General features: G+C 37.2%; 48 protein-coding genes (2 of these 48 running past the window's edge). 23 read left to right on the top strand and 25 right to left on the bottom strand.

The features are described 5' to 3' along the window. The 4 genes in view from H4J52_RS03910 to H4J52_RS03895 are tightly spaced (at most 27 nt apart) and all read left to right on the top strand, a layout consistent with a single transcriptional unit that may run on beyond the window. Positions 1-1,737 carry the 3' portion of a penicillin-binding protein activator gene (locus tag H4J52_RS03910; protein ID WP_182179228.1) on the top strand. Its footprint begins 141 nt before the window's first position, so 1,737 of the gene's 1,878 nt are visible here — the last part of the coding sequence; the start codon falls outside the window, past its left edge; its stop codon occupies positions 1,735-1,737. Further along, complete coding sequence (locus H4J52_RS03905; RefSeq protein ID WP_182179227.1) at positions 1,706-2,098, top strand: YraN family protein; 393 nt, start codon at positions 1,706-1,708, stop codon at positions 2,096-2,098. The genes H4J52_RS03910 and H4J52_RS03905 overlap by 32 nt, the downstream gene beginning before the upstream one ends. A gap of 27 nt (positions 2,099-2,125) precedes the next feature. Continuing rightward, positions 2,126-2,716 (top strand): phosphoheptose isomerase, encoded by a 591-nt coding sequence (locus H4J52_RS03900; RefSeq protein WP_182179226.1) that lies wholly within the window; start codon positions 2,126-2,128, stop codon positions 2,714-2,716. Between the two features lies 1 nt (position 2,717). Further along, a complete protein-coding gene (locus H4J52_RS03895; RefSeq protein ID WP_182179225.1) occupies positions 2,718-3,287 on the top strand; it encodes a BON domain-containing protein in 570 nt (189 codons plus the stop codon). 89 nt (positions 3,288-3,376) lie between these two features. On the opposite strand, the gene H4J52_RS03890 is transcribed toward H4J52_RS03895, so the two are convergent. The 8 genes from H4J52_RS03890 to zapE all read right to left on the bottom strand — a co-directional run bounded on the left by H4J52_RS03890 (position 3,377) and on the right by zapE (position 9,738). Then, positions 3,377-3,850 carry a ClpXP protease specificity-enhancing factor gene (locus H4J52_RS03890; protein ID WP_259367811.1) on the bottom strand — a complete coding sequence of 158 codons (474 nt, stop codon included), beginning with the start codon at positions 3,848-3,850 and terminating at the stop codon, positions 3,377-3,379. A gap of 2 nt (positions 3,851-3,852) precedes the next feature. Beyond that, entirely contained in the window at positions 3,853-4,491 is a 639-nt protein-coding gene (gene sspA / locus H4J52_RS03885) for a stringent starvation protein SspA (protein WP_182179224.1), read from the bottom strand. Positions 4,492-4,576: 85 nt separating this feature from the next. Then, a complete protein-coding gene (locus H4J52_RS03880) occupies positions 4,577-5,290 on the bottom strand; it encodes a cytochrome c1 (RefSeq protein ID WP_182179222.1) in 714 nt (237 codons plus the stop codon). Next, a complete protein-coding gene (locus H4J52_RS03875; RefSeq protein ID WP_182179220.1) occupies positions 5,290-6,555 on the bottom strand; it encodes a cytochrome bc complex cytochrome b subunit in 1,266 nt (421 codons plus the stop codon). The genes H4J52_RS03880 and H4J52_RS03875 overlap by 1 nt, the downstream gene beginning before the upstream one ends. Next, positions 6,555-7,145: a ubiquinol-cytochrome c reductase iron-sulfur subunit gene (petA, locus tag H4J52_RS03870; RefSeq protein WP_182179218.1), complete on the bottom strand. Its 591-nt coding sequence runs from the start codon at positions 7,143-7,145 to the stop codon at positions 6,555-6,557. Before petA ends, H4J52_RS03875 begins: the two co-directional genes overlap by 1 nt. Before the next feature lie 379 nt (positions 7,146-7,524). Beyond that, a complete protein-coding gene (gene rpsI / locus H4J52_RS03865) occupies positions 7,525-7,917 on the bottom strand; it encodes a 30S ribosomal protein S9 (RefSeq protein ID WP_182179216.1) in 393 nt (130 codons plus the stop codon). A 3-nt stretch (positions 7,918-7,920) separates the two neighbouring features. Continuing rightward, positions 7,921-8,349 carry a 50S ribosomal protein L13 gene (gene rplM, locus H4J52_RS03860; protein WP_182179214.1) on the bottom strand — a complete coding sequence of 143 codons (429 nt, stop codon included), beginning with the start codon at positions 8,347-8,349 and terminating at the stop codon, positions 7,921-7,923. A gap of 273 nt (positions 8,350-8,622) precedes the next feature. After that, the gene (gene zapE / locus H4J52_RS03855; RefSeq protein WP_182179212.1) at positions 8,623-9,738 is read right to left on the bottom strand and encodes a cell division protein ZapE; all 1,116 of its coding nucleotides are present in this window, start codon (positions 9,736-9,738) and stop codon (positions 8,623-8,625) included. Between the two features lie 177 nt (positions 9,739-9,915). Between zapE and H4J52_RS03850 the strand changes: the two genes are divergently transcribed. The 3 genes from H4J52_RS03850 to H4J52_RS03840 all read left to right on the top strand — a co-directional run bounded on the left by H4J52_RS03850 (position 9,916) and on the right by H4J52_RS03840 (position 13,022). Then, the gene (locus tag H4J52_RS03850) at positions 9,916-10,371 is read left to right on the top strand and encodes a YhcB family protein (protein ID WP_182179210.1); all 456 of its coding nucleotides are present in this window, start codon (positions 9,916-9,918) and stop codon (positions 10,369-10,371) included. A 92-nt stretch (positions 10,372-10,463) separates the two neighbouring features. Beyond that, positions 10,464-11,831 (top strand): Do family serine endopeptidase, encoded by a 1,368-nt coding sequence (locus H4J52_RS03845; RefSeq protein WP_182224242.1) that lies wholly within the window; start codon positions 10,464-10,466, stop codon positions 11,829-11,831. 138 nt (positions 11,832-11,969) lie between these two features. Next, positions 11,970-13,022 (top strand): trypsin-like peptidase domain-containing protein, encoded by a 1,053-nt coding sequence (locus tag H4J52_RS03840; RefSeq protein ID WP_220460027.1) that lies wholly within the window; start codon positions 11,970-11,972, stop codon positions 13,020-13,022. Positions 13,023-14,507: 1,485 nt separating this feature from the next. Here the strand turns inward: H4J52_RS03840 and H4J52_RS03835 are convergent. Both H4J52_RS03835 and H4J52_RS03830 read right to left on the bottom strand, forming a co-directional pair. Then, on the bottom strand, positions 14,508-15,419 hold the full coding sequence (locus H4J52_RS03835; protein WP_182179204.1) for a diguanylate cyclase domain-containing protein: 912 nt from the start codon (positions 15,417-15,419) through the stop codon (positions 14,508-14,510). A 2-nt stretch (positions 15,420-15,421) separates the two neighbouring features. After that, positions 15,422-21,547 (bottom strand): response regulator, encoded by a 6,126-nt coding sequence (locus tag H4J52_RS03830; protein ID WP_182224241.1) that lies wholly within the window; start codon positions 21,545-21,547, stop codon positions 15,422-15,424. A 280-nt stretch (positions 21,548-21,827) separates the two neighbouring features. Here H4J52_RS03830 and H4J52_RS03825 point away from each other — a divergent pair, with 280 nt between their 5' ends. From H4J52_RS03825 to H4J52_RS03815, 3 genes are all read left to right on the top strand, one after another. Further along, positions 21,828-21,998: a hypothetical protein gene (locus H4J52_RS03825; RefSeq protein ID WP_182179195.1), complete on the top strand. Its 171-nt coding sequence runs from the start codon at positions 21,828-21,830 to the stop codon at positions 21,996-21,998. 79 nt (positions 21,999-22,077) lie between these two features. Next, positions 22,078-22,773 (top strand): iron-containing redox enzyme family protein, encoded by a 696-nt coding sequence (locus tag H4J52_RS03820; RefSeq protein ID WP_182223824.1) that lies wholly within the window; start codon positions 22,078-22,080, stop codon positions 22,771-22,773. A 33-nt stretch (positions 22,774-22,806) separates the two neighbouring features. Further along, entirely contained in the window at positions 22,807-23,784 is a 978-nt protein-coding gene (locus tag H4J52_RS03815) for a C1 family peptidase (protein ID WP_220460026.1), read from the top strand. Between the two features lie 73 nt (positions 23,785-23,857). On the opposite strand, the gene H4J52_RS03810 is transcribed toward H4J52_RS03815, so the two are convergent. Beyond that, positions 23,858-24,655: an EAL domain-containing protein gene (locus H4J52_RS03810; RefSeq protein WP_182224240.1), complete on the bottom strand. Its 798-nt coding sequence runs from the start codon at positions 24,653-24,655 to the stop codon at positions 23,858-23,860. Between the two features lie 265 nt (positions 24,656-24,920). Here H4J52_RS03810 and H4J52_RS03805 point away from each other — a divergent pair, with 265 nt between their 5' ends. After that, positions 24,921-26,024: an aldose epimerase family protein gene (locus tag H4J52_RS03805; RefSeq protein WP_182179189.1), complete on the top strand. Its 1,104-nt coding sequence runs from the start codon at positions 24,921-24,923 to the stop codon at positions 26,022-26,024. Positions 26,025-26,075: 51 nt separating this feature from the next. On the opposite strand, the gene H4J52_RS03800 is transcribed toward H4J52_RS03805, so the two are convergent. The 4 genes from H4J52_RS03800 to H4J52_RS03785 form a co-directional block, all read right to left on the bottom strand. Continuing rightward, entirely contained in the window at positions 26,076-26,390 is a 315-nt protein-coding gene (locus H4J52_RS03800) for a helix-turn-helix domain-containing protein (RefSeq protein ID WP_182223825.1), read from the bottom strand. A gap of 1 nt (position 26,391) precedes the next feature. Beyond that, positions 26,392-26,853, bottom strand: coding sequence for a hypothetical protein (locus H4J52_RS03795; RefSeq protein WP_182179185.1), 462 nt, complete (start codon positions 26,851-26,853; stop codon positions 26,392-26,394). Between the two features lie 229 nt (positions 26,854-27,082). After that, on the bottom strand, positions 27,083-27,553 hold the full coding sequence (argR, locus tag H4J52_RS03790) for a transcriptional regulator ArgR (RefSeq protein WP_220460025.1): 471 nt from the start codon (positions 27,551-27,553) through the stop codon (positions 27,083-27,085). A gap of 103 nt (positions 27,554-27,656) precedes the next feature. Beyond that, a complete protein-coding gene (locus tag H4J52_RS03785) occupies positions 27,657-28,850 on the bottom strand; it encodes an acyl-CoA dehydrogenase (protein ID WP_182179183.1) in 1,194 nt (397 codons plus the stop codon). Between the two features lie 315 nt (positions 28,851-29,165). On the opposite strand from H4J52_RS03785, the gene H4J52_RS03780 reads away from it, so the two are divergent. From H4J52_RS03780 to H4J52_RS03755, 6 genes are all read left to right on the top strand, one after another. Continuing rightward, complete coding sequence (locus H4J52_RS03780; protein ID WP_182223826.1) at positions 29,166-30,029, top strand: MipA/OmpV family protein; 864 nt, start codon at positions 29,166-29,168, stop codon at positions 30,027-30,029. After that, positions 30,019-30,498, top strand: a complete 480-nt coding sequence (locus H4J52_RS03775; protein WP_182223827.1) for a DUF3019 domain-containing protein — start codon at positions 30,019-30,021, stop codon at positions 30,496-30,498. The genes H4J52_RS03780 and H4J52_RS03775 overlap by 11 nt, the downstream gene beginning before the upstream one ends. 31 nt (positions 30,499-30,529) lie before the next feature. Then, positions 30,530-31,225, top strand: a complete 696-nt coding sequence (locus H4J52_RS03770; protein ID WP_182223828.1) for a response regulator transcription factor — start codon at positions 30,530-30,532, stop codon at positions 31,223-31,225. 5 nt (positions 31,226-31,230) lie between these two features. Next, positions 31,231-32,547 (top strand): cell wall metabolism sensor histidine kinase WalK, encoded by a 1,317-nt coding sequence (locus H4J52_RS03765; RefSeq protein WP_182223829.1) that lies wholly within the window; start codon positions 31,231-31,233, stop codon positions 32,545-32,547. Positions 32,548-32,617: 70 nt separating this feature from the next. Continuing rightward, positions 32,618-34,162: a DUF2235 domain-containing protein gene (locus H4J52_RS03760; RefSeq protein ID WP_182224239.1), complete on the top strand. Its 1,545-nt coding sequence runs from the start codon at positions 32,618-32,620 to the stop codon at positions 34,160-34,162. A gap of 188 nt (positions 34,163-34,350) precedes the next feature. Next, positions 34,351-35,451, top strand: a complete 1,101-nt coding sequence (locus H4J52_RS03755; protein WP_182224238.1) for a phosphotransferase enzyme family protein — start codon at positions 34,351-34,353, stop codon at positions 35,449-35,451. Positions 35,452-35,627: 176 nt separating this feature from the next. Here the strand turns inward: H4J52_RS03755 and H4J52_RS03750 are convergent, their stop codons facing one another. Continuing rightward, positions 35,628-36,188, bottom strand: a complete 561-nt coding sequence (locus tag H4J52_RS03750; protein ID WP_182179168.1) for a CBS domain-containing protein — start codon at positions 36,186-36,188, stop codon at positions 35,628-35,630. A 306-nt stretch (positions 36,189-36,494) separates the two neighbouring features. Next, on the bottom strand, positions 36,495-36,797 hold the full coding sequence (locus H4J52_RS03745) for a hypothetical protein (protein WP_182179161.1): 303 nt from the start codon (positions 36,795-36,797) through the stop codon (positions 36,495-36,497). 284 nt (positions 36,798-37,081) lie between these two features. On the opposite strand from H4J52_RS03745, the gene H4J52_RS03740 reads away from it, so the two are divergent. The 3 genes from H4J52_RS03740 to H4J52_RS03730 all read left to right on the top strand — a co-directional run bounded on the left by H4J52_RS03740 (position 37,082) and on the right by H4J52_RS03730 (position 41,740). Beyond that, positions 37,082-37,642 (top strand): RNA polymerase sigma factor, encoded by a 561-nt coding sequence (locus H4J52_RS03740; protein WP_182179159.1) that lies wholly within the window; start codon positions 37,082-37,084, stop codon positions 37,640-37,642. A gap of 24 nt (positions 37,643-37,666) precedes the next feature. After that, on the top strand, positions 37,667-38,728 hold the full coding sequence (locus H4J52_RS03735) for a FecR family protein (protein WP_182179157.1): 1,062 nt from the start codon (positions 37,667-37,669) through the stop codon (positions 38,726-38,728). Between the two features lie 468 nt (positions 38,729-39,196). Then, on the top strand, positions 39,197-41,740 hold the full coding sequence (locus H4J52_RS03730; RefSeq protein ID WP_259366543.1) for a TonB-dependent siderophore receptor: 2,544 nt from the start codon (positions 39,197-39,199) through the stop codon (positions 41,738-41,740). 118 nt (positions 41,741-41,858) lie between these two features. On the opposite strand, the gene H4J52_RS03725 is transcribed toward H4J52_RS03730, so the two are convergent. The 5 genes from H4J52_RS03725 to H4J52_RS03705 form a co-directional block, all read right to left on the bottom strand. Next, entirely contained in the window at positions 41,859-42,017 is a 159-nt protein-coding gene (locus H4J52_RS03725; RefSeq protein ID WP_182179156.1) for a hypothetical protein, read from the bottom strand. Between the two features lie 39 nt (positions 42,018-42,056). After that, positions 42,057-42,407, bottom strand: a complete 351-nt coding sequence (gene rraB, locus H4J52_RS03720) for a ribonuclease E inhibitor RraB (RefSeq protein ID WP_182179154.1) — start codon at positions 42,405-42,407, stop codon at positions 42,057-42,059. 7 nt (positions 42,408-42,414) lie between these two features. Continuing rightward, positions 42,415-43,161, bottom strand: coding sequence for a 1-acylglycerol-3-phosphate O-acyltransferase (locus tag H4J52_RS03715; RefSeq protein WP_182179152.1), 747 nt, complete (start codon positions 43,159-43,161; stop codon positions 42,415-42,417). Positions 43,162-43,478: 317 nt separating this feature from the next. Then, entirely contained in the window at positions 43,479-44,234 is a 756-nt protein-coding gene (locus tag H4J52_RS03710) for a VacJ family lipoprotein (protein WP_182179150.1), read from the bottom strand. Then, positions 44,231-45,508, bottom strand: coding sequence for an alpha/beta hydrolase (locus H4J52_RS03705; protein ID WP_182179148.1), 1,278 nt, complete (start codon positions 45,506-45,508; stop codon positions 44,231-44,233). The genes H4J52_RS03710 and H4J52_RS03705 overlap by 4 nt, the downstream gene beginning before the upstream one ends. A 352-nt stretch (positions 45,509-45,860) precedes the next feature. On the opposite strand from H4J52_RS03705, the gene H4J52_RS03700 reads away from it, so the two are divergent. After that, positions 45,861-46,523: a hypothetical protein gene (locus tag H4J52_RS03700; protein WP_182179146.1), complete on the top strand. Its 663-nt coding sequence runs from the start codon at positions 45,861-45,863 to the stop codon at positions 46,521-46,523. Positions 46,524-46,615: 92 nt separating this feature from the next. Here H4J52_RS03700 and H4J52_RS03695 read toward each other — a convergent pair whose 3' ends face one another. Next, a complete protein-coding gene (locus H4J52_RS03695) occupies positions 46,616-48,397 on the bottom strand; it encodes an acyl-CoA dehydrogenase C-terminal domain-containing protein (RefSeq protein ID WP_182179144.1) in 1,782 nt (593 codons plus the stop codon). A 264-nt stretch (positions 48,398-48,661) separates the two neighbouring features. On the opposite strand from H4J52_RS03695, the gene H4J52_RS03690 reads away from it, so the two are divergent. Beyond that, positions 48,662-49,636: a hypothetical protein gene (locus H4J52_RS03690; RefSeq protein WP_182179142.1), complete on the top strand. Its 975-nt coding sequence runs from the start codon at positions 48,662-48,664 to the stop codon at positions 49,634-49,636. Here H4J52_RS03690 and H4J52_RS03685 read toward each other — a convergent pair whose 3' ends face one another. Continuing rightward, on the bottom strand, positions 49,637-52,930 hold the full coding sequence (locus H4J52_RS03685; RefSeq protein ID WP_182224237.1) for an ATP-binding protein: 3,294 nt from the start codon (positions 52,928-52,930) through the stop codon (positions 49,637-49,639). A gap of 169 nt (positions 52,931-53,099) precedes the next feature. Continuing rightward, entirely contained in the window at positions 53,100-54,479 is a 1,380-nt protein-coding gene (locus H4J52_RS03680) for a PhoH family protein (protein WP_182179138.1), read from the bottom strand. 342 nt (positions 54,480-54,821) lie between these two features. Between H4J52_RS03680 and rapA the strand changes: the two genes are divergently transcribed. Beyond that, positions 54,822-57,671 carry the 5' portion of an RNA polymerase-associated protein RapA gene (rapA, locus tag H4J52_RS03675; protein ID WP_182223834.1) on the top strand. Its footprint extends 78 nt past the window's final position, so 2,850 of the gene's 2,928 nt are visible here — the first part of the coding sequence; its start codon is at positions 54,822-54,824; its stop codon lies beyond the right edge, outside the window.

The following is a 57,671-nucleotide window of genomic DNA, read 5'->3' as shown; positions in this document are numbered from 1 at the left end:
GCTCCATTTAAAAAATCTCTGGAAACTTCTGATGATAAAATAACGGCACAACAACTCCTGTTGTCTGCACAAACACAAGCATCAGATCAAGCGATCGCTACGTTAACCCAAGCAAGTGAAAAGCTTATAAATGAAGGTAGTTTTGAACAAGCGTTATGGTTATCACAGCAACTTGTTCAATTAACACAAAGCGAAGCACTTAAATATCGCTTAGCGTTAGTCAGTGCAAATGGTTTCCTTAAAATAAGCGAAGTGGCATTAGCTTTTAAGCAGCTAGAAATTGCTGAACAATTTTCAGCAAAAAATGGCATTATGCATCACGAAGACTACTACAACTTGTTTGCTGAGGTTCAAAAACGTCGAGCCCTAGAAATTAGCTCGATCAATGCGAAGCTGCATTGGTTTGCTATTAGCCCTAGCACCAATAACAATGATATTCATTCACTATGGCAAGCATTGAGTGTGCTGTCTACTTGGCAACTCGACCAATTATCGGACTTAAACCCACCTCATATTGAAGGTTGGCAGCAGCTGTTAACTTATGCACATAAATTTGGTGGTGACATTGACCGTTTTGATCGTTACTTAACCCAGTGGCAACGAGATTTTTCAGCCCACCCTGCGCAAGCCATCATCAAAAGCTTAAGGGCTGGCAAATTAGCCACTAAGCAAGTTATTCAAAATATCGCTATTATTTTACCTTTGTCAGGTAAACAAGCAGTTGCAGGAAAAGCAGCCCAACAAGGTATTCTAGCGGCTTATAATAATATACCTTATAAAAACTTAAGCTTTATTGATACTGATACGCTCGATTGGTCGCTCTTAAATGAACGGCTCATCACCTTAGATAGCCATTTTGTTATCGGTCCATTGCTTAAAGAAAATGTTGACAAGTATCTCGCTCTGCATGAAATATTAATCCCCAGTTTATTACTGAACACCCCTGAAAATGTATCACTTAATACTGAACAATTTATACTGTCAATGCGCCCAGAAGACGAAGCTTTCCAAGCAGCAACCACACTAAGCCGTAAAAATTATCGTGCGCCGGTGCTACTAAGTCATCGAGATACGGCCAGTCAGAGAATTGCTCAAGCATTTACCCAACAGTGGCAACTTCTCAATGGTTATTTACCTGAAGTCGTTTATTTCGAAAAAGGTAAAAAAATGCAAGAGCAATTAAAGGCAAGTTTAGAAGTTGATCTAAGCCAAGCTCGCATTAAAGATTTGAAAATTAGATTAAAACAAAGCATAGATACAGAATCAAGAAACCGCAGAGATATAGATATGTTTTACTTAGTGGGGTCTCCTGCACAAACTAAATTACTGAAACCCTATATTGATGTAAATACTAGCCCTTTTGCTAAAATCATCCCTGTGTATGCAAGCTCTCGAAGCCATAGTAGTAAACAGGACTCAAGTCAGCATAACGACCTTCGCAACCTTATATTTACTGAAATGCCTTGGCTTTTAAGTAGCCAGCAACAAAATGCTCAGCTAGCTCAGTTGAGTAAAACCCTTTGGCCAAGTCGTAGTGACTCGTTACAACGAATATTTGCCATGGGTTACGACAGCTTATATTTAGTTGATAAACTACCATTAATGAAACAAAAACCTTATATTCGTCATTACGGTCAAACAGGTATCTTAAAATTAAATAGTAATAATACACTAACTCGAAGTTTATTATGGGGTATTTATCAAAATGGTAACGTCTCTGAAATATCCATGGACTAAAAAGGTTACCACCCGAGAAACGGGTAATATAACTGAAAAGGTTGCCGCTAATTATCTTGTGGAACAAGGATTGATTATCCAAGAAAAAAACCTCTATAGCCGCGCGGGTGAAATTGATATAATCATGAAAGATGGCAACACTATCGTCTTTATAGAGGTGAAATATCGTGCTTCGGCACTATTTGGTGGAGCGATTTCAGCGATTTCGGAAAAAAAACAGCAAAAAATTAGAAAAACAGCCGCATTTTACCTGCAACAATGTGGCTTAAACGAATATAATACCTCTTGTCGATTTGATGTTATTGCTTTACAAGGTAATATAAACAATCTCGATATTACCTGGCTAAAAAATGCCTTTTAGAGACAATAAACGGAGCGAGTTTCATTTATGTTAGAACGGATCAAAAGTAACTTTACCGAAAGTATCCAAACCAAAATTGCCGCCAGCGAGTTATTAGCTGGCCCTATTGAGCATGCGGGTATGATAATGGTGCAAAGCCTATTAGCAGGTAATAAAATACTAGCTTGTGGTAACGGTGGCTCAGCGGGTGATGCACAACACTTTTCAGCCGAGTTATTAAACCGTTATGAAACTGAGCGTCCACCATTGCCAGCAATAGCTTTAACAACAGATACCTCGACCATTACTTCAATTGGGAATGATTATTCCTTTGATGAGATATTTTCTAAGCAAGTAAGAGCACTTGGGAATAATGGCGACGTTCTTCTCGCAATTTCAACCAGTGGTAATTCTCGTAATGTGGTAAAAGCCATTGAAGCTGCAGTATCACGCGACATCCCAATTATTGCACTTACCGGTGGCGATGGTGGAGATATCGCGGGTTTACTGGGTGATAACGATGTAGAAATACGCGTTCCATCATCTCGTACAGCACGAATTCAAGAAGTTCATTTAGTAGTGATACACTGTTTGTGCGATATTATTGATACCACGTTATTTCCGCAAGATGTGAGTTAATATGCACGCTAAAAAATTATTTATAACACTTAGCGCTGCTTTACTTTTACAAGGATGTGTTGCCGCAGCTGTTGTTACTATTATTGGTGGAGCATCTGCCGCTACGGATGAACGCAGTATAGGTACACAGCTCGACGATCAAAAAATCGAATTTGATGCTTATGCTAAGCTTTCAAAGCACCAAGCACTCGATGATAATACTAACTTACAAGTGATCAGTGTTAATCGAAGTGTGCTTGTTATAGGACAAGCGCCGAATACTTATTTACGTGATTTAGCAATAAAGTCGATTAACGAAGTTAAGCAAATTATACAGCTACATAATCAAATTCGTATCAGTAACACCACCTCGGTTACCACAAGAACCAACGATATTTGGTTAACGTCAAAAGTTAAAACAGCCCTATTTGGCAGCGATAATATTGATGCAACTAATATTAAGGTCGTTACTGAGAATGGCGAGGTGTTTTTGATGGGTTTAATCAGCGCAGCACACGCAGATGAAGCGGTAAATATTGCGCGTAATATCAGTGGTGTAAACCGCGTTTTCAAAATATTTGAGTATATTTAACCTTCAAATATTTTAAATATAAGCATAAAAAAAGCTTCACAAGTACATACTTGTGAAGCTTTTTTATAAGCAATAATTTATAAATAGAGTTACTTAATCACTTTTAAGCTAGGCTTACCTTTCACTTTTGGTGATTTCACTTCTGAATTAGTATTGTCAGTACTGGTATTATCTGAGGATACACTTGATAGCCCTACAGGTTTTACAGGCGTTATATCTTCGCTCAGTTCAGGTTCAGAATGCTCAATAGCTAGCGATGTACCTGCTCCATTCTCTTTTGCGTAAATAGCCGCGATTGCGCCATAGGGCACAACAATGTGCTCAAGCTTGCCACCAAAGCGTGCACTAACTTCTATAGCATGATCCCCAAGGGAAATAGAACCCACGGCTGACATTGAAACGTTCAGCACAATTTGTCCATCACTGACATAGGCCATTGGCACTAACACACCGTAAATACTCACATCTACAGCAATGTAGGGCGTAAGTTGATTATCAGAGATCCACTGATAAAAAGCCCTAATAATATAAGGCTTATTAGAAGTCATTTCTGGAGATGCCAAGGCTAAAACATACCTAAACGAATTTCACGTTCATCTTCAGTTAATGATGCTTGAAATGATTCACGTTCGAATAACTTCAACATATAACCTTTAAATTCTTTAGAGCCCTCACCATCCAGCTCAATACCTAAAGCAGGCAAACGCCATAATAATGGAGCTAAATAACAATCAACTAAACTGAATTCTTCACTCATAAAATACGGTGCTTCATTAAGAATTGGTGCAACACTTAGTAAGCTTTCTTTAAGTTCTTGACGCGCTTTACTCGCAGCTTCTGCTGGGCCACTCATAATTATTTTTGCTAGACTATACCAATCTTGTTCTACACGATGCATCATCAAACGGCTACGACCCCGTGATACTGGGTAAACTGGCATTAATGGCGGATGAGGGAAACGCTCGTCTAAATATTCAATAATAATTGATGCTTCGTATAATGCTAATTCACGATCAATTAACGTTGGTACTGTACCATAGGGATTTAAATCGAGTAAATCTTCTGGTAAGTTAGCTAAATCAACTAAATGAATATCAACGCCAACGCCTTTTTCAGCGAGTACGATGCGTGTTTGATGACTATACATATCATCAGCGTGGGAATATAAATTCATCACTGAACGCTTGTTTGCTGCTACGGCCATAATGCCTCCAAAAATCTGTAATAAAAAACTAACAAAGGGGGCCAAAGCCCCCCATAAATAAAACGCTGTACATTAACAATAATTGTTAGTGTACATCCTTCCAATATTCAACTTTAAGTAAGTAAGCAAAAATAAGGAAAATAAATAAGAAGCCTATTACCCAATATCCCATCGCTTCACGCTTAAGTTTGCTTGGCTCACCGGTATATTCTAAGAAGTTGGCTAAATCACGAGCAAAGGCATCGTACTCTTCAACGGTCATAGAACCACCTGTTGCTTCACTGAGTTTACCATTTTCGTCCATTGTGCGAACACCTTGTAGCCCCTGCAAAACATGTGGCATACCCGCGTTTTTTAATATGGTGTTATTAACGCCAAAGGGACGTTCTGGATCAACGTAGAAAGAACGCAAGTAGGTATAAATATAATCAGGCCCTGGCTTTAAACGCGCCATTAACGTTAAATCTGGTGGTGTATTACCAAACCATTTAGCCGCATCTTTTGCTGGCATAGTATTAGTAATATGATCACCGACTTTTTCACCCGTATACATATAATTAGCAATACCATCGGCTTCACTAATACCTAAGTCCTCAAAAGTACGATTGTATCTTTGGTACTGTAACTGGTGACAACCTAAACAATAATTAATGTAAGATTGAAAACCACGTTTAAGTGATTCTTTGTCACTTAAATCATTACCGGCTTTGTCTAAATGAACACCAGTGCTAGCAGCAAGTGTTAACATTGGCACAAGCGCAAAAATCCCAAAAATAAAAGCTCTAATAAATTTATTCATTATCCTGAAACCCTCTCTGGAACTGGCTTAGTTTTTTCGTTCTTACTGTACACCCATAAGGCAAGAAAGAAACCAAAATAACCAAACGTGGCGATAGTACCAATTAAGTTGTAGACCGGTGTTGATGGCAACGTACCTAAAATACCCAAAGCAATGAAACAAATAACAAATTGCGCTAAGTTAACCGTATGAGCCGTACAACGGAACTTAATAGATTTCACTGTACCACGGTCAAACCAAGGTAATAAGAATAAGACAATGATCGCAGAAAACATACCAACTGCCCCTAATAACTTATCAGGGATAACACGTAAAATGGTATAAAAAGGACCAAAATACCAAACTGGTGCAATATGCTCTGGTGTTTTCAAACCATTTGCAGGTTCAAAATTTGGCGCTTCCATAAAATAGCCACCGCCTTCAGGGTTAAAAAACATTACCCAAGAGAAAATGATTAAGAAGATAACAATCGCCACTAAATCTTTAACTGTGTAATAGGGGTGGAATGGGATCGCATCGACGATATCGTATTTTTTAGTATATTGCTCATGGAAAGTAAATTTACTATGCTCTTCTAATGGCACACTACCTTTAGGTTTTTTAATATTTGTGCCTTCAGGGTTGTTCGAACCCACTTCATGAAGTGCAAGAATATGTAAGAAAACTAATACAACTAAAACCAGTGGCATTGCAATAACATGTAAGGCAAAGAAACGGTTTAAGGTAGCACCTGATATAACGTAATCACCACGTATCCAAAGTGTTAAGTCATCACCTATAATTGGAATAGCACCAAACAGAGAAATAATAACCTGCGCGCCCCAATAAGACATATTGCCCCAGGGTAATAAGTAACCCATAAACGCTTCAGCCATAAGCACTAAAAAGATCAACATGCCGAAGATCCACAGTAACTCACGAGGCTTTTGGTATGAACCGTACATCATGCCACGGAACATATGCATATAAACAACAACAAAGAACGCTGACGCGCCTGTAGAATGCATATAGCGAAGTAACCAGCCGTAATCAACATCACGCATGATATATTCTACAGAAGCGAACGCACCTTCACCTGATGGCTCATAGCTCATTGTTAACCAAACACCCGTTAACAATTGATTGACGAGTACGACACTCGCTAAAACACCAAATACATACCAAAAATTAAAGTTTTTAGGTGCAGGGTACTGTCCAGCGTGTTTGTTTACAGCGTCAGTTAACGGTAAACGTTGATTAATCCAGGACATAAAATTTGCAAACATTATACTTCTCCTGTACTAACACCGATTAATAAGGTGTCTGCTGTTGGGAATGAATGTTCAGGAACCACCAAATTTGTTGGTGCAGGAACGCTTTGAAAAACACGTCCAGCCATATCGAATTTAGAACCGTGACAAGGACAAAAGAAACCATCTTTTACACCCTCAACAAACTCTTCAAAATCGCCTTGGTGGTGAGTAGGAGCACAACCTAGGTGAGTACAAACGCCCAAAGCAACCATAAACTCAGGCTTAATTGAACGATATGCATTGGTTGCATAAGTCGGTTGTTGAGGCTCTTCTGAACCGGGGTCTTTCAATTGATCGTCATGCGCCGATAAAGTTGATAATATTTCTTCTGTTCTTCGGACCACATAAACAGGTTTTCCTCGCCATTCAGCGCGGATTAATTGACCAGGTTCTATTTTACTCACATTGACTTCAACCGGAGCACCAGCAGCTTTCGCTCTAGCACTAGGGTTCCAAGAACCAATGAAAGGCACAGCCAAACCGACAACACCAACACCACCGACTACCGAAGTAGCAGCAGTTAAAAAGCGTCGACGGCCGTTATTCACGGGCGCATTGCTCATTCAAAATCTCCAAATAACATTGTTTCAAACAAATTCGAATTATTATTCTCACAGCTACAGCGAGTTGCAAGAGGAAATACTTTCCAATTGTTTGCCAAAACTTGCGACAAAAATTTTTCTGATAATAAAGAAATATGCACTTTTTTACAAGTAAAAATAAGCGAAACATCAGTTATATATCATTATATCACTGACTTTACCACATTGGACGCTCCGCTAAATACGAAAGATTATTATTTAAAAATTGAGGATAAAAAATAGTTTCTCCTTTACTATTTTATCAAAAAGACTAATCGTAATATTTTGGAAGGTATTTCTGAATTGCAGATATAAAAAAACCGACATAAAGTCGGTTTTTTGAAAACGTATAAGGTATATATTAACGTTTTGAAAATTGTGGCTTTTTACGAGCCTTGTGTAAACCAACTTTCTTACGTTCAACTTTACGAGCATCACGAGTTACGAAACCAGCTACACGTAAAGAACTACGTAAAGTTTCATCAAACTCCATTAATGCACGAGTAATACCGTGACGAATTGCGCCAGCTTGACCAGAAATACCACCACCTACAACAGTGATGTTAAAGTCAAACTTTTCTACCATTTCAACTAATTCTAATGGTTGACGAACAACCATACGAGCCGTTTCACGACCAAAGTATACAGAAATGTCACGCTTGTTAATTGTAATTGCACCGTTACCAGCTTTCATGAACACACGAGCAGTTGAGCTCTTGCGACGACCAGTACCGTAATATTGATTATCAGCCATTGCTTAAAGCTCCAAAAGTTGTGGTTGTTGTGCAGTATGCTTATGTTCAGTGCCCGCGTAAACTTTAAGCTTACGGAACATTTCACGACCTAAAGGTCCTTTAGGTAACATACCTTTAACAGCAAATTCCAAAACACGCTCTGGAGCTTTTACAATTAACTTTTCAAAGCTAATTTGCTTAAGACCGCCTGGGAATTCTGTATGCGAGTAGTAAATTTTACCCTTCGCTTTATTACCAGTTACTTTCACTTTCTCGGCATTGATAACAACGATGTAATCGCCAGTATCTACGTGAGGAGTATATTCTGCTTTATGCTTTCCGCGTAAACGGCTTGCAATTTCAGTAGCGATACGACCTAAAGTTTTATTTTCGGCGTCCACTAAGAACCATTCGCGTTGTACGCTTTCTGGTTTTGCTACAAAAGTTTTCATTAAAAAACCCAATATTTATTATGTTACTTTAAATGATGAATGTTAAGAATTAACACCACCGGTTAAAAAGACCACGCTATACCCCTTCGAGTATCGAGTCCATCGCCACTACTTTTCACAAAAGTCAAAAACAGTAGGCATTTGTAACGCAGGGAGCGCGGATTATACAGAAGTTATCCTATAAGATCACGTATAAATCACAATCAATTGCACTTTATTTACACTTTTATCTGTTAAACAATAAATCTTAGGATAAATTTTTTCCAATTGAACTTAGGGTAAATGTTTACTTGCTAAATAATCATGGGACTGCATTTCTTGTAAACGACTTAAACAACGTTTGAATTCAAATACTAGACCACCATGACTGTATAAATTTTCCATATCGACTTCTGCAGAAATAATTAATTTCACATTACGCTCATAAAATTCATCAACCAGCGCAATAAAACGACGTGCCGCGTCTTCGCGCTCGACACTCATCTGTTTTACGTTGGCTAATAGTACCGTGTGATATAAACGACTTAATTCCATATAATCAGTTTGGCTACGTGCTGACTCACACAATACTGAAAAATCAAAATGCACAATACCGTCAGATTCTTCAATCGCAAGAAGTGGGCGGCCGTTTATTGCGATATCAACGTTTTTATTTCCTAGATTCACAGAAAGTTGTGTAAAGTATTCAGCTAAATTATCACTGGCTTGTGCATCAAGTGGTGAATGAAAAATTTCAGCTTGCTCTAAAGTACGTAAACGATAATCAATTCCGCTATCAACATTAACCACATCACAGTGCTGATTAATAAGATTAATCGCAGGTAAAAATCGCTCACGTTGTAAACCATTATGGTAAAGATCATTAGGGATAATATTCGACGTTGCTACGAGTGTAACGTTATGGGCAAACAGCTCTTCAAATAAAGATCCGAGGATCATTGCATCGGTGATATCAGAAACAAAAAATTCATCAAAACAAATAATGCAGGTTTCGTCAGCAAAACGTTTCGCTATTATTTTTAAGGGATCAGCTTGTCCTGTTAAGGTTTTTAATTCTTGATGAACCCGATGCATAAAGCGATGAAAGTGAACACGCATTTTATTTTCAAAAGGCAGACAATCATAGAATGTATCAACTAAGTAAGTTTTTCCGCGGCCAACGCCCCCCCAAAAATAAAGTCCCTGAATGGTTTTAATTTCCGATTTTGAAACAATCCGCTTCCAGCGATTGAGTACTTTTTTAAATCCTTCAACAGGCAAGGGTTTATTTTGAAGATCTTCGTACAAGCGCTGTAAATTTTTTACTGCGTTTTCTTGCGCCTCGTCATATAAAAAATCATCACGGGTTAAATCTTGATTATACTTATCTAAAGGTGAAAGCTTGATCATTTATTGGCCACTTATATTTTGTTACACAGAGTCTTTGAAGGACTAATGGAATATTTTCTTGAAATTAACAAATTCGCAATCATATTCATTAGGTAAGCGCGAACAGAAGCGCTATTATACAAAATAAGTTAATATATTTTTACTAATTTTTATCGAATATAACGAGGGTTCCACACTATGGATATAGTTTTAGCAATTTTTCTTTTAATCGTCGGTACGGCAATGGGTTTTGTTGCTAGTCGTTTTTTATCTGCCTCAGTCAAAGACAATCAAAAACTCAGTGAACGTGTCAGTAATAGTGAAACCGCTTTAACACAGTATAAACTAGACGTTGCCGAACATTTAGATGATTCGACAAAACTATTAGATAAAATGAATAGCACCTGTCAAACGGCAATGAAACAAATGGAAAAAAGTACGCAATTGCTAAAAAAAGCAACACCTTTAGAAGTTGACGGCATGCCATTTTTCTCAAAAGAAACTCAAGATCAACTTGCTCAAACCGTATCATTACGCCACAGCAAAGCCGAACGTAAAAATGAAGAATTGGGTACTGAGCCACCACGTGACTATTCAGATCAAGCCAGTGGCCTTTTTGCTGACAAGAAACAAAGTGTTACAAATGTAGGGTAAGGCTATCTTGAACTAACATAAACAGCGCAGGTCTTTAGTTAGGTATATAAATTACATTAAATCATTATATTTATAGAAAGGTTGTCTCATTTATGAAAAAACTGTCTTTTTTAGCAACAAGTATTTTATTATCAGGCTCTATTGCCTTTGCCAGTTTGCCCGTCCACGCAAATTTACCTTTTTCCGTTAATAGCCAACAAATGCCAAGTTTAGCGCCCATGCTAGAAAAGGTAACGCCAGGTGTTGTATTAATTTCTATTACGGGTACTCATGTAGAAAAGTCAAAAGTACCAGAAGCCTTTAAATTTTTCTTTGGTAACCCCAATCAAAATCAAAATCAAAACCAATCAAGAAAGCGAGAATTTCGAGGTTTGGGTTCCGGTGTCATTATCGATGCTGAACAAGGTTACATAGTTACTAACAGCCATGTAATTAATGAAGCTGACGAAATTCAAATAACCTTAAAAGACGGTCGTCAAATTACAGCGAAAAAAATTGGCTCTGATGCCAGTAGTGATATCGCTTTACTGCAAATAGAGGCCAAAGACTTAATAGAAGTAAAGCTCGCCGACTCAGATAACATACGTGTTGGAGACTTTGCTGTCGCTATTGGTAGCCCTTTTGGTTTAGGTCAAACCGTAACCTCGGGTATTATAAGTGCCTTAGGGCGTAGTGGATTAAACGCGCAAAATTATGAAGACTTCATTCAAACTGATGCCGCGATTAATAGTGGTAATTCAGGAGGGGCATTAATTAACTTACAAGGAAAACTTGTCGGTATTAATACGGCTATCTTAGGTCCAAATGGTGGAAATGTTGGTATTGGCTTTGCTATACCAAGCAATATGGTCGACAACATCGTTAAACAGCTCATTGAATTTGGTGAAGTACGCCGCGGAGTACTAGGTGTATTAGGACGTAGTGTCAATGGTGAAATCGCTGAAGCTTTAGAGCTTGAATCAAGCCAAGGTGGTTTTATTGAGCAAGTAGAAGTTGGCTCAGCAGCTGACGAAGCCGGTATTGAGTCTGGTGATGTTATTACTAAAGTTAATGGAAAAATGGTGAAGACCTTTGCTGCAATACGAGGAAAAATAGGCACAATTGGCGCAGGTAAGAGTGTCGAATTAACCGTAATAAAAAAAGACGGCTCTGAAAAAACCTATAACGTTACCCTTAAAAAGCAAGAAACAGCCAAAGTCGAAGCCGCCAGCATCCACAAAATGTTAGACGGCGCTGAGCTTGAAAATAGCGAAAATGGTCGAGGTATTGATATAAAATCAGTAGCAGAGGGAAGTCCAGCAGCTTTCATTGGCCTTCAAAAAGGTGATATTATCAGTGGAATAAACCGCACACGTATAAAGTCGATAGGTGAATTGCGTAGTTACTTAAATGATAATAAAGGTGTTTTCGCGATAAATATTATCAGAGGTAATAGCACATTATTTTTAATGATCCGCTAACGCTCAAAAGTAAACCTCAAAATTAATTTAAAGGCTCTTTATGAGCCTTTTTTATGAGTAATACTATTTTGAAACTATAAAATTTAACTAAGCTTATGCTATGATTAATGATATTACATACTTATAATAAAAATTATTTTGAACATAATCAACCTAATAAAATATATTGTTCGCCCAGCCAGTTATGGTGTAATGATAGCTGTTGCTTTACTCCTATTAGTACCCGAGCTACGCACGAATACTTTGCAAGTACTTCAAAAAAATCAACAGCAACCCCAACAACCACTGTCTTATGCAAAAGCTGTCAGCACCGCTAGTCCAGCTGTGGTGAATATTTATTCTGAAGAAATAAATTCAAACCCCGTATATCGAGCAAAAGCAAGAAGACCTACTAACTTAGGGTCAGGTGTTATCATGCATGCCGATGGTTACATTTTAACGAATTATCATGTAGTGCAAAATGCTGACTTAATCACGGTGTTACTCCAGAATGGTCAACAATTTCCTGCAGAATTAATTGGCTTCGATGCTTACACTGACTTAGCCGTACTTAAAGTTGAAACAAGCAATTTACCTGTGATCCCCCAAAGAGCTAACTTACAGTCACTTGTTGGTGATGTCGTCCTTGCGATAGGTAATCCGTTCAATTTAGGACAAACAGTCACCCAAGGTGTTATTAGTGCAACAGGTCGGAGTGGTTTAAGTGTTATTAATTACTTAGAGTTATTACAAATGGATGCCGCAATCAACGAAGGTAACTCTGGCGGTGCATTGATAAATACTAACGGCGAATTAGTGGGCATTAATTCAAGGAAGTTCACCAATCAAGAAAGAAGTATTCAAGGCATATTTTTCGCCGTCCCCTATTCACTTGCCCATAAAGTGATGATGAAGATTATTGCCAATGGCAGAGTTATTCGTGGTTATTTAGGGGTAACTGTTTCACAATCACTCAATACAATGAAAGGTTTTGCTATTGATGCTGTTGAAGAGAACAGCCCCGCATTTAAAGCTGGCTTGAAACCAGGCGACATTATTTATGAAATAGATAATGTCGCGATCAATTCATTTCCACAAGCCCTCGACATTGTTGCAGAAACAAAACCTGGCACAACGCTGACTTTTAAGTTAGTTAGAAACAAAAAATTATTAGAAGTATCAGTTACCATTGCTGAAAAGCCAAAAAGTTAAGCCATAAGAAATTTAATCAGATAAGCTCAGTATTTACCTACTTGGCTTTTAACCGTTAATCGCACTAACAACTGAGTGTGTTCCTAAAAAAATGCACCCTTCTCCTCTTTTTTTCGTGTAGAAGATTTCAAAAAGTAACTTAAACGCTTTATCATCAATACCTGTATCATCATCTCGATATCTAATAATAATACTCCCTTTCTTCATATATACTTAGATAAGCACACTACCTTTAGCACCTTTGGTAAAAGCATGATTTACGGAATTTAAAATTAAATTACTGAATATTTGTGAAATAGCTCCTGCATTAACATTATCAGTTATTAGGGGGCTTTTTAATGTTGGTCTTAATGATAAAATAATTTCATCAATATATTGAAGTACATTAATATTTTGTATCTCATTAGATAATTGATCTACAGCAACTTACTTAAAACTATTCAGTAGCAATGCACTACGCTAAATGTTCATGGCAAGAATCGTCAGCACCTCTTCAATATCTTCAAAAAATTCATCAATTGTAGTTCTGTAATTGATTTATTATCGACCGAACGCTTCACTATTTTATACTCTTCTTATAAATGGCTAACACCCGTGACGCAAATCCCTAACGGAGTATTAATTTCATGTGCAATCCCCGCCACAAGACCACCTAATGAGAGCATCTTTTCTTTTTGTATCAGTACTTCTTGAGTTGTCTTCAATTATTTAATAGCTCGCTTAAAATCTCTATTTTTTGCTCAAGCAGACGATGTTGCTTAGCCATTTTTAACTGAGATTCTTTTCGCTACTGGCTATTTACCAATGTATCAATAGTATTCGCGACATGTTGCGCCACAAAGTTAAGCAGCATAAGATCGTCTTTGTTATAAATAATATCTTTATCGTAACTTTGAATCACAATTACCCCGTGTAAAAAGTTAGCTAAAATCATCGGTGCCCCACCCATGAGATAAAGTCTTTTGAACCAATAACTTATTCTATCTCCCCATGCGTAATAAGCTTATTTATTTACGTAATATCTAATAATTGCGCTTTGCGGTTTCTGATGACAGAGGAACTAACTACCTTGCCATTAGCCACTTTCTATCAACAACATCTTGCTCGTCTTTCTCGTTAATAAAGTAGGGGATCGTTAAAATTAGGTCTTATTCACTATATAAAGCAATAAAGAAATTCTTTGAATAAATGAGTTCAGCAATGGTGTTATGAACGGTTTGATAAAATGAATCGAGATTATTATTGTTATAATCTACCGACGTTACTTTAAATAGCGCGTGATGAAGTTTTTCAGAACGTTTCCTTCCAGCAATTTCTTGCTCAAGCTGCAGGATATATTGTTGGCTATCTAATGCCTTATATTTTGAAGTGGCCTATTTTAGGAGTAGACAATGGTAAAGCTCACTTAATGTCGTTGTTTTAAGTTTAGTAAAATATTGGATTAAAGAAAGTGAATAATATCAGGTTTTTTATATAAAAAAACAGTTAATACAATTCAGCAATACACCACTGATTTCGACCGTTATTTTTCGCCTGGTATAATAAGGTATCAACTTTTTTCATAATACCAGCGACAAAAGCTGACTCTGATGAATTCACAACAACGGCACCCACACTAACCGTTAACTGCTTAGACACACTAGAGTATTCATGTTTAATCATTTTGTCTTTTATAGCTTGATCAATATTGCTGAGCATAATGTCAGCGCTTGCTTTATCACAATCAGGTAAAATAATAACAAATTCTTCACCGCCATAACGCGCAACAAAATCTCGTGGTCGTAAACAAATTTCACGCAGTGCCTGTCCAACTTGTCTTAATGCTACATCGCCAGCACCATGGCCGTAGTTATCGTTATATTGCTTGAAGTAGTCTATATCGATAAGGCCCACTAATAACGTCGTGTTTTCTTGCTTGATAGCAGCCACTTCCTCTTTTAGAACAACATCCATTTTACGGCGATTATTAACCCCGGTTAAAGCATCGATATGGGCTATTTCGTCTAGCATTTTTCGTTGACGAATCAACTCTAAATGCATCATCACTCGTGCTATAACAATGTTCGATTTAAAGGGTTTATAAATATAGTCACAGCCCCCTAAATTAAAGCCACGCTCTTCATCGTCGTCATTGGCTAAGCCGGTGATAAAAATCACGGAAATATTCATCGTTTCAGGATCATTTTTTAAAATATCAATGACCTCAAAACCAGATAAATCAGGCATAACCACATCTAATAGAATAAGGTCAGGCACATGTTTTATAGCCAGTTTTTTGGCTTGTTGACCGTTTTTTGCAAAAATAATTTTTGCTTGTTCTTGTAACAACTCTTTCAGCATTTTGCGATTTGCTTTATCGTCATCAACAATTAATATGCTTTGCTCTAAAGTTTTCATGCTTACGATACTAGTTTATTTTTTAATGCTTCGATACATTTTAATGCGCTAGCATATTCAACATCTTCAATTAATTCGACAATATTATCAACGAGACTGCCGAGATCACTACCTTGAGTATACTCTGCCAATGTCGGTAATAAATCTTCTACTTCAGCATCTTCTTGCTCAAGTAAGTACACCATAGAATTAAGTAACACCGTCAGCAACTCTTTATTAAGCGATACTTTAGGTTGTTCACCTAAAGAAGCGCTAATGTCTTGATCCGTTAAAGTCGTTAAAGCCGACAATATTATTTGATGTTCGTTAATGAGCAGCTTTATGAACGACGCACTTTTTTCTGGTTGATCTTTTATCTGACCTTCTAATTCAGCCGACAAATCCGCTAAATGATAAGCACCAATATAAGCAGCATTTGATTTTAAAGAATGAGCAAGTCGATATAATGTATTAAAGTCTTTATCTTGATAAGCCTGCTCTAATTCCACATGCAATACTTTTGTACTTTTATAAAAATCAATGACCAACTTCTGATAAATATGCTGCCTGCCGCCCATAGCCAACAAGGCTTTTTTACTGTCTAAACAGGTCAGTTTTGTAATACGTTCCATTAACGTCTCGCCAGGTGGTTCAATAACCAACTCAGCAATATCAGACGATTTTTCTGTGCAATGATCATTCTTATTTTGCACCCCATTAATTTTATCACTTAAGTATTTTGCCATTAGGCTAAATAGAGCATTGGGATCTATGGGTTTAGTAAAGTATTCATTCATCCCTACGTCTAAACATTTGTTCAGTTCGTTAGGCATCGCGTGGGCGGTCATAGCAATAATAGGCAGCGCGTTAAATCGAGCTTGTTTTCTAATTTCTTGTGTTGCGGTTACACCATCCATTTCAGGCATTTGTATATCCATCAAGACAAGGTCATAGTTTTTATTGGCTAACTTTTCTAAGGCAATTAAACCATTACTCGCGACATCGACCTTAGCTTTGGTATCTTCTAAAAAGCCTAACACCACTTGTTGGTTTAATTCATTGTCTTCAACTAACAATATATCTGTTGATGAGAAATCCATTAAACTCGCATTTTTCATATTATAAAAATCTTCATCAAGATCAATTTTTAATGCGTACATCATCGCCTCTAAAAGCACCGTAGCATTAACGGGTTTTTCTAAAAAGCCATCAATACCAGCGGAACTCGCTAACGGCATAGCATCATTTTTATCGAAAGCAGTTACCATTAATACGGCTCGAACGTCGTAAAGGTTTTTATCATCTTGTATGGCTTTTGCAAAGGCAATGCCATCCATATTAGGCATACGCCAATCGGTAATAACTAAGTCGTAAGATTCATCATTACTTTTTGCTGTGGCTAACAGCTCTAATGCTTTTTCTGCACTTTCAACGGCAGTAATTTCACAATGAAACTCTTGTAATAATTCAGTGATCACATTTAAACAAAGCTCGTTGTCATCAACTACTAAAATATTGAGTCCTTTAATAGCATCAATATTTTCCAATTTACTCACGGGCAAATCGCTTTTTTCACAGACGATATTAAAACTAAATTTACTGCCTTCACCTAACGTACTCTCAACCCAAACTTCACCGCCCATTAAGCCGCTCAGCTCTTTACAAATTGAGAGACCTAAACCCGTACCACCAAATTTACGAGTAATAGAACTGTCCGCTTGCGTAAACGATTGAAAGAGGTTATTCATTGTCGCTGTTTCTAAACCGATACCGGTATCAGAAACACTGAACTCAAGTATTAATTGGCTATCGTCATCTTTAGTTAATGGCTGTTTAGCCAAACCGACTTCAATAAGAATATGACCTTGGTCAGTAAACTTTATTGCATTACTCACTAAGTTCACCAGAATTTGCTGCAAGCGTATCGGATCAGACTTAATATGTGTTGGCACATCACTGTGTACTTTTACAATAAGTTCTAAGTTTTTAGCATGCGCACGCAAGGCACAAATATTATTGGTTTTCTTAATCAATCCGCTCATATTCACGGTGACAGATTCTACCGACATTTTACCTGCTTCTATTTTTGAGAAGTCGAGAATATCGTTAATTAGCCCTAAAAGTGCTTGCGAGGCATCTTGCGTTTTTCCAATTAGGTCTTTCTGATGGGGATCTAAATCTGTTTTAAGTGTTAAATAACCTAAACCAATAATAGCATTCATCGGTGTGCGAATTTCATGACTCATTTTTGCCAAGAACTCGCCTTTCGCTTGCATCGCATGTTCAAGTTCAACGGTTCGTTCAGCCACTTTTTGCTCTAAACTCCGATTGATATCAAGTAAGGTTAAATGCGTTTCTACACGAGATAACAGTTCGTGCTTCGAAATAGGTTTGGTTAAATAGTCATTACCACCAGCAGCAAAGCTTTCAACTAAATCGACGACCTGATTTTTAGCGGTTAAGAAAATCACTGGTAATTCGTTCACTAAATAAGTTTCACGAAGCTTTCTACACACTTCATAACCTGAAACCTTTGGCATCATAATATCAAGTAAAATCAAATCAAACGGACGTTCTCCTTCAGGAAGACCTTCACTCGCTTTTTCAATAAACGCTAATGCTTGTTCACCGCCATTGGCCTGAAACAATTGATAGTTAAGCGGCAATAAATAATTATGTAGCACTTGCCGATTAATCGCATCGTCATCAACAATCAATACCCTAAAATCACGATTATCTTTACTTGTAATAGAGCCACTTACAGCTTTATTGAATTCATTGTCGAGGGGGAAGTATTCTATGGTGTCATCTAACGCCTGTAAACGTGACAATTGCTGTTTAGTTTGCTCGTTTTTTCCATCAAACAGGGTCGACGATTCACCAATCTCACGGCCATCAAGCGTATAAACAGGTAAAGTAAAACTAAAGGTACTCCCTTTATTAAGTGTAGAGCTTACGGTGATTTTGCCACCATGTAATTCAACTAACTGTTTAGATACAGCTAAACCTAAACCTGTACCACTGGCACCGCGTGTTTCATCTCCTGATATTTGTTCAAAAGATTCGAAAATGGTTGATAAATTTTCTGCGGCGATACCGATACCGGTATCGGTAATATCAATACAAACAAACTGTTGCTCGTCACTTTCACTATTACCAACGAGTTGGGCTGAAACAGTAATAGTGCCTGACTCGGTAAATTTAATCGCGTTACCGACAATATTAAAAAGAATTTGCTGGAGTCGGTCTTCATCTGCTTCTACCGCAGGAAAATCGCTGGCAATATTATTGACTAGCACTAAATCTTTGATTTTTAATGTTGCACGAGATAACGTGAATACCACATCAATCATGCTGTTAATATCAATTGCTGAAGTGTGGATCTGCAAACCATGGTTTTTTAACTTAGCGAAATCTAAAATATCGTTCACTAAGTTAGACAAACGCCGACCACTTGCCACTACCATAGATAAATCGTGATTGGCTTTATCAGGTAATTGCCCTGCCACACCGTCGATTAACGATTCAGCTAAACCAATAATACCGTTTAAGGGCGTACGTAACTCATGGGAAGTATTGGCTAAAAATTCATCTTTCAATTTATCAACGCGGGTTAAACGTAAATTAATGGCTTGCTCTTTTAAACGTTGGTAATTCAAACGATAAATATAAGAGATTAGCGCGCCAATACCGACAATAAAATAAAAAGTAAACGCCCACCAAGAAAGCCATGGCGCGGGTAACACCTTAACGTTTAATGACTTTCCTTGTTCGTTCCAGTAGCCGTCACCATTACTGGCTTTTACCCGAAAGACATAATCGCCTGCTGGTAAATTGGTGTAAGTGGCTCGGCGGTTTTTTGCATCGGTATAAACCCATTTTTCATCAAAACCTTCAAGTGTGTAAGCATATTTATTACTCATTGGCTCAGAAAAGTGGAGAGCTGAAAATTCAAAAGTAACTAATTTTTCATTATGTGAAAGGGTGAGACTATCGAGTTGATTTATCGCCTGTTCAAGGCTAAAAATATTTTCATTCACAACACCGATGTTATCGTCAACGCTTGACGAAATAACCGGTACAGATATATTATTTAATAAAAAATCGGTCAAACCAACATTAGCGATTGTATTATCATTCTCAATACTTTCAGGAAAAAAGTGGCTAATGCCATTGACCCCACCAAAGAACAACTCGCCGGTTTTACTTTTATAATAAGCGCCCCCATTAAACTCATTCCCTTGTAAGCCGTCATAAACATCGTAATTTTTAAAAGTTTCTGTTTTAGGATCAAAATGCGAAATTCCCTTATTGGTACTTAGCCATAAGGTGCCTTGGGGATCTTCTAAAATGCCGTATACACTGTCGTTAGCCAGCCCATCTTGTTCACGATAGTGGGTAAATACCCCTGTAGATTCATCATATTTGTTAAGCCCCCCCCATGTACCAAACCAGAAAATATTTTGCTTGTCTTGATAAATGGTCATTATTTTATTATTAGACAAGCTATTGCGATTATCAGGGTCATGCTTAAATACGATGAAATTTTCTCTATTTTCTTGATATAAATTTAAACCATTATCTGTGCCAACCCATAAACGGTTTTTCTGATCTTGATATATGTCCCAAACTGTATTATTGCTAAGGCTATTTTCATTTCCATCAGCAACGAAGCGGTTAAATTTTCCACTTGTTGTGTCGAATTTATTTAATCCCCCCCCCCAAGTACCAACCCATAATTTATTTGCATAGTCTTCTTGTATAGATAAAATTGAATTATGACTAATACTAGAAGCATCGTTCGCTTGGTGTTGATAATGCTTGAATTCGCTTGAATTATTACTGAGTTTATTTAAGCCGCCATCGTAAGTACCGACCCATTTATTATTTTTACTGTCGACATAAACAGACAAAACATTATTACTGCTGATAGTACTAGCTTGATTAGCATCATGGGTAAATGTAGTGAAAGTTAGCGTTTTAGGATTATACCTATTTAAACCACCAAAAGTGCCATACCAAAAATAATCGTAATTATCCTCAGCTATAGCAAACGCTAGGTTATTACTCAGACTATTAATATTAGTGGTTGAATGTTGAATATGAGCAAAGTTAAATTGATTAAGCGCTAATTTATTAAGCCCTCCACCATAAGTACCTACCCATAAATTATAATTTTTATCTTCATAAATATCGGTAATTTGATTAAAACTTAAACTACTTGAATCACTATTATTTTCTTCAAAATGAGTAAATGACTGGATCGCTGCAGTATATTTATAAAGCCCTGAAAAAGTGCCAATCCAGAAGTCATTGTTACTGTCTTGGTAAATATCATGAATATTACTATTTGCCACACCATCTTTTACTGGAAGGGTAATAAAATCAATAAATTTTTTATCGGTGGTATCAAATATACTAATGCCTAGGTTAGTTCCAAGCCAAACATCTCCATTTTTAGCTAAAAGTAAGGCATTAACTCGATCAGCGTTAATATTGTTCACTTGATTATTCTTATCGCTATAATAGGTGAACGTTTCTATTACGGGGTTAAACTGAGTGAGCCCCCCACGATTGCTCGTTAACCACAACATCCCTTTTTTATCTTCTATAATGGAATGAAAGTCGTTATATTTAGTGTTCTTTTTTTGATAAATAAAACGTTTAAATGTTTTTGTTTTTACATTGAATTTATTTAAGCCGTTCTTGGTTGCAATCCAAATAGTGTTATTACTATCTTGAAAAACACTATTTATATAATTATCACTGATACTATTTTCTTCTTCTGACACACTAAAATAATGTTTAAATTTTTCAGTTTTAACATTAAAATAATTTAAGCCGCCTGCACTGGTACCTACCCATAAACCACCTTGCTTATCTTCAATCAGAGCCGTTATAAAATTGTCTGAGACTGTATCAATATTATCAGGATCATGGCGAAAAGCCTTAAATTGATAACCATCATAACGATTTAAACCATTTACTGTTGCTACCCAAATGAAGGCATCCTTAGTTTGAAGTACATCATTAATAGTATTGGTAGACAAACCATCGACATCGGATAAATGGCTAAAATGAATAGTTGATTCACTTGCATATAAATTAATAGAAATTAACAAATAAAACAGACAGAATAGTAAACGCATAGCAATTATCTTATTTTTATTATGGTGCGGGAATTATTAGACTTTGAATTAAAACCAAAAAGAATCAAACAAGCAAGGATAATGTAATAATAAGGGAAGCATAAAACTATCTTTAACATTTTAAATTATCTTGAATAATCCCTCTTGTTTAGTTTTTATTTTAAGGCTAAGCTAATTCCTCCCTCAATATAAGTAAAGTAAAGCTAGGATATTCAAGCGATTAATTTAACTTGTTGAGGAATAGACAAACATATAATTTACTACTACTTGAGGAAAAAGTATGAGCACTAATACTGATAAACTGCATGAAGCAAACGTTATTGATAAAGAAAAACTAAATGACGATCATAAAAAATCGATTGAAAGTTTATCCAATGAAGAAGTTGAACAAGTCATTAGCATTTCAAAAAAATTAGGTGATATCCCACATACTACTGGCGCACCTTTTTAGATCCCCTGATTAAAGAGCAATTTATAATAGTTACCTTATTCATTGCTCTGTATTTGTAAACTGTAACGTGGAATGACCAATGACAGAAAAACTTACCCATTATCAACGTATTCAAGACAGTATAAAATTTATCAGTTTAAAGGCATTTCATGCCAACAATGACTTTAGAAATCATCCGCAGTTTTCAGACATTTGTATTAACTTTATTCATATGAACCACAGTGTTGCTAGAGCAACTATTCCAATGATGGAAGAAGTTATTCGCTGCGCAGAAGCTTTACCTAACGACCCCTTATCTGCGCCTCTTATTGCTTATATGAAACAACATATCGTGGAAGAAAAAGATCATGACGAATGGTATGTAAGAGACCTTGGGATTTTAGGTATGAGCCGTGAAGAAGTATTTTCTCGTATACCGTCACCAAATATTGCTGCGATGATCGGTTCACAGTATTACTGGATTAAACATCATCATCCTATCGCGTTCCTTGGTTATATGGGATCACTTGAAACTTATCCACTCAAAGAAGAACACGTAAATGGCATGATTAAAGATTCCGGAATGCCAGCGGCAGGGTTTGATACCGTAATGTTGCATGCAAAAATTGATATTCATCACAGTAAAGACATTATCAATTTAATTAATACTTTACCGTTAACCGAAGAGCACATGAGAATAATAGAAATGAGCGCATTTCAAACCTTCCGTTATATTGCGTTGATGATGGAAGATATTTGTAAATCGGCACCTAAACCTTTAGCAACAGCATTTTAACGTTCGAGTACTCAGCTGGTGACAGGAAAAGACATGGAAGCCTTGCATAAAAGAACCGTACAACCTGATATTCATGATCATCGTGATCACCAATTTTGTCTGCATCACGGTGACAAATCGCCCCAGTACAACCATATAACGTGCCCAATTAAATTAAAAGCGCAAATGGCTGAAGATATTCTCCCTATGGTAGATTTACGCAAAAGCCTTACCTCAGAGATAATCAACCAAGGGTTACTTAATTCATGTTCAGCCTGTGCTATTGCGGTAGCGGCTGAACTTTATTTAATCAAAGATAATCAGCCTTTTATTAATGAGAACATCAGTAATATCGATGCTTCACAAATGTTCATTTACTACAATGAGCGCGTAATAGAAGGTAAAGTTGATTTAAATGCCCCCGTTTTTATTCGTAACGGAATTAAATCTTTGTTTAAAAACGGCATTTGTTCAGAAGTCTCTTGGCCTTATCCTGAAACAACATTTCCCAAAAGCATTAAAGATATTATTAGAACAGGCAGCGTTGCAGAAATTACAGCAGCGATAGCAAAAGCACTAAAAGACAATGAAACCGAGTTACATGCTGCTATTTCACAAATCCCCTCTGTGCAGGCACTCACACAAGCGAAAAAACATATTATCACTCGTTATTGTAAGCTAACGCTTGATAATGGCTTGATTGACTTTAAATTGTCTTTGTCGAAAGGCTTTCCCGTTATTTTTGGCATGATGGTGCCGAGAAGTTTTTATTTAACGCCGGCAAATGGTGTTTTTACCCTGCCACCTCCTGATGAAATTAGGCTTGGGGGACATGCGTTACTCGCGGTTGGTTATGATGATAATAAGCAGCACTTTATTGTTAGAAACTCATGGGGCGAAGAATTTGGCGATAAAGGCTATTGTTATATTCCTTATGATTTTTTTACCGGTAAATATCAAACCAGCCAAACAGGTCAGGTTAAAGACTTGCAAGATAATACCTTTAGTTTCTGGTGCCTCACTCATGAGTAATTCGTGAGTCATTGATGAGTAAGGTCATAATATCTCGTTAATCACAGTCAGCCCTTATATAAAGCGCCTGTGTTCAACCAAGAGAAGTGCGCTTTGTTTGTGGTACTTGCCTGTAATATTGATAATCTGCATCAAGATATTTAGGGTAATGCCTAATAGGCATGATGGCTGGCTTAGCTAAATAAAAGCCTTGCGCGTAAACCATGCCAAGCCTTTGCAATAACTCGAATTCTTCAATGGTTTCTATTCCTTCAACAATAACCTTCGCCTTAGCAGATTGTGCTAAGTCAAAAATAGCTTTAAGAAATTTGCGTTTAAAACTGTCTTGATGGCAGTTTTCGACGAAATAGCGATCAATTTTGACAATATCAGGGCGAAGCTGACTCCATAACTTTAACCCTGAATACCCTGCCCCTAAATCATCAATAGCCACATCAAAGCCAAATTGACGATATTTCGCCAGTGCCTCACTGAGCATAGTGTCATTAGGCACCGGATATTTTTCGCTGAGCTCGATAACAATTTGATCGCAACGCAAACCCGCTTGTTGAACAAATTTGATTGTCTCGCCTTGCGGATGATGCTTACTTAGCAGTACCAAAGGGCTAATATTTAGGAACAATTTCCCCTGTAATTTCAATTCAACAAAGCGAGTTATTGCCTTATCTCGGCAAAGTATTTCTAATTCAGAAATTAAGTCGTACTGTGATGCAAAATAAAAAAGTTTATCCGGTGAATACAGTTCAGTGTTTTCTGGCCCACGCGTGAGTGCTTCATAGCCGAGGATAATTTTTTTTTGTACATTGAAGATGGGTTGAAAAACGGTGGTTACTGCTTTGTTTGCTAATATTTCTAAAAGTTTATTTTTCACAGAGTACTCCTTAATTGCTGGAGTGTAGGTGAATACTATTACATTTTTATGACAGGCCTTTTGATCCTATTGATTTCCTCATATTATCAAAAGGCAAGCCCCCTGAAATCTTATAAATAAGCAGTCGAGCGATAACCTAGGTACGATTTCAATTTGATAGTTTATAAATGAGTTAAAAACGTTACAATTTTTTATTTGCTTAACCACTGAGCTTCAATAAGATGTATGGGTGAATAAATAGCGTTGTAGAAAGAGGAGTTCAGTGGTGAAAGAGCAATTAGACGTTAAGAACAGTATAGATAGAATAGTGACCTCTACTTTTGGAAAATTATCCAGTGGTGAAACTACACAACAGTTTACGCTGAAAAATGAAAAGGGAACGACGGTCAGTATCACTGATTTTGGCGGTATTATTACGTCGATAAATACCCAAGACAATAAGGGGATTTTTGCTGATATTGTTTTAGGTTACGACAACATTCAAAGCTATGAACACGACCCTTATTATTTAGGGGCTATTATTGGCCGTTATGCAGGAAGAATAGATCAAGGCACTGTTAGTATTGACGACGAAGCATTTCAGCTTGCGTTAAATGCGCCTGACAGCCAACTTCATGGCGGAGAAAAGGCGCTTAACAAACAATTATGGCAAGCTAATACTTTTCAAACAGAGACGTCTGCAAGTGTTGAACTTAACTATACTAGCCCCGATGGTGATGCTGGTTTTCCTGGCACCGTTACTTTTAAAGTAATTTATACTTTAGATGACGATAACCAATTCACACTTGAATATTTTGCCCACACCGATAAAGCCACCATAGTCAATTTAACGCAGCACAGTTATTTCAACTTGGCTGGCCATGACAGCGGCAATATTTTAGATCATCAGGTTTATATTAATGCCAACCATTTTTTACCGATGTGTGAACGGGTCTATCCCACGGGTGAACAAAAGCTCGTTACCGATACGGCTCATGATTTTACCAACGCTACAGATTTACGCACTTTGGGCGATGAAATAAACGGTGAAGATAAACAAATAAAAATGGGTTTGGGTTATGACAATTATTGGCTTTTAAATAAAGAGTCTTTAGGCGGTGAAATACTTGCAGCACAAGCTGTTGAAAAAGCCTCTGGACGTTGCATCAGTATTTATTCAGACCAACCTAGCTTAATTTTATATACCGCCAATTATATTGACGGTAGCCAAATAGGTAAAGACCACTGCCGTTACCAGCCACGCGCTGCACTTTGTTTAGAAACCCAACGCGCCAATAGTTTGCAGAAAGGCTGTTCTATCGACAATGTATTGTTAACGCCTGAAGAGGATTTCTACAGTAAGACTCGCTGGGTATTTTCTTGTCTTTAAAATGAAAGTCACAGATAAAGAGGATCGTTAATCCTTTTTATCTGCTGGTCATTACTTAACGAGAAACATGATCAGTGCGCCAACCATTGCGCCAAATAACCCCGCAAATAATATTTGCATATTTGGGTTAAAACTATTGTCTTCGTCGTCTAAAAGCGATTCATCAAGTGCTTCAGGTATAACTATCTCAGCTTGTGTTATTTCAAAAACTGACGAGAGTCCAAGCACGGTATCTTGAGAAGCATTACCGTAACGTTCTACGCGTTGCACCGTTCTTAAGCTAATAGCACAGGCATCCGCTAAATGTTGCTGGGTCCAGCCATTGGCCGTACGAAGTTCTTTTATTTTTTTAGCATTAACATCCATCTTATTCACCAAACAACATAAAGAAAACGTTAACCGCTAAGAAACCACAAAGTGCACCCACTACAAAGCAACTTGGGATGAACCACCAAAGTATATCTTTATTGAGTTGGCGACTTTTCTTTAATGCTTTTTTAAGTGTTTTTACATGTACGCCATTTTTGATCAACGTACAGTGAGTTTCACCCGTAAGCATATTAACAACATGTAATTCGACTTCATAAAGGTCATCATCCATAGAAAACTGATGAATAGATTTACGTCTGAACGACCATTTTTTAGAGACTAAGGCATCATCAACATAAAGTCGCTCTTTGCCATTAACCGCCGAGCAATTCAAATAAACACTATGTTCACCCTCCGTAAAGCTATAGTTAAAACCTTTTCTGAAACTAACCGTTCCTTGAAGCTCTTTCTCTTTATTTGCTATGTTCTGGTCTTTATTATTTTCTGTATTCTTTAGCATGATGATCCCTTTGTTTGTCACTAATTAAGTGAGGCTAGTAAAACTTTTCTAAGCCGTTAAGTCTGCGTCAATGAAGCGACAGTCTCTCAAATGTCATATGACAACACCTGTGTCATATCAACTAAAGCATTGAAAATATTAAATAACATAGAACAATACAAAATAAAAGAGGGCAACATAATTGTTGCCCTCTTTAACTGAATATAAAGCTTTATCTAACACTTATTAACTATACGTCTAATAAGTCTCTAATTTGCTGAGTAATTTCATCAATTCTATTAATATCAACCGGTGCAATAAATATGGTGTCGTCACCAGCAAGTGTCCCTAAAATCCCTGCGGGCTCACCTAGACTGTCTAACATTCTTGAAATCAAGGGTGCGCCACCAATACCCGTTTTCAAAATTATTTGCATATTATTGTGCTTAACACTCACAACAACTGACTGAATTGATTGTTTAGATTTAGGTACGGCAAGCTCGTCGGGTAAAATATAAACAACCTCGGTGTTGGCGTTACGCATTTTAACCGCACCAAGTTTTGACAACAAACGAGATATTTTCGCTTGCGACATATTTTTAAAACCTTGCTTATCTAAAGCATCTGCTAACTGACTTTGCGAACCGTAGCACTGATCTTTTAATAAGGATTTGAATGCTAAAACTAATTCTGCTTCATTTTTTTTACGGCTAGAGATCATATCTGGGTCGGTACGGTAGTTACAATGAATTTTATTTTAAGCGATTAACGCTATATTCACCTAGACAAATTTATAAAAAGTCACGTTAACTTATTAGCGCCCCCTAAAAAAAAGCTTGAATACCCGTTTGCGCGCGCCCCAAAATTAGGGCGTGTACATCGTGCGTGCCTTCATAAGTGTTCACCGCTTCTAAGTTCATCATATGTCGAATAATATGAAACTCGTCACTAATACCATTACCACCATGCATGTCGCGGGCATTGCGGGCAATTTCAAGTGCCTTACCGCATGAGTTACGCTTTATTAAAGAAATAGCTTCTGGCGATAACGACCCAGCATCCATTAAACGTCCTACCTGTAAACAAGCGAATAAGCCGGTGGTAATATCGGTTTGCATATCCGCTAGTTTTTTCTGAATAAGTTGTGTTGCAGCTAGTGGCTTACCGAACTGTTCGCGGTCTAAAGTATATTGGCGAGCGCCATGCCAACAGAACTCAGCAGCACCCAGTGCTCCCCAAGCAATGCCGTAACGTGCTTTGTTTAAACAACCAAAGGGCCCTGATAAACCTTTAACATTCGGGAGGATATTTTCTTTAGGCACTCGCACATTGTCCATCACAATTTCACCGGTAATCGATGCGCGTAAAGAAAATTTACCTTCAATTTTAGGCGCCGACAGACCTGCCATGCCCTTTTCAAGAATAAAACCACGAATAACGCCCTCGAGTTTTGCCCAAATAATAAAAACATCAGCAATGGGGGCGTTGGTGATCCACATTTTATTACCCGTTAAGCAATAACCACCATCGACCTCTTTAGCCCTTGTAGCTAAACTTGCAGGGTCTGACCCCGAATTAGGCTCAGTTAGCCCGAAACAGCCAATATATTCTCCTGTTGCAAGCTTAGGTAAATATTTTATCCGTTGCGCTTCACTACCATAAGCATGAATAGGATGCATAACCAATGAAGACTGAACGCTCATCGCACTTCGATAGCCACTATCCACTCGCTCAACTTCTCGGGCAATTAAGCCATACGTTACATAATTAACCGCTGAACAACCGTATTTTTCTGGCAAGGTGCACCCTAATAAACCCAGGTCACCTAATTCTGTCATAATGCTGGCGTCAAATACTTCATTTCGATTTGCTTCGAGGACGCGAGGCATCAATTTTTCTTGACAATATTGATGGGCAGTATCACGGATCATCCGTTCTTCTTCACTCAATAAAGACTCAAGTAGTAAGGGATCTTGCCAATTAAAAGAGGAACGTTGCTTTGATGATGTGTTTGACATGAAGTTAACCTAAGGCTGATTACAATTTATCACTAGAGCATAATCAACTTTTAACCAAAGTTAAAATATTCTTTCTCTTGGCTAGCCATAGTCAAAAGCTATACATGAAAAATTTTCTCGTTATAGCTTTGTAACTGTGATGTTAACGTTTAAGATAACACCTCGTGTGTACTTGCTTACAATTTTTAACCCCTATATATCCGACAAAACTCAGTTACATTTGATAACATTTAGTCAGACAAAAAATAATAAGAATTTATGAATAAATCATGACAAAAAACGCTTAACTCACAAGCGATTAATAGGGTAAAAATAATGCTCAGAAAAATTTTAATAGGGTCTAAAAATCAACTATTGGCTTTATTTATAGCCTTGATATCTGTATCAGCTTTAGCGGCTGATCCCCAGCATAAAAATGAAACCACCGTGTTTGACAAAACGTTCAGTTGGCAAGTAATGGGCGGGATTTCTGCTAGCTATGAACAAGGTTTTTTAAAAGGAGATGAGCAATCAGAATTTAGTGATTATCTCAATCTTTCACTGTTACTTGATGTTTATTATAAAGGCTTTTTTATTCAGTCGAATCATCGCCGCTCTGATGCCGTATTGTTAGGTGGAGAAGTGGGTTATGAACTGATTGTTCAGGAGAGTTGGGAACTTGATATTCTCCACAAAACTTACTTACCCGGTTACGACCCCAAAACCGTAATAGAAAATAATAACCATGATATTCCTACTTTAGCCAAACTCAAAGAAAGGGACTTTGGTGAAGGTTTTGGTCTTCGTTATTCTCATTTCTATGACAATGCCATTTTATCTGTTGATTTAGCCGCATTGAGCACTAATGGCTGGTTAGCTGATGTTTTTTATAGCAAGTTAGTCCCTTATCGAAACTGGGACATATACTTTGGCGCCGGTTTTACGCATTATTCTGAACAAGTTACCAATTACTTTGTCGGTGTAAAAAAAGATGAAATATCTGCGGTACGCCCCTTTTATAAACCCGGTAGTAGCTACAAAGCTCAATTAGAAATTTTTGCTCGCCACCCCATTTCTAAAAAATGGTCGTTCAGCGCTGGTATAACGCAAAGTTATTATTCAACAGCCATTAAAAATAGCCCGATAACAGGTAAGCAATACTTAACAGAAGTGATGTTAGGGGTACTCTATGTATTTTAAACTTAGCAATGGACATGCTAAAAAGTGGTTATTATTAAGCTGTTTATTTGCCAGCTTCCAGCCTAGCCTGGCTGCAGAGTTAACGAAGAAAGATCAAGATGAGCAAGCCGATAAAGTAAATAAATTGTCACTCAGTCGCGTCTCATTTTCAGCACAACCGGCAAATTGTATTGCTTTGCGACACGGCAGAACTTGTTATGCTAACGTAAAACTAACTTGGTCTAGCGATATTAAAGAAAATTATTGTCTCTATATTAAGCAGCCTGAAGTGGCGCAAGAAAAGCGACAACGCATACAATGTTGGGAAAATAGCATGGGTAACCAAATTAGTTTCAATTTTGAGTCAAACAAAAAAATTGAATTCCAGCTCATGTCATCAAAAGACAATAACGTTATTGCAGAAGCAGCAGTAGAGGTAAGCTGGGTACACGAAGCAACCCCAAGAAAACGTCGCTGGCGTATATTTTAGTGCCAACATAAAAGGGATAAGGAAAGAGAAAATGACCAGTCGAATCTTATTAGTAGAAGACGATTTAACATTAGCTGATTGGGTTTGTGAGTATCTTCGCGAACAAAATTTTATTGTCGACCATGTAGCTCGCGGTGACTTAGTGATGGACGCTATGGAAAAGTTTCAACCACAATTGGTATTGCTCGACATTATGTTACCGGGTTTAAATGGTATTGAGGTCTGCCGGTTAATTCGCCAAGAAAGTCAGCTACCTATTATAATGCTAACAGCAAGAGCCGATGAGTTTGATGAAGTTATTGGCCTAGAAGCTGGCGCTAATGACTATGTGATAAAGCCTGTTCGTCCACGCGCCCTCCTTGCTAGAATAACAGGTGCTTTAAAACATAGCGCTCCCATAGAAACGTCTACGCAAATCATTACCCATGGCTCACTTATTATTAACAGTGAAGCTAAAAGAGTCACTTATAAGAATGAAGAAGTTGAATTATCCACCAGCTTATTTGCTTTTTTAACCTTTCTTGCCAGTCATGCTGGAGAAGTGGTTGACCGAGATACGGTATTTAAAGCGTTAAAAAGTCGTGAATACGACGGACAAGACCGTCGCTTTGATGTGATGCTTTCAACGCTGCGTAAAATATTTAATGACGATCCGCAAAAGCCACAAAAATTCAAAACGGTTTGGGGCAAAGGTTATTTATTTGTTGCCGACGCTTGGGCTGAATAAAATAAATGAAGCGCTTATATATCAGTATGGTAGTTGCGGTTTTAGGCGCATTATTTATCATTAGTTGGGGGCTCGATAAACTTGTCGCTAAACAAGGTGATGAGTATGAAAATACTGAATTAGTGATTTATCAAAAACTCATTGATGGTTTTGAACAACAACTATCAACTATAAAAGTCGAGCAATTATTAGCAAAAACACGTCAATTAGCACAGTATTATCAGGTTAATGTTTCACTTGAAAATACTGATAATATTGCCCTACCACAATCTTTACTCGCACAACTTTCGCAAACAGGTGGGTTACTGCTTGCATCTAACGACGACGCTTACTTATTAAGAAAAGTAACCTTACACCCAGAGATACTTATACATTTACAGTTACCTCAGCTGGTGCCTGAAAATGAACAAGAAAACCTTTTATTTACCTTAATTCTCTACCTAGGTATTTGTGGTATTTTATTGCTGTGGCTATTACCTTTAACACGTCGGCTTTACTTACTTACTTTTGCAGCGGCCAAAATAGGCGCAGGCGATCTTTCAGTACGTGTGCCTTATAACCGTTTGTCTTATATCAATACTTTAGAAAGTAGTTTTAATCATATGGCGGCGCGTATAGAGAAGCTGGTCGCTGATAATAAAATTCTTGCCCGAAGTATTTCTCACGATATTCGTACACCGATGTCGTGTTTACGATTTGGTGTTGAAGCAGCTTTAGACTGTGATGATTTAACAAAGAAAAATAATTATTTGTCGCGTATGGAAAATGAATTAACACGTATGGAAGATATGACCACCGCTTTTCTAGACTATGCGGGCATGGAAAGGCAAAGCTTTCACTTAAAGCCTGAGTTAATTGATGTAAATAATTTAATTGAGCTGGTGACTAGTGACTGTCAATCATTAGCTGAGCAACATAATATTAAGTTAACCTGTCAGTCATTAGCCTCAAAAAAAGCCTATTCTTTAGATTTTCATTGGTGTTATCGCGCCGCACTAAACTTAGTCAGTAATGCTATTCAGCATGCAAAATCACAAGTAATACTGTCAATAGTCATTACTAACCAAGGGGTTGAAATAGCGGTAGAAGATGACGGTGACGGTATTCCAAAAGATAAACGAGATGTTATATTTTCTCCTTTTATAAAACTCGACAGTTCGCGTTCACGAGAACAAGGACACTTTGGTTTGGGGCTTGCGATTAGTGCTAAAGTGATGGATTGGCATCAAGGAAAAATTAAAGCAGATGTCGCCACTCACCTTTCAGGTGCACGCTTTAGTTTATTATTTCCAACGCAGAGCAATACAGATAATTCAAAATAATAGCCATTTCACCAACGCTTAACTATGCTTGTTCTTCAAATAAGATCATTATTAAAACAAGGAACAAGTTATGTCATCATTACTTATTTTTAACTTTGATGGTACTTCTAATGAACCAAGTGACGCTGAACAGAGCATCAACGCTCAGGGGACCAAAAAAGACGACAATATTACCAACATAGTTAAGTTTCATTTACTGTGTGGCGGAAATTTAAAAAGTGCTGCTGGCCATGCAAGTGGTTGGGAAAACAGTAAACAAAAATGCTTCTACTATCACGGTATTGGTACTTATGGCAGTCGATTACGACGAGCTATTAATGCTTTAATCTCTCCAGAAAAATCAGATGTTGCTAATATTCTCAACCAAGCAAAAGCAGACTTTATTCAACATTTTAAAATTGGTGATGAAGTACTTTTAACAGGGTTTAGTCGAGGAGGAGCACTTGCGAGGCGCTTTTGCACTATTATTAGCCATGATATGCCAGAGCTGAAAATCTACCAGGCGATTTTTGAAACGGTTGCTTCGATTGGTTTACCTAACTTAAGTAAAAACGATCGTCCTCATTCTGAGGTTATCTTTGAGCATGGTCATACACTTGCTTCTACTGTAGAAAAAGCCCTTCATATGGTTGCACTTGATGATAAAAGAAAAGCCTTTCAACCAACACTAATGAACCTTGATGAACGTATTTTAGAAGTGTGGTTTGCCGGAGCACATTCAGATGTGGGCGGCGGCTATTATCGCGATGGTTTATCTGACATTACTTTACGGTTCATGCTTAATTGGCTTAAAGAATTACCCATTAAATTAACCTTAAAAACCATGGATAACATTGACTTCACAACACTTTTACCTGAAAAAACCAAATATAATATTAGCATTGATGATGTTATTATAACGCCTAATGTTTTTGGTAAAAATCATCAACAAGACCGTCTTCCCATTATTAACTGGTTCACCTTAACCGACCGACGTTGTTGTGTAATTGCCCATGACGAAGTTTCCAGCACCTTACCTATCGTTCATCACTCTGTTGCGCAAAGGATCAATGGCGATAGAGACTATCGGCCCGAAACATTAAAAGGCGTTCCACATCAAATTATTTACCCCAGCGAAGAAAAAATAGCGGCGACTGGGGTTAAAGATCATATTGTATTCGCACAACGAAATTTAAAAGTACTCGATATGGGTCAATCAACCATCGTCAGCATATTCGCTTATGAGCCTAATAATCATACCGCGCTAATGCTTGAGAAAGGTAAAACGTATCAGTTTATTGTTGAAAACTCAGTAAATAACAAACAGCAGCAATGGTTTGACGCCACCATAGCTTGTGATGCTAATGGCTGGGATAGAGATGATGTATCCTTAGGATTAAAGGAGATTGCTATTGCCGCAATGGCGCCGTTTAAACGCTTTCCTGATGCAAAGTGGTTTACGTTAATTGGCTCAATAGGAACCGCAAGTGACGATGCTTTTCTCATTGGTACTGAATTAACGCATTATACCGCCCCTAAATCTGGAGAGTTTTGCGCTTATGCTAATGACTTAGTGCGTTATTACGGCAATAACTCAGGTAAATTATTACTGACCGTACGATGCATTTCTGCATAAAGGTATGTTAACTTAATTAAAGACACCAACATTTCGTAAATATGAGGAAAGCTTTAACTTCCCATATTTGCGGCTTTCTATTAATATAGCCATTGATTTCATCTCAAAAAATCAGCCAATAACATTCTAAAGTGAAGGACTATTTTGTCTTTAAATTTATCAATGACAAACGCTAGCAGTAAATAATTATGACTAAAGTTGTTAATAACGAAATTCTAAACCAAGTTTTAACGAATTACCGATGCTCTATTGATAACTGTACAGTATCTCCGTTAGGGAACGGCTTAATTAACAGCACATATCTTGTCAGTAGTAATAACGCTAATTTTGTTTTACAGCGAATCAATAAAAACGTTTTTAAGAAGCCCGCAGACGTTATTAATAATGCTGAGTTAGTTAACAAACACTTACTAGCAAAAAAACAAAAAAATTTATATTCGCTATCCCCCATTGGGCAAGTCGCTACTATAAATGCAGAAGCGATGGTTATTGATGCGAGCAATGAGTATTGGCGTGCTATTCAATACATACCCAATTGCTTTACCGTTGAGGAAGTTAAAACGCCAGAGCAAGCGAGACAAGTCGGCTCAGCTTTTGCGCAGTTTACTTCTGCATTAGGTGATTTCCCTGCCGAATCGTTAGTCGAAACTATCCCTGATTTTCATAATTTGTCTAAGCGAATTAATCATTTAAGAGCGGTCATTAAAGCTGATCCACAGCATCGCTTATCGTCATGCCAAACATTAGTTGATTTTTGCTTTGCACAACAAAATTTTATTGATGAAGTCGTACTCTTAACACAACAACTTCCAATACAAGTTACCCATAACGATACTAAAATTAATAATTTATTGTTTTGTGCCAAATCGAACATACCACTTGCTGTGATTGATTTAGACACTTGTATGCCGGGATACCTCATGCATGACTTTGGCGATATGGTCAGAACCTGTTGTTCAAACTTACCTGAAGATGGCAAAGATTTAGCTAATATGTCGGTTAGTTATGATATTTATAGTGCATTAGCACAAGGTTATATTGAAGCCTTTGGTGATAAAATGTCTGAACTTGAGCAGCAAAGCTTAGCCATTGGCGCACAGTTACTCCCATTTATGATCGGTGTTCGGTTTTTAACAGATTATTTAGATGGTGATAACTATTTTCATGTTGAACATGAAGGCCATAACTTAGAGCGAGCCAAAAACCAGCTTAATCTTTATCGTTTATTACATAAAAACCATGAAAAACTGAATAAAATAACTCATCATTCCTCCCTCGTCTTAATTTAGTGCAGCACAGTTTTATCTCTTTATATGATTAAATAAGCAACCGGTAAATAACCTAATTTAAGTTAGGTTATTTTCCGGTTCAGCATTAAAACGGTTAACCTTTTAAATGTAAATGAGTGGCGCTTTTAATGGATTCATCGAGCAAGATTTACACTCACGTTAAGGTTAGCAAGCCTTTACGTATGAATAACTTTAAAAATCTGGCTAAAGGAAGGTTTAGGATAAATGTCTATTGCTAAATGTAACTCTTTCGCAATATCACTAGAAGAGATAACACCACGAATATGATGATGCTCTCTATCAAGAACTAAGCAATGACGTAACCCATAGTTTTCTAATGCCGCAACAACATCATTAACAGTGGCTTTTTCTATTTCCTTAAAGTCAAACGCATGTAACGTATCTCTTGCAAGCATCAAATCACTGACTAAGACCTCATGGCGATCACGTCCTTTAGCAACCTCTGAAACTATAAGGCGTTCGGTTAACTCTTCGGTACTAATTATCCCCATAAAATCATCATTTTTTGAAACAACGATTTTCATTGTTACATGGGTTTTTCGCATTAAGTTTAAGGCTTCCGCTGCGGTAGTCACTCCTTCAATAACTAATGCTTTATACGCCTTAAAGTCAGTAAACACCTGTTTAGCTGGAGACATTAACGTTGTTTGTTCAAAATACTCGGGAGAAATAATGTTATCGACTAAATCTAAATCAAATAATTGTAATTTTTTCATAATAACCTCTAATTTTATAAAAATAATACGGCTTTAACAGAACGATCAACTAACGATCAATCGTGTTTTATACCTAACGGAATGTTTAAGTTCGCTGCTAAGCTGATCAAATGCGGGTTCAAAAATAGCGTTTATACAATTAATCAGTTCAGTGTAGAACTAAGGTTTCACTCTTTATCAAATAGAATGTTAATCCTATGCTTCATGACAAAAAATGCTTGTATCATCAGAACAGTCTTCTCAATAAATGAGCGACATGACGCCAAAAAACAAGACGAAAATTGACTTAATGATAAGTGGTGAGATTTATACAGTGATAGAGGGAGGAGCTCTTGGTTGCAGAGATTGAAATTTATTTTTTAATCTGTTTAGATTTTTGTTTGCTAGGTGTTTAGATAGGTGAGTTAGTTGAAGTATTCTATTATTTCTATCGGTATCTGTAACTAAAGAATACAACTCATGTTCTGAATCTAATTGAATATCAGTCACTACATCAAGAAATAACGTGCTAGCAGTGTTAACTTTTATTTCATCAGCAACACTATAACCCAACTCAATAGTTGAGTAAGTTACAGAAAATAAAAATATTGTAAAAATAAATTTATACACAAATTTCTCTGAGTTGATGATTACCTATAATAATATTGAGTAACAAACATATTTTTCAAGTGAGTAAATGTAATTATTTATTTCGATTGTTTTTGGTGACATCCTCCTCATTAATATTTAGCCGCTACTTTACCGGTGTTATTTTATTCATATTTTCATTTAACGTGCCATTACAAAACGAATACAACAACCTAAAAGCTTTGTAGAATACCTATCCAAACACCATTGTGATTGTTTGTTTTTCCCCCTACACTAACTGTCAAAATAAAATAATAATAACAACAATGGCTCAGAATAGTAAATTCACTACGCTGTTTGTTAATTACACCGCTAACATCAAGCGCTATATCAATAAAATTGTCAGTCCTGATGATATTGATGACATTATTCAAGAAACGTTTATTCGTACTTATGAAGCGGATCTCAAAGAAGAAATAAAATACGCCCGCAGTTTTATGCTTAAAACAGCTAAAAACCTTGCTTTAAATCATGTTAATAAGTGGGATAATAAATACAACGACCCGCTTGATGATTTTTCTGACCCTGTGGTTGGATTAACCTCGTTAAAATTTGAAGAACAGTTTGAGAGCAAAGAACGTTTCTTATTATTTTGCCGTGCTACCGAGCAATTATCTGACGTTGTACGTAAAACATTCATATTAAAAAAGGTTTACGGCTTTAGTCAAAAAGAAATTGCTAACTATTTAAACCTTAGTGAAAGTACTATTGAAAAACATGTCGCCAAAGGTCTATTAAAGTGCGCAGAATATATGGAAAGGGTTGAACAAAATAGTACACCAAAAACTTCAGTCTTAAGAATTAACGCACGTTCAATAACAAAATAAAGTATTAAAAAGAAAGAATATTGTATGACAACCATTAAACCATTTACGAGTAAAGACGATATCAAAGCGCAAGCATGCCTTTGGATAAGTAAAATCGATCGAGGTCTTTCTCTAGAAGAAAAACTTGCCTTACAACAATGGGCCAAGCAAAGTGATTTTTACCGTAACTCTTTATTTTCTCTCGCGGCATTTTGGGATGATTTAAGTGTGCTCAATGAGTTAAGTGCTCTATTTCCTCTAGAAAAAACAATGCCAGAAAAAAACAGTTTTATCGCTAGATATGCTATCGCAGCGAGCACAGCCTTTATTTTGTTATTTGCTGGGAGTTTATTTATGAATATCTCTCCTTTTTCTGATGCAACTAACGACAAACAATTTGTCGAAGTAAGAACGTTACAAACACTCATTGGCCAACAAACGCGGTTTTCACTGTCTGATGGTTCAAGAATAAAGCTTAATACCAACAGTTTAGTCAACGTCAGCTTTTCAAAAAACAACCGCTTATTAACGCTTATCAAAGGCGAAGCTAGTTTTGATGTGGCCAAAGATAAAAGTAGACCCTTTACCGTCACGGTAGGTGAAAAATCATTTACGGCTTTAGGCACTATTTTTAATGTACAAAAAAAATCGAATGAAAATATGGAACTCGTTGTCACTGAAGGTCGTGTACTGATAACAAAATCAAGCGAACCATTAAATAAAATAGCAAACATGCTTACGATTTTACCTAAAGAAGCGTTACCGGGTGTATTAATAACATCAGGTGAAATTGCGACTATTGAAAATAACACTCAAACGTTAAATCAAAAAATATCATTTGAAAAGATTCAACGTGAACTCGCATGGCAGCAAGGTATGTTGGTCTTTACCGGTGAACCACTTGATGAAGCATTAGCAGAGGTAAGCCGCTACACCACAACAACGTTTGAAATTGATGATGATGCCTTGACTAAAATAAAAGTGGCGGGTTACTTTAAAGCGAACGATATTGACGGATTACTTAAATCTTTGAGTAGCAATTTTAATATTCAATTTGAAAAAATAAATAACACCTCGATTCGCTTGAGTTTACATGCTTCAAAATAATTACGCGTATTCCCTATTTTCTAACTCAATATATTTTTTATAAAATATTATAGAGGAAATTTCCTTCTGAACTGTTTATTACATCTGCAAGGTTGGCAAAAGTTATTTTGTCGTTTTCAACTTTCTGTATTTCAGCCGTCAACAAGCGTAACCCTGTTTTTATGCGCTTGTATTTTATTCACGTCTGGAGCATTTGCCGAAAGCTTGATCAACTTTACAGTGAAGAAACAACGTGCTGATAAAGCGCTTATTTCGTTTGCGTTGCAGGCAAATAAAACAATTTTATTTTCCTATGATTTAACAAAAGATCATGATGCAAATGAATTACAGGGCGAATATTCGGTAAAAGACGGCTTACAAAAACTTTTACAAAATACCGACTTAATCGCTGTTATAGATAACACTGGTCAACTGAGCATAAAACAACATAAACATCTCAGGAGTGATATAACAATGGATAAAAAGACAATGCTCAAAGCCGCTTTAGTACCACTTTTACTAAGCGCAGCCAGTCAAACTGCACTGGCCCAAGAGCCTGCTCAGGTCAATGAACAAGAAGTAGAAAAAATTTCAGTTATTGGTAGCCGTGTTGCAGGTCGTTCTGCTGAAGATTTACCTGTTCCTGTAGATATCTTATCTGCTGAAGCGTTGCTTAATACAGGGCAAACTGAAGTGGGTCGAATGTTACAAGCTATTGCCCCATCGTTTAACTTTTCTAGCTCGTCAATTAGTGATGGAACTGATGCATTGCGCCCAGCAACATTACGCGGTTTAGGCCCCGATCAAACGTTAGTATTGATCAATGGTAAACGTCGCCATCAAGCCAGTTTAATTCATATTAATACTTCTGTTGGTCGTGGTACTGCTGGCACCGATATGAATGCCATCCCTGCTGCCTCTATAAAGCGTATTGAAGTATTACGTGATGGTGCTGCTGCACAATATGGTTCAGACGCAATTGCTGGTGTCATAAATATTATTCTCAAAGATCAAAGCGAAGGCGGAAGTGTTGCCGTTTCTTATGGCGAGAATTCAGCCGGCGATGGTGAAACGACTAATATTGATATTTCAAAGGGTTTTTTATTGGGTGATAGTGGCTTTCTTAATACCACGTTAAACATACGTGATAGAGGCTATTCAGATCGAGCAGGTTTACATGGTTCATGTCAGTTTTCAGGTTGTACGCAACTTGATAACGGAGATTATTTATTAGGTGATCCGCGAGAAGCTACCGCAACACGTGAAACCTTTCGTATAGGTGATGCAGACTCTGATCAAATAGGGCTAACCATCAATACAGGTTACGATTTAGCCGATGGGGAGTTATATGGTTTTATCACTTATTCAAGCCGTGATAATGAATCAGCCGCTTTCTTTCGTCATAATGCAAACGGTGGAGGTAACGCTCAACTTCAAGATGGTGATGCAACCATTCCTGCTGGCTTCTTACCTAAAATCAATACTCAAATAAAAGATATTTCATATAACTTTGGCTATAAAACCGAATTTAATAATGATTCATCATTAGATTTATCATATACCTATGGTGAAAATAATATTGATTACACCACCCAAGATACGATTAACTCATCCTATGCGAACTCATTAATCTACACTTCGGAATTATCCGCTGATGATATACGTCGTTCCATTCCCCGTGAAGCCTTTGCTTACGGATTAGAACTGACATTACAAACGCTTAACATTGATTATACCAAAGCTTTTGATTGGTTTTCTTTAGCAATGGGCGCTGAACTGCGCACTGATGAATTTAGAGTTAGCGCCGGTGATGAATACTCTTATCGTGATTATGATACCGACGCACAAGGTAACAGCTTATATGCTACCGACCGAAGTGCAGGTACTCAAGGGTTTGGCGGTACGGCGCCGTTGCAATCTGTTGATGAATCTCGTGATGTGATTTCATTTTATATCGATACCGAAGCAGAAGTTACCGATGAACTGATTATCAGTACCGCAGTACGTTATGATGACTACGACGGTTTTGGAGATAGCACTAATTTTAAACTTGCGGCTAATTGGTCAATTACTGAAGATGTCTCATTACGTGCCGCTATGAGTACAGGTTTTAGAGCTCCGTCAATGCAACAGCTTTATACAGATAATATCAGTACCCAATTCCAAACTAATCCAAATGGTGGTGACCAAATTGCTGTGCAAATAGGTACTTTCCGCAATGACAGTATTTTAGCGCAAGCCATTGGCATTCCAGAGCTCAAAGAAGAAGTGTCCACTAATTTTAGTATCGGTTCTGTTGTAAAAGTTACCGATAATATTAATTTAACGATTGATTTCTACTCTATCGATATTGAAGACCGTATTGTGTTGAGTAATTCATTAGGTCAAGGTTTATCACCAGCACTTGATGCCGCATTAACCTCTTCTGGAGCGGGTGCGGGGCAATTCTTTTTAAATGGGGCAGACACTGAAACCAAAGGTGTGGATATTATCACCACTTGGAAGACAGAGCTTATGTCGGGCACTTTAGACTTAACGTTAGCTGCAAATTTCTCTGAAACAGACGTTACCGATACCTATACACCAGAAGGTAGTGCGTTAGGTGGGATTTCACCTGATGATGTTTTTTCTGAGCAAGCGATTTCTATTATTGAAGAATGGCAACCTCAAGACCGCATTAGTTTAAGTGGCTTATATAAAGTTGGCGATTTCACTATTAATTTAGCCTTTAATCGTTACGGTGAATACACAGTGCTTGACGGCGAAAGACAAACCTACGGTGCTGAAGTATTAACTGATTTACGTGTAAATTATCAGTTTAACGATGAGCTTTCATTTAACTTTGGTGGCAATAACATTTTTGATGTTTACCCAGATAAAAATGAAATAGGTAATTCTCGTTCAGGTACCATTGTTGACGCAAGTGGCAATGTTATTGTGAGTAGCCCTGGGGTGTTTACTTATTCACGTCGCTCAGCACCTTTTGGTTTTAATGGTGCTTACTTCTACGCGGGTGCTGAATACCGCTTCTAGTGCTTGGTAAGTGAGTATAATCAAAAAAGCAAAGTGCATGCACTTTGCTTTTTTTATCACTATAACTCACTTAACATCAATAATTAACTTAAAAGTAAACCACTGCTCGTTATTTGATTTATTGATCAGGGTCTAAACCGTGCTTAATTTTCTCTATTCGCTCTTGATGGCGATGATGCGCTTTTAATGCCGCAATAGAAAAAGCACCAACAATAGCAATAATTGGTATTAATAATGATAATGTCGCAGGGTTAAGTAGCGTTTCTATCCATCCCATTTTCAAGTCCTTTCAAAATATTTTCGTGGAGCCTATTCACTATTCTTCGAAATACGTGCCCCAACCATCATAGTCAACTTTACATTGCTTTGCTAACTCGAACATCTTTGTTGTTTCTTCAAAAATAATTTCTTCGTCAAGTGGCTGTTCAGTAATAATATCAAAAGCGAAAACTTTATCGCCATTTTCTAACTCAGCTTCTTCAGGGTCTTCTATTTCTAAACCCATTTTGAAAGCAGCGATAGCCGCTTTCTCTAGTACATCAAAATCTGAACTAGAAAAATGATGTTCAATAGTATGATGCACCTCTTCGTTGGTACCGTCTTCTATCAGTGTATTAACCAAATTATTGGTATGCTCTTGCCATTGCTGTAATTCTTCATCTATCATTATTTTCTCAATTTTTAACGTTCTTGTTTACGATGAGCTCGTTTCCAGACTCTTTACTGAGCTCTGCAATCTTCACAAGCATTTTTTTATGTGCGCTATTAGCAACTTCTCTAATACTTTCTTTAGCATCATTATTAAAATATATAGGATCTAATAGTTCAATAATCAATTTACCATTGTTCCAACGCCCTAACTTTATTTTTCCGTGGCTGTTACTTACACAGACCGGGATAATAGGTACATTGGCTTGTTGTGCTGTTCGAAACGCGCCGGTTTTAAAAGGAAGTAACCCTTTACCATTACTTCTCGTTCCTTCAGGAAATAACCAAACAGAGAGTTCTTTTTCAGTAATTTTTTTCGCGGTTAACGCAATAGTGTTCATCGCTTTACTTGAATTTGAACGGTCAATTAAAATGTTACCTGTTAACCAGTACATTTGTCCGAAAAAAGGGATCCACTTTAAACTTTTCTTACCAACGCTCACCGTAGAAGGCTGAACAGCAGCACCAACAGTAAAAATATCGTAGCTGTTTTGATGGTTACAAATATAAACGGCCGGCCCCACATTTTTAATACTTTCAGGTGTTCTTACTTCAATACTTAAGCCCAGAAGTGTCGAAACTTTACTCATATAACGCGCAGTATGAAAAACATTATTTCGATGAAATGGCCGTAATATGCTATAAAAACATGCCACAGTGGAAATAAAAACTAAAGCAAGTGTCATTAAAATAAAACGAATTACAGCTAACAAATTTATATCCTAATTATTATATATCGGCGCAGTATACCTTATAGATGTTCGACTGCACTACCCTATTTACAGAGTCGCCTAAGCAATGGGACTATCAGTAACTTCACCACCTAATCAAGTTGTGGTGGTAGCCTCTAAAAGTGCCGGTTGTTGTATTTTTATATGCGCCACGTCATCAAAGATGATGTGCTTTGTATAATATTAATTTCCGTCATAATATTATACAAAATATTCACTATATTTATCTATTTTAACCTTTACGGTTAAAGTCGATTTAAGGGGATATTTAAAGACTGCTCATTGCGCACTCATCTTGGTTAGCGCGCTATTTGAATTTCTCGATATTTCATATACAGCACTTTGAAGCGTTCGTACTCGAAAGCCGAACCCGAGGCGTAATACCTAAACGGCAAATTAGCACGAGTATTAATACTTCCCAATAATGAAAGAAACATTTCTTCTTCTGCTGTCATACCGAGTTCATCGATGACAACTTGCAAAGCAAACATATCTATCGAAGTCCCCGCAGCATCACGTAATGAAGATGGTCCTAATAATGGTAGAACTAAATAAGGTCCGGGATTAACTCCCCACACTCCCAGTGTTTGACCAAAGTCTTCATTTTGCTCGACCAAGCCTATTGATGTCGCCACATCAAATAACCCCAAAACCCCCACGGTGGTATTTACCGCAAAGCGACCCAAAGTTTCAGAAGCGACGCTGGGCTTACCTTGTAAAATAGCGTTAATAAAAACAGGGAATTCGCCTAAGTTTTTAAAAAAGTTACTAATACCTTTCTCAACAAGATCAGGTGTTACCGCTTTATAACCTGCAACAATTGGTAATAGTACATATTCGTCGGCTTTAGCATTGAAGTAATACATCCGGCGATTAAATCCTTCCCAAGGATCATCATATTGATTAGTAACCGCTTTTTCTTCATAGACCGAAGACAATTTAACCCGTGGTTTTTCAACATTGTCTTCTAATTCAGGTATAGATGAACATGCAGAAAGTAGCGCAATCAATAAAATAGCGAGACTTTGTGTTAATAATTTAAAAAACGCCATCATTGTTTAGCACCTTGAAATTGACTATTGAGGTACTCAACGAAACTGACTCTGTCGATGTTTCCACAGTGTCCGCCACGAGGAAATATTTTTGCCCTCAAACCAAAAACATCTTGTAAATATTCCACTTCACCTTTAGCTAAAATAATATCATCAGCATTAGTCACTAAACTTATTTTGTCTGAATGGCGTAAATAGTTTTCTATGTTTTTTAAACTCAGCCGAGCAATCAGTGCCTCGCGCGTTAAACTCGCATCGCTTTCTTGTTGCCAAGGTACCAGCACTTTTTCAAAGTACTCTTTAAAGGTAATAACACTTGCTCGATACATAGAATGAGTAATACTTTCAAATTTATTAATCTTATGATTTTTATATATAATACCACCAACGTTATAGCTAACATCTAATGCAAACAACATATCTGTTGACGACATCCGAAACGATGCACCTATTAACAGTTTTAGTTCCTCTTCTGACAAATTAGCATCTCTAAATAAAGCATAGATAGCACTTTGAGAAAATGAAGATGACTCTTGCTCTGCATAACTGTCAGCAAACCTTAAAAATATATCATCAAGCATCGTTGAAGCCGCATCTGGACCACCTTCTTTTAAATCTAAATAGCTATCAAGTATGTTAACTGAGTTGTATAAACTAACAGGAGGATTGATCAGAACGACTTTTTCAAAGTTAAAAATCTGTTCACTTTCATCAAGTTGAGCAACATAGGCAGAATGAGCCCCACCCAAGCTATAACCTGTTAATGAAAAGGTGGTGGCGACAACATTGTCTTCAGTGATAACTTGCTGATAAACCTTTTTCATTATGCGATAGAGGTTTTTAGCATCTTGTTCTAGCACACCTGGGAAATCAGTACTCGAATCTAAGTTAATGATAAAATTAGAATATGTCGGCGAAGAAAGAGATATGACATGATAGCCTTGTTGATATAAGGTTTTTTGTAGGCTAATCATCTTTGCACTATTGTAACTTGCTCCGGTACCAGCAATGACAAAAGCTAATGGAGCTTTTTCTTCTTGCTTGACTAATGAATATTTCATTTTAGTGCTATACCAAAACACGTCAGGAATCGATGCAACAGAACGCAGTGCTATTTCTTTTTCAATGATGGGGATTTCTGCGGGTAATGAAGCTTCAGCTTCTTGACAATATCCTGTAACCGTCGCTTGATATTGTGTATATTCAATATCACAGGTTTCTGCTTTTACTTCGAGTGGCGGTTGGGTATTAGCACTACACGCTGTTATGAACAACACAATAACTATGCTTTTAAATCGCACGACTTCCCTTATTAATTCAATATTATATGCTTTTATCTCTGTATATAATTATAACTGACTATTTGCGGTGCTCCAAAAGAGCAAACGATGCCGTTAAGCTAAATCAGCCACTAAATTGCTACAATAAAGCGCATTAATGATCTATTTATATTTTATTAATGCCACTTTAGTTCTGTTTTTTTTCTGTTGTTCATTAACTTTAATCCTTATAAATATCAACAAATAAGCTAATAAAGTAATATTCCTCTTAAAAATAACGCCTTTTTTATAATACTTGCCTATAGTTAAAAAGAGCATAAAAGTCTTAATTCTTCCAATAGGTTATTTAATGAAAATATTTATAAAATTAATCTTATCAATGGTATTTATAGTCGGTGTATTATTTAATGCACACGCTTATAGCGAGGAAAAAAATTCCAATCGCATTATTGATGGAGCATTAATTAGCGACTGGGCCAACTCGGCATTAATTTTTAATTCATTAAATCAAGCCTATGATTTAGAAGCATTAGGTTTCCCCATTTCAAACGAAAATATCAGCCCTCCAAATACACCATTAATGAACAAGCTTGAAACGCATCAAGTTGCTGTCATTTTTGAAAATGACGCATTTAGTGCCCAAAGTGGTTTTTTAACCAAAAAAGTCGACCAAGTCAGTGAGCAAGCTTTTTTTATTCAAGGCAGCTATAGGGTACTACAAGAAGAAAATTTCATCTTACTTGTCACCGCAAAAATAGAGTCTTTGAATGAGCATTCCATTTATCAGTTTTATAGTAATGACTTTGTTTCTCGCGAAACAGCTGCCACAAAAGCCACGGGTTCAAAATCTTATGCTAGGTTTGGCATTTTAGGACAGTACTCAATCAACAGTAATTGGTCTTTAACTGGCGGACTAACCTCTACAGCTCATGAAGAATCATCGAATATCCGGCCCGTTTATAATATGCAAAAAGAACAAGTCGCTGTGTTTGGTACAACCTATACTTTCTAATCGTAAATCGTTGCAAAAACAGAGTAAAAAGGCGCTATCATAAATGATAGCGCCTTTTTTAATGATACTATTTAAATGAAAATTTTAGAGGACTAGAACAAGTGTTCATCTAAATCAAATAACGTATCACAACCCGCTTTAATAGACGCTGCGAGTGACAAACGACGTGGCAACAAACGTGCAAAGTAGTAGCGCGCTGTTTTTATTTTACTTTCGTAAAATTCATCACTTGAACCCTCTTGAGCCAAAGCTGACTCAGCCATTTTTGCCCAAACAAATGCCATTGCCGTGTAACCAAAGACATGTAAATAATCGTTAGCTGATGTACCCAACTCTTCAATATTGCCTTGCGCGGCTTTAAGAATATGCTGGGTTAATTCAGCTAAATCAATATTGGCATCTTTTAACGGCTGGATAAATTCTTGCATATTAGTTGCTGATGTTTGCTCAATGTAAGTGTTCACTTCATTGATAAAAACCTGCATCAATTCGCCTTTACTTGCCGCGACTTTTCTCGCTAATAAGTCCATCGCTTGAATACCATTAGTGCCTTCATATATTTGTGCAATGCGAACATCTCTCACTAACTGTTCTTGTCCCCATTCACGAATATAACCGTGGCCACCCAATATTTGTTGACCTGCAACCGTATTATCGAGACCTAAATCAGTAAAAAAAGCTTTTGCTAAAGGTGTCATAAGTGCAGACAAACTCTCGCCCTTAGCTTTTAATTCACCTTCACCATAAGTTGCCATATCGAGTGTCATTGAAATATACGTAGACAATGCTCGTGAACCTTCAGTTAATGCCTTCATGTTAAGTAACATACGACGAACGTCACCATGAACAATGATAGGATCAGCTGCTTTTTCTGGGTATTTAGCACCCGACAGTGAACGACCTTGTAAACGTTCTTTAGCATATTCTAAAGCGTTCTGGTATGAACGTTCTGCCGCACCAATACCTTGGATGCCGACGCCGATGCGCTCAAAGTTCATCATGGTGAACATACAAGCTAGACCCTTGTTTTCTTCACCGACCAAGTAACCTTTTGAACCATCAAAATTCATTACACAAGTTGCAGAAGCATGGATACCCATTTTGTGCTCAATTGATCCACAAGTAACATTGTTAAAATCGCCTAAAGACTCATCTTCATTAACTTGATATTTTGGCACTAAAAAGAGTGAAATACCACGAGGGCCCGCTGGTGCACCCGGTAATTTTGCCAGTACTAAATGGACTATATTTTCAGTGATATCATGTTCACCAGCAGTAATAAATATTTTTGTACCTGTGACCGCAAAGCTGCCATCTTCTTGAGGAATAGCTTTGGTATAAATCAAACCTAAATCAGTACCGGAATGTGGTTCAGTTAAGCACATCGTTGCCATCCAGTCGCCAGCATATAAGCGCGTTAAATAACGCTCTTTTAATTCATCTGTCGCATGTTTAGCAATAGATAAACCAGCACCTGCCGTTAATCCTGGATATAATGAAAAAGCAATATCAGCTGAACACAGCATTTCTTCGTGTAATGCAGTAATGACTTTAGGCATACCCATGCCACCAAATTCAGGTTCACCACCTAAACTTGTCCAACCACCGTCAGAATAAGTTTTAAATGCCTCTTTATAGCCAGGAGCAGTCGTTACCTTTCCTTCATTGAAGCTCACACCAATTTCATCGCCTTGGCGTGAGAGAGGTGCAATTTCTTGTTCAGCTATTTTGGCACATTCTTGTAAAATGGCTTGTGCTGTCTCGCGATCAACATGTTCAGATAAGCTAGGCATTGACTGCCACATTGCTTCCATTGAAAAAACATCATATAACAAAAAATTCATATCTTTTAATGGTGCTTGATAATCAGCCACGGTATTCTCCTCGTTTTTTATGTTACTACAAATAACATTAATTTAACTTTTGAAACAATCATTTCAAACATGTGTTTGAATATAGCAAAATCTCCTTAAAAGTAAAGCGTCAACGATTAAATATTCCGTCATCACTTTGCCATTGGTATGAAAAGTAAAAATGCGTTAATGTTAGATTAGATTATATTTTTGTTAGTGGTTTGATTATTCTCGATGACTCGCGATATTTTAAATAAAATTCTTTGCATAGTTCTTTACTTTTTTATGCCCTCTTTGGCTTTTGCCGATCAACTTGCCTTTTCAAAAATAGAAAAAGGTGACAACTATCAATTTAATTATCAATGGCTCGACTATCAAGGTGACACGCAAAACCTGCAGTTTATAATGGCTAAGCGAGCATTGTTTGATCGTTTCAGAAATTTCAAAGTGTTTAAGCCTGAAATGGCAAAATTCTCAATTAATAATGCGCTACAAAAAAAGCTGCGTGCAGAGCCTATTAATGGCGTAATGATCAATTTTAGCAAAAATACCGATGACGGTGAAATTGTCATAAAAGGACGAAACAACCAAACAATCAATGCCGCTTACGCTAGAGTTTATAAGTTAAAGCAAGAATTAAGTGATCAATATTTAGCAAATAATTATTATCATCAATTTGTAACTCACGATCAAATAAACGCGGTAAAACCAAATCATAGCCAATTTGCAAGTATTTCGAGCATCGATTTAAAGTCAGTTAAGCCAATAATTCTTGAAAAATTTTTAATAAAAAACATTCGTAAGGTTACTGACTATGTTCTGGGGTTTGTACAAAGTATTCCTTACGCAACGTTAGAATCAAGGGTAACCGCTTCTGGTGCCGGATTTAATCCGCCATTAAAACTACTATGGGAAAACCAAGGAGATTGTGACAGCAAAGTAACACTAACGGCTGCGATTCTGCGCAGTCTGATGCCACGTATAAAAATGATTTTAGTCTTTATTGATAATCACGCTTTATTGGGTATAAAAATACCTGTGCAAGCTAATGACCAAACAATCGTTATTGATGAAATAACATATGTACTTGCTGAGCCAACAGGCCCGAGACTACTACCTTTAGGTGAAATAGCACAGGTATCTGAATTAGCCGTAGGTAACGGGCATTTCACTGCAGAGCTATTCCATGCAAAAGTAAAACCTCAACCCCAAAAGACAATTGAACAAAAAGACACCGCATTCATTGATGAGGAACAATAATTAAGCCTGTTTATTAAGAACTTCTAAAATACCAGAAAGTAGTAATTCAGCATTAATAGGTTTTGCCATATGCTTATTCATGCCTGCCGCAAAGCTTCTTTCTTTGTCTTCTTGGCGAGCATGAGCCGTCATGGCAATAATGGGTAAATGATCAAATTCTTTTTGTTGACGAATTTGACGAGCCGCTGTTAACCCGTCCATCACTGGCATTTGAATGTCCATAAGTACCACTTCGATACCTTGATCCTTACTCGCCAGAACATCCAGTGCCTCTTTACCATTTTCAGCAATAATAACATTAGCTTGCATCATTCTTAGTAGTTCTTTTGCGACTAGCTGATTCACTAAATTATCTTCAACAAGTAAAACAGTAATACCTCTTAAATCATTACGTTCTTGTGGATTTATTTTATCGGCAAGCAATTGATTATCGATATTTTTTACCACAAGTTCTTTGTTGTAGACCGCCAAGAAGAGCTTACGGATAAAGCTTCGATAAAGGGGTTTTTCTAGCAACACATAAGGAAGTTTTAATGTTTCAATTCGTTCGATTATCTGCGACGATATTCCATTCGCCATTTGATGACTTATTGCCAATAACACTTGATTATCAAGGCAGGTTTTATATATTTCTTCCAGATTTTCATTAATATCATCTTCGTCAATAAGAATAGCGACATATTTATCATTCTTATAATTTTTAAGTCCTGATAACGATGTAATATTAACGTGTTTTATTTGATATGCTGATAAGCTTTCTTTTAACGATTCAGATAAACCTAGAGGAAAGCTGCATAACGTTAGCGCTAATGCCTCTTTTGATGAGTTGTCTTGGACAACATTAAAAGGGAGAACAAAATTGAATATAGTCCCTGTACCTAATTCACTTTCCAGTGAAATTTCACCCGATAAAAGGTTGACAATTTGCTGACAAATAGACAAGCCTAATCCTGAACCACCATACTCGCGAGTCATTGACTCATCAGCTTGACGAAACGCTTCAAATAAATGCCCTTGCTTATCTTTAGCAATACCTATGCCGGTATCAGCAACAATAAAGCGAACAAAAACGGGTGAATGAGCAAGCGTACTTTCTAAAAAACGAGTGGTTGAATCAACCCTTTCGACGCTGAGTGAAATTTCACCTTGAGGGGTGAACTTCATGGCATTATTCAGTAAGTTTGTCAGTACTTGAACCAGTCTCATACCATCAGTTAAGACAATATCGGGGACATCAAAATCAATATTAATTTTCAGAGATAATTGCTTCTCGCTGATCATACCAATATTTAGTTTAACCGCTTGGTCAACGATTGTATCAATACTCTCTGGCATTTTTACCATAGACATATTCCCCGATTCTATTTTAGCTAAATCGAGTACTTCATCAACCAAGTGAAGCAATGATACTGATGCCCCCTCTGCATTTAATAAATATTGCTTCTGCTCATTGGTTAACCGTGTTCTTGCTAATAGCAATAACATACCTTTAATCGCGTTAATGGGTGTACGTATTTCATGACTCATGTTGGCTAAAAACTGACTTTTTGCTTGGTTAGCATACTCGGCTTGGTTTTTTGCTTGTTCCAAAGCGATATTCGCTGCATATTGCGCAGTAACATCTCGAACTAAATTAATAGTGCCAACAATTTCAGCTGTTTGGCTATAAAGCTGATTACTAAAAACTTCATAGGTATTAGATGAGGTTTCAACGACCTGTGCTAATCCTTGATCCGTTTTTCGGGTTAACGACGCCGCCGACATTGAAACTAATGATTGCCCTAACTCAAGACAGACCACTTCGTCACTAGACTTACCAATAAGATCTAAAGAGGTCGCTTGAACAAAGTTTTCAAACGCTTTGTTATAACCAATCATTGTCCCATCTAAATCATTAAAAATAATGTAATCTGGAATAGCATCCATCACTGAACGCAACAAAGCATAGTCACGTTGATGCTGTTCACTTTTAAGACGTAGCGCTTGGGTTTTCTCATTAACCCGCGTGTCGAGAATAATATTCTGATCTTTAAGTTGCTGTAATAACGTACGATTTTGTCCAAAAATATCTTCAACAATTTTAAACCAATACGACCAGTCAGCAGGCGGCTTTACTTTACCAGGATCACCCTGCGAACAATGTTCAATATGATTGATAAATTCTTTAGTCGGCTTCATAAACGTTTTGCGCGTAACAACATAAATGATACTCATAAACGCAAATAGCCCTAAGAATAGCAAAATAAGCATCACAATGAAGCGGTTCAAAATAGGGGCAGTAAAGTCTTGATAAGGCTGATACTTAAGTAACACCCAACCGTTTATAGGTAATTGATATTTTTGAATAAGCCATGAACCCACTCGATAACTATTTGGTAATTTATTGAGACGCTTGGAGGAATAATTGATGAGTTGCTTTGGTGCAATATCTTGCCAAGTGATTTTCGTTGATAAAGCTTTGTTATCTGCTGTTTTATGAATAAGTATGTTGTTTTTTTCATCAATGAGCACAAGCCCTTGATTGGGTTTATTAATCTCAGGCAAACTATCACTTAAACTTGATAGGCTAAAATCCACTAGCACCGCACCTGCTATTTTTTTATTGCGATAGACTGATGTCCCTAATGAAGAGCTTAACCCCTTCCCTGCTGAATCTAAATAAGGTGGCGACCAAAAAAAGTTGTTCTCTCCCGGTAACAGCGCTTTAATGCTATTAATATTGTTATTATTAAGATTGTGTTCTGAAAATCGCCAACTCTCACGACCTATCCAAGGGTAAAGACTGACAAATTGATTTAAAGACACATAATAAAACCAAGTAGATTCTTTAATTGAATTTTTTGCAATAATAAAAGCAGGAGTTAATGCATTAGCCATTGCTAATTCCTGATTTTGTAACTCATCAAAATCAGCAACTTGACCTATTCCTGTAATACTTCCTCGATAATTTTTACGGTGTGCGAATGAGTCTCGACTATTTTTCTTTAAATAGAATTCATCACCATCTTGTGTAAGTGGCGGTGTGGTGGAGAGTAACTCTTCAGGAAAAGAAAGGTGATAATTTGCAAACTTTTTTATTCCTGCGATGCTTTTCAATCCCAAGATAAGGGTGTTTTCTAACTGTTTGGCACGTGTAGTTAACGTGCGAAGTTCTCGAGTTTGGTAAGAGTCTAGCTCAACAAAATATCGGTAAGAAGCTATCGAAACCGCAATGAATATTATAACAATAAATACCGCTAAAACAGAGCGATTGTAACGACTAAATACCTGTTCTTTAGAATACTTACCAAACAATGCGACAACCTCATATTTATTCTGATAATTTGTTATTCACTTAGAATAAGACATCTTACTGAAAATATGCTTTGATAACTAGTCTACAGACTAAGTCGTGCAAAGATCACTGATAAAAAAGGATCAAAAATGAGCCTTTTTTATCTTAGTATCTAAACAACTATCACCCCTATAAATTTTCCTCTGCAAAAGAAGCTAACCGACTTCTGACCACCCCATTTAAGTTGATTGTTGAGCTACCTGAAAAATTTTTAAAGCGTTCAACAATATAAGTAAGCCCTGACGTAACAGGTGTTAAATAATTACTATCGATTTGCGCAAGATTACCTGAACACACGAGTTTTGTCCCTTCACCACAACGCGTGATAATCGTTTTTAACTGCGATGCGGTTAAGTTCTGACATTCGTCGAGTAACACCAAAGAATGCTGAATACTTCGACCACGCATGAAGTTCACTGACTTAAATTGAATGTTGGCTTTTTCCATAATGTAATCAAGGCTGCCATTCATATTTTCATCTTGTTTATGTAAGACTTCTAATGAATCTGTTATTGCCGCTAACCAAGGTGCCATTTTTTCTTCTTCTGTACCGGGTAAGAAGCCGATAGATTCGGCAATTTCAGGGGTACTACGTGTTACGATAACTTTATCGTATAAGCCACGTTCTATGACTTGTTCAAGCGCTGATGCCAATGCTAATAGTGTTTTTCCACACCCCGCGGGGCCCGTAAGAATGACTAAATCTATTGTAGGGTCGAGTAAAGCGTCCATTGCCATACCTTGGTAGATATTTTTTGGATGGATACCCCATGCCTGTTTCGCCATTAAACGTTCTCGACTCAAATCTGTTACCGCAAGTTTGTCATCGTCCCAACCAATGACTTTACCCGCAAAGTGTTCGCTATCATCAATAAGGTATTCATTCATATAAGTATTGGGGAGTACATCACGTTTAATATAGTGGGTGGTATTTCGACCTTCTGTTTCACTTTCACACTCATTGACATGTTGCCAAAAATCCCCCTCAAATTTATGATAACCTTTAGTTAAAAACTTAATATCATCAATAAGTTGATCTGTTCGGTAATCTTCAACATAAGCTAAACCAGCCCCTTTAGCTTTTAAACGCATATTAATGTCTTTAGTCACTAGCACCACTTTATTAGACGCTTTTTTCTCCTGTATATATAAAGCGGCATTAATAATACGATTGTCATTTTCATTGAAAGATAAACAACCTGTTTTTTGCTCCAACGTATAATCATTGAAAATAGATAAACAACCACTGGGATGTTCTGCGTCATTTTGAGGTAATTTAACACCCGCGAGTACTTCTTCAGGTGTGGCGTGGACAAGTACGTCTTCAAGTGCGCGTATAGCAACACGGGCATCTCGACTAACATCTTTTTGGCGGTCTTTAATGGAGTCTAATTCTTCAAGGACGGTCATGGGAACGACTACGTCATGCTCTTTAAAAGAGAGAAAAGCAAAGGGTTCGTGTAATAAAATATTTGTGTCTAATACGTAAATAATTTTTTCTTCATTCATACAAAGATCTCCGATCTAAGTTAAAAGAAACAGAAGAATCGGTAAGTAAACTTAATAACCGAGTATTCAACTGCTGACTAAAAAACCAAAAACAGTAACCATCACCTTATTACTTGAATGATAATTCTACTTTGCCAGCTAAATTTATCACTGGCAAGTGACATCTTAAGATTATTTATCCTCAGACAAACTTTATTGAACCGTTTTATAAATTCTCTGCATTTTTTGGTGATCATAGCTATGATTAACGTTACTATAGCGCCCTTTTTTAATGCCGTCTTTGGCGTGTTCTGTTGCACAAGTTTTTTATAACCGTGCAAGATTTTAATTTTGGAGTTTTATATGGTTTTTTACCCTGGTCAACGATGGATAAGTGACGGAGAGTCGGATCAAGGATTAGGTACGGTCTTAACGGTTGAACACCGATTTGTATCGATTATATTTACCGCTACCGGTGAATCACGCCAATATGCCATAGCAAACGCACCATTAACCCGTGTTATTTTCAATCAAGGTGACAGCATTCCGAGCCATGAAGGCTGGATATTAACCGTTGACAGGATTGAAGACATTGATAATTTACTGACCTATCACGGTAAACGCCAAGATAATGGTGAAGAAACATCACTAAAAGAAGTGATGATTGACCATTTTATCAAATTTAATAAACCACACGACCGACTGCTAAATGGTCAAGTTGACCGTCTCGACTGGTTTCGTTTACGCAAAGACAGTTTAAAACACCAACACACTCAACAGCAATCTCCATTAATGGGCTTAAGTGGTGGCCGAGTCAGTTTAATTCCTCATCAATTATATATCGCTGAAGAAGTCGGTTGTAGGTTTGCACCTCGTGTATTACTGGCCGATGAAGTAGGTTTAGGTAAAACGATTGAAGCAGGTTTAATTATTCATCAGCAACTCGTAACAGGGCGCGCCAAGCGTATTTTGATTATTGTACCTGAATCACTGATGCACCAGTGGTTAGTCGAAATGTTGCGACGTTTTAACTTACATTTCAGTATTTTTGATAGCGGACGTTGCCAAGAAATTAAAAACTCCGGTGAACAAGAAAACCCATTCAGCACTGAGCAACTGGTATTAGTTAATTTGGATTTTGTCACACAAAATCCAGAATGGTATGAAGACCTGATCGCAGAAGACTGGGATTTAATGGTTGTTGATGAAGCTCATCACTTAAATTGGCATCAAGATAACCCCAGTATCGAGTATTTATGTGTTGAACAATTGGCCCAAAGTATCCCGGGTGTTTTATTATTAACAGCGACGCCTGACCAACTCGGTCATGAAAGCCACTTTGCTCGTTTACGCTTACTTGACCCTGATCGTTTCTTTGATTATCAAAAATTTACTGAAGAAGAAAGCCACTATACTGAGGTTGCCAATGCTGCTAATGCATTGGTTGCTAAAGATGCTTTATCTGTAGAACAGCAAGTTACGCTGACCGAGCTATTACAAGAAACAGATATCAGTAAACACTTGGTAAATATTAATCTCATCACTGAAACGGAGAAAGAAACGCTTGAACAAATAGCGTCACGTGAGCAAGTACTTACACAGCTACTTGATCGCCATGGCACAGGTCGTATTCTTTTTAGAAACAGCAGAAATACTATAAAAGGTTTCCCTGAACGAGAATTACATTCAACACCTTTATCCTTGCCTGAAGCTTATCAAGACCACATTAATGAATTTTTGTTGTCAGACAGTAGTGAGAATTTAAAAGCGTTATCACAAGCAAAACATATTTTTACACCTGAAATTATGTTTTCGTTAAATAGTCATGAAAACTGGACCGATATTGATCCCCGTGTTGACTATTTAATAGAGCTATTACAAACCCTAAAGAAAGAAAAGCTACTGGTCATTTGTGCACATGCTCAAACAGCTATTGATTTAGAAGCCGCATTACGTGTAAAAGAAGGTATTCGAGCGGCTGTTTTCCATGAAGGTTTGAGTATTTTTGAACGAGACAAAGCGGCCGCTTATTTTGCTCAAGACGAAGACAGTGCACAATGTTTACTGTGTTCTGAAATTGGCAGTGAAGGGAGAAACTTCCAATTTGCACATCATTTGGTGTTATTTGATTTACCTCAAAACCCGGATCTTTTAGAACAACGTATTGGCCGTTTAGACCGTATAGGGCAAACACAAACGATACGCTTGCATGTGCCTTATTTTGCTGATTCGGCGCAAGGTTTACTTTTTAACTGGTATCAAAATGGTTTAAATGCATTTGAACATACTTGTATTACGGGTCGTGCTATTTTTGATGACTTTGGTGAGCAATTATTTGATTTAGCTTTAGCGGCACAATGGCAGTCTAGCGCAGCTGAAAAATTAATTGATGAAAGTCATGCTAAGCATTTAACCCTTAAAACTAATTTAGAATCAGGACGAGATAAGTTATTAGAATTGCGCTCTTCTGGACAAGGCCGTTCACACGAATTAGTCAAAGAAATATCTGCACTAGATCAACAAATTGAATTGCCACAATTCATGTTTCAAGTACTTGATGTTTTTGGTATCACCCAAGACGACAAGTCAGATAATGCGATTGCTTTACAGCCCAGTGAACATATGCTTTGTGGTAACTTCCCTTGCTTACCTGATGATGGTACTACCATCACGTTTAATCGGGATACGGCATTAGCCTGTGAAGATTATCATTTATTAACATGGGATCATCCTATGGTCCGTGGCGCTATGGATTTAGTCCTTAGCGATCAAACTGGCAACTCCAGCATAGGCTTATTAAAGAACCCTGCATTGCCTGCAGGTACATTTTTCATCGAGTGTATTTTTACGGTTGAAGCAACTGCGCCAAACCATCTACAACTTGGCCGTTACTTACCCACTACACCCATTCGTGTTCTTGTTGATAAAAACGGTAACGACTTGGCAGATAAAGTCAGTGAGAACATTTTAGATCAGCAGCTCGCACCGGTTAAAAAACAAGTCGCTTTGCAATTAGTCAAAGCGTTGAGAGAACAAGTCACACCTTTAGTGGCTAAAGCTGAAGGACATGCTCAACCTCAAGTTATTAATATCCAAGAAAAAGCACTTGCAAATATGCATAAAAATTTAGATGAGAAATTTCAACGATTAACCGCACTAAAATCAATCAACCCCAGTGTTCGTCAACAAGAGTTAGATTTTATCAAAGTACAA

This window comes from Colwellia sp. MB02u-14 (assembly GCF_014076915.1).
GTDB lineage: Bacteria > Pseudomonadota > Gammaproteobacteria > Enterobacterales > Alteromonadaceae > Colwellia_A.
Note: the sequence above shows the minus strand (reverse complement) of the source record. Positions and strands in the feature narration are given on the sequence as shown.

Bases quoted from the DNA above. Each gene is read 5' to 3' on its own strand.
- H4J52_RS03905 (WP_182179227.1), top strand. From the start codon at position 1,706: ATGGTAACGTCTCTGAAATATCCATGGACTAAAAAGGTTACCACCCGA.
- H4J52_RS03900 (WP_182179226.1), top strand. From the start codon at position 2,126: ATGTTAGAACGGATCAAAAGTAACTTTACCGAAAGTATCCAAACCAAA.
- H4J52_RS03895 (WP_182179225.1), top strand. From the start codon at position 2,718: ATGCACGCTAAAAAATTATTTATAACACTTAGCGCTGCTTTACTTTTA.
- sspA (WP_182179224.1), bottom strand. From the start codon at position 4,491: ATGGCCGTAGCAGCAAACAAGCGTTCAGTGATGAATTTATATTCCCAC.
- H4J52_RS03880 (WP_182179222.1), bottom strand. From the start codon at position 5,290: ATGAATAAATTTATTAGAGCTTTTATTTTTGGGATTTTTGCGCTTGTG.
- H4J52_RS03875 (WP_182179220.1), bottom strand. From the start codon at position 6,555: ATGTTTGCAAATTTTATGTCCTGGATTAATCAACGTTTACCGTTAACT.
- petA (WP_182179218.1), bottom strand. From the start codon at position 7,145: ATGAGCAATGCGCCCGTGAATAACGGCCGTCGACGCTTTTTAACTGCT.
- rpsI (WP_182179216.1), bottom strand. From the start codon at position 7,917: ATGGCTGATAATCAATATTACGGTACTGGTCGTCGCAAGAGCTCAACT.
- rplM (WP_182179214.1), bottom strand. From the start codon at position 8,349: ATGAAAACTTTTGTAGCAAAACCAGAAAGCGTACAACGCGAATGGTTC.
- zapE (WP_182179212.1), bottom strand. From the start codon at position 9,738: ATGATCAAGCTTTCACCTTTAGATAAGTATAATCAAGATTTAACCCGT.
- H4J52_RS03850 (WP_182179210.1), top strand. From the start codon at position 9,916: ATGGATATAGTTTTAGCAATTTTTCTTTTAATCGTCGGTACGGCAATG.
- H4J52_RS03845 (WP_182224242.1), top strand. From the start codon at position 10,464: ATGAAAAAACTGTCTTTTTTAGCAACAAGTATTTTATTATCAGGCTCT.
- H4J52_RS03835 (WP_182179204.1), bottom strand. From the start codon at position 15,419: ATGAAAACTTTAGAGCAAAGCATATTAATTGTTGATGACGATAAAGCA.
- H4J52_RS03830 (WP_182224241.1), bottom strand. From the start codon at position 21,547: ATGCGTTTACTATTCTGTCTGTTTTATTTGTTAATTTCTATTAATTTA.
- H4J52_RS03825 (WP_182179195.1), top strand. From the start codon at position 21,828: ATGAGCACTAATACTGATAAACTGCATGAAGCAAACGTTATTGATAAA.
- H4J52_RS03820 (WP_182223824.1), top strand. From the start codon at position 22,078: ATGACAGAAAAACTTACCCATTATCAACGTATTCAAGACAGTATAAAA.
- H4J52_RS03815 (WP_220460026.1), top strand. From the start codon at position 22,807: ATGGAAGCCTTGCATAAAAGAACCGTACAACCTGATATTCATGATCAT.
- H4J52_RS03800 (WP_182223825.1), bottom strand. From the start codon at position 26,390: ATGGATGTTAATGCTAAAAAAATAAAAGAACTTCGTACGGCCAATGGC.
- H4J52_RS03795 (WP_182179185.1), bottom strand. From the start codon at position 26,853: ATGCTAAAGAATACAGAAAATAATAAAGACCAGAACATAGCAAATAAA.
- argR (WP_220460025.1), bottom strand. From the start codon at position 27,553: ATGATCTCTAGCCGTAAAAAAAATGAAGCAGAATTAGTTTTAGCATTC.
- H4J52_RS03785 (WP_182179183.1), bottom strand. From the start codon at position 28,850: ATGTCAAACACATCATCAAAGCAACGTTCCTCTTTTAATTGGCAAGAT.
- H4J52_RS03780 (WP_182223826.1), top strand. From the start codon at position 29,166: ATGCTCAGAAAAATTTTAATAGGGTCTAAAAATCAACTATTGGCTTTA.
- H4J52_RS03775 (WP_182223827.1), top strand. From the start codon at position 30,019: ATGTATTTTAAACTTAGCAATGGACATGCTAAAAAGTGGTTATTATTA.
- H4J52_RS03770 (WP_182223828.1), top strand. From the start codon at position 30,530: ATGACCAGTCGAATCTTATTAGTAGAAGACGATTTAACATTAGCTGAT.
- H4J52_RS03765 (WP_182223829.1), top strand. From the start codon at position 31,231: ATGAAGCGCTTATATATCAGTATGGTAGTTGCGGTTTTAGGCGCATTA.
- H4J52_RS03760 (WP_182224239.1), top strand. From the start codon at position 32,618: ATGTCATCATTACTTATTTTTAACTTTGATGGTACTTCTAATGAACCA.
- H4J52_RS03755 (WP_182224238.1), top strand. From the start codon at position 34,351: ATGACTAAAGTTGTTAATAACGAAATTCTAAACCAAGTTTTAACGAAT.
- H4J52_RS03750 (WP_182179168.1), bottom strand. From the start codon at position 36,188: ATGAAAAAATTACAATTATTTGATTTAGATTTAGTCGATAACATTATT.
- H4J52_RS03740 (WP_182179159.1), top strand. From the start codon at position 37,082: ATGGCTCAGAATAGTAAATTCACTACGCTGTTTGTTAATTACACCGCT.
- H4J52_RS03735 (WP_182179157.1), top strand. From the start codon at position 37,667: ATGACAACCATTAAACCATTTACGAGTAAAGACGATATCAAAGCGCAA.
- H4J52_RS03730 (WP_259366543.1), top strand. From the start codon at position 39,197: ATGCTCAAAGCCGCTTTAGTACCACTTTTACTAAGCGCAGCCAGTCAA.
- H4J52_RS03725 (WP_182179156.1), bottom strand. From the start codon at position 42,017: ATGGGATGGATAGAAACGCTACTTAACCCTGCGACATTATCATTATTA.
- rraB (WP_182179154.1), bottom strand. From the start codon at position 42,407: ATGATAGATGAAGAATTACAGCAATGGCAAGAGCATACCAATAATTTG.
- H4J52_RS03710 (WP_182179150.1), bottom strand. From the start codon at position 44,234: ATGATGGCGTTTTTTAAATTATTAACACAAAGTCTCGCTATTTTATTG.
- H4J52_RS03700 (WP_182179146.1), top strand. From the start codon at position 45,861: ATGAAAATATTTATAAAATTAATCTTATCAATGGTATTTATAGTCGGT.
- H4J52_RS03690 (WP_182179142.1), top strand. From the start codon at position 48,662: ATGCCCTCTTTGGCTTTTGCCGATCAACTTGCCTTTTCAAAAATAGAA.
- H4J52_RS03680 (WP_182179138.1), bottom strand. From the start codon at position 54,479: ATGAATGAAGAAAAAATTATTTACGTATTAGACACAAATATTTTATTA.